Source organism: Enterococcus thailandicus (assembly GCF_001886265.1).
GTDB classification, from domain to species: Bacteria; Bacillota; Bacilli; order Lactobacillales; family Enterococcaceae; genus Enterococcus_B; species Enterococcus_B thailandicus.
In genome coordinates, this window is sequence record NZ_JXLE01000002.1 from 1 (window position 1) to 57,671 (window position 57,671).

General features: G+C 36.3%; 54 protein-coding genes, 3 CRISPR repeat arrays and 2 riboswitches (1 of these 59 running past the window's edge). Of the genes, 41 read left to right on the forward strand and 13 right to left on the reverse strand.

All coding sequences use genetic code 11. From position 1 onward, the window contains the following. Positions 1-31: 31 nt before the first annotated feature. Positions 32-334 carry a DUF871 domain-containing protein gene (locus RV17_RS01540; protein WP_146946545.1) on the forward strand — a complete coding sequence of 101 codons (303 nt, stop codon included), beginning with the start codon at positions 32-34 and terminating at the stop codon, positions 332-334. 11 nt (positions 335-345) lie between these two features. Further along, a complete protein-coding gene (locus tag RV17_RS01545; RefSeq protein ID WP_071868311.1) occupies positions 346-2,184 on the forward strand; it encodes a beta-glucoside-specific PTS transporter subunit IIABC in 1,839 nt (612 codons plus the stop codon). Between the two features lie 22 nt (positions 2,185-2,206). Here the strand turns inward: RV17_RS01545 and RV17_RS01550 are convergent, their stop codons facing one another. Then, positions 2,207-3,664, reverse strand: a complete 1,458-nt coding sequence (locus RV17_RS01550) for an AcpB/EbpR/MafR family transcriptional regulator (protein ID WP_071868312.1) — start codon at positions 3,662-3,664, stop codon at positions 2,207-2,209. A 126-nt stretch (positions 3,665-3,790) separates the two neighbouring features. Further along, complete coding sequence (locus RV17_RS01555; RefSeq protein WP_071868313.1) at positions 3,791-4,273, reverse strand: MepB family protein; 483 nt, start codon at positions 4,271-4,273, stop codon at positions 3,791-3,793. Positions 4,274-4,767: 494 nt separating this feature from the next. Between RV17_RS01555 and RV17_RS01560 the strand changes: the two genes are divergently transcribed. The 9 genes from RV17_RS01560 (at position 4,768) to RV17_RS01600 (ending at position 13,401) form a co-directional block, all read left to right on the forward strand. Further along, positions 4,768-5,130: a DUF2620 domain-containing protein gene (locus RV17_RS01560; protein ID WP_071868314.1), complete on the forward strand. Its 363-nt coding sequence runs from the start codon at positions 4,768-4,770 to the stop codon at positions 5,128-5,130. A 21-nt stretch (positions 5,131-5,151) separates the two neighbouring features. Next, a complete protein-coding gene (locus RV17_RS01565; RefSeq protein ID WP_071868315.1) occupies positions 5,152-6,468 on the forward strand; it encodes a YhfT family protein in 1,317 nt (438 codons plus the stop codon). Between the two features lie 15 nt (positions 6,469-6,483). Further along, positions 6,484-7,356 carry a phosphotriesterase family protein gene (locus RV17_RS01570; protein WP_071868316.1) on the forward strand — a complete coding sequence of 291 codons (873 nt, stop codon included), beginning with the start codon at positions 6,484-6,486 and terminating at the stop codon, positions 7,354-7,356. Between the two features lie 12 nt (positions 7,357-7,368). Then, positions 7,369-8,466 carry an aminotransferase class I/II-fold pyridoxal phosphate-dependent enzyme gene (locus RV17_RS01575; RefSeq protein WP_071868317.1) on the forward strand — a complete coding sequence of 366 codons (1,098 nt, stop codon included), beginning with the start codon at positions 7,369-7,371 and terminating at the stop codon, positions 8,464-8,466. 10 nt (positions 8,467-8,476) lie between these two features. Further along, a complete protein-coding gene (yhfZ, locus tag RV17_RS01580) occupies positions 8,477-9,400 on the forward strand; it encodes a GntR family transcriptional regulator YhfZ (RefSeq protein ID WP_071868318.1) in 924 nt (307 codons plus the stop codon). Between the two features lie 60 nt (positions 9,401-9,460). Further along, complete coding sequence (locus RV17_RS01585) at positions 9,461-9,814, forward strand: hypothetical protein (RefSeq protein ID WP_071868319.1); 354 nt, start codon at positions 9,461-9,463, stop codon at positions 9,812-9,814. Between the two features lies 1 nt (position 9,815). After that, on the forward strand, positions 9,816-10,970 hold the full coding sequence (locus RV17_RS01590; RefSeq protein ID WP_071868320.1) for a YhfX family PLP-dependent enzyme: 1,155 nt from the start codon (positions 9,816-9,818) through the stop codon (positions 10,968-10,970). A 7-nt stretch (positions 10,971-10,977) separates the two neighbouring features. Then, positions 10,978-12,207, forward strand: a complete 1,230-nt coding sequence (locus tag RV17_RS01595; RefSeq protein WP_071868321.1) for a phosphopentomutase — start codon at positions 10,978-10,980, stop codon at positions 12,205-12,207. Positions 12,208-12,366: 159 nt separating this feature from the next. Then, complete coding sequence (locus tag RV17_RS01600; protein ID WP_071868322.1) at positions 12,367-13,401, forward strand: amidase family protein; 1,035 nt, start codon at positions 12,367-12,369, stop codon at positions 13,399-13,401. Between the two features lie 167 nt (positions 13,402-13,568). Here the strand turns inward: RV17_RS01600 and RV17_RS01605 are convergent, their stop codons facing one another. Then, positions 13,569-14,594 (reverse strand): NADP-dependent oxidoreductase, encoded by a 1,026-nt coding sequence (locus RV17_RS01605; RefSeq protein ID WP_186807815.1) that lies wholly within the window; start codon positions 14,592-14,594, stop codon positions 13,569-13,571. A 346-nt stretch (positions 14,595-14,940) separates the two neighbouring features. On the opposite strand from RV17_RS01605, the gene RV17_RS01610 reads away from it, so the two are divergent. The 8 genes from RV17_RS01610 to RV17_RS01640 all read left to right on the forward strand — a co-directional run bounded on the left by RV17_RS01610 (position 14,941) and on the right by RV17_RS01640 (position 19,438). Continuing rightward, entirely contained in the window at positions 14,941-15,324 is a 384-nt protein-coding gene (locus RV17_RS01610) for a VOC family protein (protein ID WP_067481872.1), read from the forward strand. Between the two features lie 326 nt (positions 15,325-15,650). Further along, the gene (gene rpsN, locus RV17_RS01615; RefSeq protein ID WP_071868324.1) at positions 15,651-15,920 is read left to right on the forward strand and encodes a 30S ribosomal protein S14; all 270 of its coding nucleotides are present in this window, start codon (positions 15,651-15,653) and stop codon (positions 15,918-15,920) included. Between the two features lie 32 nt (positions 15,921-15,952). After that, positions 15,953-16,126: a 50S ribosomal protein L32 gene (rpmF, locus tag RV17_RS01620; protein ID WP_067481876.1), complete on the forward strand. Its 174-nt coding sequence runs from the start codon at positions 15,953-15,955 to the stop codon at positions 16,124-16,126. Positions 16,127-16,138: 12 nt separating this feature from the next. Next, positions 16,139-16,516, forward strand: a complete 378-nt coding sequence (locus RV17_RS01625; RefSeq protein WP_067481878.1) for a hypothetical protein — start codon at positions 16,139-16,141, stop codon at positions 16,514-16,516. 7 nt (positions 16,517-16,523) lie between these two features. Then, positions 16,524-16,688, forward strand: coding sequence for a 50S ribosomal protein L33 (rpmG, locus tag RV17_RS01630; RefSeq protein WP_256869270.1), 165 nt, complete (start codon positions 16,524-16,526; stop codon positions 16,686-16,688). A 28-nt stretch (positions 16,689-16,716) separates the two neighbouring features. Further along, positions 16,717-17,763 carry a CobW family GTP-binding protein gene (locus RV17_RS01635; protein ID WP_071868325.1) on the forward strand — a complete coding sequence of 349 codons (1,047 nt, stop codon included), beginning with the start codon at positions 16,717-16,719 and terminating at the stop codon, positions 17,761-17,763. Between the two features lie 13 nt (positions 17,764-17,776). Then, positions 17,777-17,896 (forward strand): putative metal homeostasis protein, encoded by a 120-nt coding sequence (locus RV17_RS13200; RefSeq protein ID WP_086270960.1) that lies wholly within the window; start codon positions 17,777-17,779, stop codon positions 17,894-17,896. Positions 17,897-17,914: 18 nt separating this feature from the next. After that, positions 17,915-19,438 (forward strand): zinc ABC transporter substrate-binding protein AdcA, encoded by a 1,524-nt coding sequence (locus RV17_RS01640; RefSeq protein ID WP_071868326.1) that lies wholly within the window; start codon positions 17,915-17,917, stop codon positions 19,436-19,438. A gap of 50 nt (positions 19,439-19,488) precedes the next feature. Here RV17_RS01640 and RV17_RS01645 read toward each other — a convergent pair whose 3' ends face one another. Next, positions 19,489-20,232: a TraX family protein gene (locus RV17_RS01645; protein ID WP_071868427.1), complete on the reverse strand. Its 744-nt coding sequence runs from the start codon at positions 20,230-20,232 to the stop codon at positions 19,489-19,491. Between the two features lie 340 nt (positions 20,233-20,572). Further along, a CRISPR array of direct repeats spans positions 20,573-21,267; the repeat unit is 36 nt; unit sequence GTTTTAGAGCTATGCTGTTTTGAATGCTTCCAAAAC. Between the two features lie 754 nt (positions 21,268-22,021). Here RV17_RS01645 and RV17_RS01650 point away from each other — a divergent pair. Next, the gene (locus RV17_RS01650) at positions 22,022-22,531 is read left to right on the forward strand and encodes a hypothetical protein (RefSeq protein WP_140444157.1); all 510 of its coding nucleotides are present in this window, start codon (positions 22,022-22,024) and stop codon (positions 22,529-22,531) included. A gap of 97 nt (positions 22,532-22,628) precedes the next feature. Next, complete coding sequence (locus tag RV17_RS01655) at positions 22,629-22,886, forward strand: hypothetical protein (RefSeq protein ID WP_071868327.1); 258 nt, start codon at positions 22,629-22,631, stop codon at positions 22,884-22,886. Between the two features lie 348 nt (positions 22,887-23,234). Here RV17_RS01655 and RV17_RS01660 read toward each other — a convergent pair whose 3' ends face one another. Together RV17_RS01660 and RV17_RS01665 are read right to left on the reverse strand one after the other, a co-directional pair. Then, complete coding sequence (locus RV17_RS01660; RefSeq protein ID WP_067481888.1) at positions 23,235-25,025, reverse strand: ABC transporter ATP-binding protein; 1,791 nt, start codon at positions 25,023-25,025, stop codon at positions 23,235-23,237. Positions 25,026-25,029: 4 nt separating this feature from the next. After that, positions 25,030-26,748, reverse strand: coding sequence for an ABC transporter ATP-binding protein (locus tag RV17_RS01665; protein WP_071868328.1), 1,719 nt, complete (start codon positions 26,746-26,748; stop codon positions 25,030-25,032). A gap of 79 nt (positions 26,749-26,827) precedes the next feature. On the opposite strand from RV17_RS01665, the gene RV17_RS01670 reads away from it, so the two are divergent. From RV17_RS01670 to RV17_RS01695, 6 genes are all read left to right on the forward strand, one after another. Continuing rightward, entirely contained in the window at positions 26,828-27,601 is a 774-nt protein-coding gene (locus RV17_RS01670; protein WP_071868329.1) for a MerR family transcriptional regulator, read from the forward strand. A gap of 100 nt (positions 27,602-27,701) precedes the next feature. Beyond that, positions 27,702-28,064: a hypothetical protein gene (locus RV17_RS01675; RefSeq protein ID WP_067481894.1), complete on the forward strand. Its 363-nt coding sequence runs from the start codon at positions 27,702-27,704 to the stop codon at positions 28,062-28,064. Positions 28,065-28,136: 72 nt separating this feature from the next. Continuing rightward, positions 28,137-28,439: a hypothetical protein gene (locus tag RV17_RS01680; protein ID WP_067481896.1), complete on the forward strand. Its 303-nt coding sequence runs from the start codon at positions 28,137-28,139 to the stop codon at positions 28,437-28,439. Between the two features lie 43 nt (positions 28,440-28,482). Further along, positions 28,483-28,548: riboswitch (Fluoride riboswitch) on the forward strand. A gap of 106 nt (positions 28,549-28,654) precedes the next feature. Beyond that, positions 28,655-29,929: a phosphopyruvate hydratase gene (gene eno, locus RV17_RS01685; RefSeq protein ID WP_067481899.1), complete on the forward strand. Its 1,275-nt coding sequence runs from the start codon at positions 28,655-28,657 to the stop codon at positions 29,927-29,929. A gap of 497 nt (positions 29,930-30,426) precedes the next feature. Continuing rightward, positions 30,427-31,296 carry a histidine phosphatase family protein gene (locus RV17_RS01690; RefSeq protein WP_067481901.1) on the forward strand — a complete coding sequence of 290 codons (870 nt, stop codon included), beginning with the start codon at positions 30,427-30,429 and terminating at the stop codon, positions 31,294-31,296. A 296-nt stretch (positions 31,297-31,592) separates the two neighbouring features. Continuing rightward, entirely contained in the window at positions 31,593-32,972 is a 1,380-nt protein-coding gene (locus RV17_RS01695) for an FAD-dependent oxidoreductase (protein WP_067481903.1), read from the forward strand. A 266-nt stretch (positions 32,973-33,238) separates the two neighbouring features. After that, positions 33,239-34,132: direct repeats of the CRISPR family, unit length 36 nt; unit sequence GTTTTAGAGCTATGCTGTTTTGAATGCTTCCAAAAC. A gap of 173 nt (positions 34,133-34,305) precedes the next feature. Here RV17_RS01695 and RV17_RS01700 read toward each other — a convergent pair. Further along, positions 34,306-36,213 carry a BglG family transcription antiterminator gene (locus RV17_RS01700; RefSeq protein WP_071868330.1) on the reverse strand — a complete coding sequence of 636 codons (1,908 nt, stop codon included), beginning with the start codon at positions 36,211-36,213 and terminating at the stop codon, positions 34,306-34,308. Between the two features lie 263 nt (positions 36,214-36,476). On the opposite strand from RV17_RS01700, the gene RV17_RS01705 reads away from it, so the two are divergent. The 4 genes from RV17_RS01705 to RV17_RS01720 all read left to right on the forward strand — a co-directional run bounded on the left by RV17_RS01705 (position 36,477) and on the right by RV17_RS01720 (position 39,377). Next, positions 36,477-36,944, forward strand: coding sequence for a PTS sugar transporter subunit IIA (locus RV17_RS01705; RefSeq protein ID WP_083571953.1), 468 nt, complete (start codon positions 36,477-36,479; stop codon positions 36,942-36,944). Beyond that, positions 36,944-37,225, forward strand: a complete 282-nt coding sequence (locus tag RV17_RS01710; protein WP_067481906.1) for a PTS sugar transporter subunit IIB — start codon at positions 36,944-36,946, stop codon at positions 37,223-37,225. Before RV17_RS01705 ends, RV17_RS01710 begins: the two co-directional genes overlap by 1 nt. A 63-nt stretch (positions 37,226-37,288) precedes the next feature. After that, on the forward strand, positions 37,289-38,659 hold the full coding sequence (ulaA, locus tag RV17_RS01715) for a PTS ascorbate transporter subunit IIC (protein ID WP_067481908.1): 1,371 nt from the start codon (positions 37,289-37,291) through the stop codon (positions 38,657-38,659). Between the two features lies 1 nt (position 38,660). Next, positions 38,661-39,377: a transaldolase gene (locus RV17_RS01720; protein WP_067481910.1), complete on the forward strand. Its 717-nt coding sequence runs from the start codon at positions 38,661-38,663 to the stop codon at positions 39,375-39,377. Positions 39,378-39,452: 75 nt separating this feature from the next. On the opposite strand, the gene RV17_RS01725 is transcribed toward RV17_RS01720, so the two are convergent. Then, complete coding sequence (locus RV17_RS01725) at positions 39,453-39,842, reverse strand: YxeA family protein (RefSeq protein ID WP_067481912.1); 390 nt, start codon at positions 39,840-39,842, stop codon at positions 39,453-39,455. Positions 39,843-40,134: 292 nt separating this feature from the next. Beyond that, complete coding sequence (locus RV17_RS01730) at positions 40,135-40,962, reverse strand: restriction endonuclease (RefSeq protein WP_071868331.1); 828 nt, start codon at positions 40,960-40,962, stop codon at positions 40,135-40,137. 496 nt (positions 40,963-41,458) lie between these two features. On the opposite strand from RV17_RS01730, the gene RV17_RS01735 reads away from it, so the two are divergent. Continuing rightward, positions 41,459-43,597, forward strand: coding sequence for a HelD family protein (locus RV17_RS01735; RefSeq protein ID WP_071868332.1), 2,139 nt, complete (start codon positions 41,459-41,461; stop codon positions 43,595-43,597). A gap of 80 nt (positions 43,598-43,677) precedes the next feature. Here the strand turns inward: RV17_RS01735 and RV17_RS01740 are convergent, their stop codons facing one another. Beyond that, positions 43,678-44,037 (reverse strand): MerR family transcriptional regulator, encoded by a 360-nt coding sequence (locus RV17_RS01740; protein ID WP_071868333.1) that lies wholly within the window; start codon positions 44,035-44,037, stop codon positions 43,678-43,680. Positions 44,038-44,142: 105 nt separating this feature from the next. On the opposite strand from RV17_RS01740, the gene RV17_RS01745 reads away from it, so the two are divergent. From RV17_RS01745 to RV17_RS01755, 3 genes are all read left to right on the forward strand, one after another. After that, a complete protein-coding gene (locus RV17_RS01745; RefSeq protein WP_071868334.1) occupies positions 44,143-44,778 on the forward strand; it encodes a nitroreductase family protein in 636 nt (211 codons plus the stop codon). Between the two features lie 539 nt (positions 44,779-45,317). After that, positions 45,318-46,172, forward strand: coding sequence for an aldo/keto reductase (locus RV17_RS01750; RefSeq protein ID WP_071868335.1), 855 nt, complete (start codon positions 45,318-45,320; stop codon positions 46,170-46,172). A gap of 49 nt (positions 46,173-46,221) precedes the next feature. Then, the gene (locus tag RV17_RS01755) at positions 46,222-46,599 is read left to right on the forward strand and encodes a MerR family transcriptional regulator (protein WP_071868336.1); all 378 of its coding nucleotides are present in this window, start codon (positions 46,222-46,224) and stop codon (positions 46,597-46,599) included. Positions 46,600-46,664: 65 nt separating this feature from the next. On the opposite strand, the gene RV17_RS01760 is transcribed toward RV17_RS01755, so the two are convergent. Continuing rightward, positions 46,665-47,102 (reverse strand): PH domain-containing protein, encoded by a 438-nt coding sequence (locus RV17_RS01760; RefSeq protein ID WP_067481922.1) that lies wholly within the window; start codon positions 47,100-47,102, stop codon positions 46,665-46,667. 214 nt (positions 47,103-47,316) lie between these two features. Here RV17_RS01760 and RV17_RS01765 point away from each other — a divergent pair, with 214 nt between their 5' ends. Next, positions 47,317-47,688: a pyridoxamine 5'-phosphate oxidase family protein gene (locus tag RV17_RS01765; RefSeq protein ID WP_071868429.1), complete on the forward strand. Its 372-nt coding sequence runs from the start codon at positions 47,317-47,319 to the stop codon at positions 47,686-47,688. Between the two features lie 177 nt (positions 47,689-47,865). Further along, a CRISPR array of direct repeats spans positions 47,866-48,363; the repeat unit is 36 nt; unit sequence GTTTTGGAAGCATTCAAAACAGCATAGCTCTAAAAC. 321 nt (positions 48,364-48,684) lie between these two features. Here RV17_RS01765 and RV17_RS01770 read toward each other — a convergent pair. Further along, complete coding sequence (locus RV17_RS01770; RefSeq protein ID WP_071868337.1) at positions 48,685-50,109, reverse strand: glycoside hydrolase family 1 protein; 1,425 nt, start codon at positions 50,107-50,109, stop codon at positions 48,685-48,687. A 174-nt stretch (positions 50,110-50,283) separates the two neighbouring features. On the opposite strand from RV17_RS01770, the gene RV17_RS01775 reads away from it, so the two are divergent. The 3 genes from RV17_RS01775 to thiT all read left to right on the forward strand — a co-directional run bounded on the left by RV17_RS01775 (position 50,284) and on the right by thiT (position 53,337). After that, entirely contained in the window at positions 50,284-50,997 is a 714-nt protein-coding gene (locus tag RV17_RS01775) for a GntR family transcriptional regulator (RefSeq protein WP_067481926.1), read from the forward strand. Between the two features lie 170 nt (positions 50,998-51,167). After that, complete coding sequence (locus RV17_RS01780; RefSeq protein ID WP_071868338.1) at positions 51,168-52,487, forward strand: PTS sugar transporter subunit IIC; 1,320 nt, start codon at positions 51,168-51,170, stop codon at positions 52,485-52,487. A gap of 132 nt (positions 52,488-52,619) precedes the next feature. Beyond that, positions 52,620-52,721: riboswitch (TPP riboswitch) on the forward strand. A gap of 55 nt (positions 52,722-52,776) precedes the next feature. Next, the gene (gene thiT / locus RV17_RS01785; RefSeq protein ID WP_071868339.1) at positions 52,777-53,337 is read left to right on the forward strand and encodes an energy-coupled thiamine transporter ThiT; all 561 of its coding nucleotides are present in this window, start codon (positions 52,777-52,779) and stop codon (positions 53,335-53,337) included. A gap of 67 nt (positions 53,338-53,404) precedes the next feature. On the opposite strand, the gene RV17_RS01790 is transcribed toward thiT, so the two are convergent. Continuing rightward, entirely contained in the window at positions 53,405-54,241 is an 837-nt protein-coding gene (locus tag RV17_RS01790) for an AraC family transcriptional regulator (RefSeq protein ID WP_071868340.1), read from the reverse strand. Positions 54,242-54,376: 135 nt separating this feature from the next. Between RV17_RS01790 and RV17_RS01795 the strand changes: the two genes are divergently transcribed. After that, positions 54,377-56,119 carry an ABC transporter ATP-binding protein gene (locus RV17_RS01795; protein ID WP_071868341.1) on the forward strand — a complete coding sequence of 581 codons (1,743 nt, stop codon included), beginning with the start codon at positions 54,377-54,379 and terminating at the stop codon, positions 56,117-56,119. Then, positions 56,119-57,671: the 5' portion of an ABC transporter ATP-binding protein gene (locus RV17_RS01800; RefSeq protein WP_071868342.1), read on the forward strand. It continues 229 nt past the right edge of the window; the window shows 1,553 of its 1,782 coding nt (coding positions 1-1,553); it begins with the start codon at positions 56,119-56,121; its stop codon lies off the right edge, out of view. The genes RV17_RS01795 and RV17_RS01800 overlap by 1 nt, the downstream gene beginning before the upstream one ends.

A 57,671-nucleotide genomic window follows, 5' to 3' on the forward strand; every position in this document is an offset into this window, starting at 1 on the left:
TTTTTCTGTCTAGTTAATTGTAGCCTATCCAATTGTCTTAGAAGAAAAACATAGTTATCGAGGAGACCGCTCAGCATTTCTGATTCGTTCAAGTCTCCCGCGTTTTAAATATAAGGAAGAATCAATTGTGCCAACAATTTGTCCACCGCTAAAGAGAGGCGATATCGTGATCGGAAATGATTGTTTTGGTCAATACAAAGGAGAATTGCACATCATTTTGCAGGACATTCCGAATGACAGGCAAAGATGTAATTTGGTAGGACATTTGACGGAAGAATCAGTTGATTTACTATCCAAATTAAAGCCTTGGTCAAAATTTAAATTAACAGAGTAAGGAGAATAGTGATGAATAACAACGAATTGGCTAAAAAGATTTTAGATGGTGTTGGTGGAAAAGAAAATATCAGTGATGTCTTTCATTGCGCAACGAGGTTACGTTTTCGTTTGAAAGATAAGCACTTAGCAGCTAAGTCAGAGTTAAATAAAATACCAAAAATAATCCAAATCGTTCAAAGTGGCGGACAATATCAAGTCGTGATTGGAAATGAAGTGAGCACTGTTTATGAAAGCTTGATAGAAGTAATGGGGGGAGAAGTAACAAGTGGTGATACTGGCAACGAAAAACAAGGAATCGTTGCCAAGATTATTGATATCGTTTCTTCGATTTTTACGCCATTTTTGACTGTGTTAGCAGGGACAGGGGTATTAAAAGGATTTTTAAGCTTGGCTGTCTTTCTGTCACCAGGATTTGCTGAAACAGGAACGTATATATTATTAAATGCTGCTGGCGATGCATTCTTTCGTTTCTTGCCAATTGCAATCGCTTTTACAGCTGCAAAAAAATTCAAAACAAATCAATACATTGCCATGGCATTAGCGATGGCAATGGTTTATCCAATTGAAAATACGGCTGATTTAACTTTTGTGGGATTGCCAGTTATTTATGGTGCAGGCTATACGTCAACAGTCTTTCCGATTATTTTAGCCGTTTTTATCCAGCGCTATGTAGAAGGCTTTTTCAAAAAAATCGTACCGAAATTTTTAGTATTTGGTGTTACGCTGATGACCTTAGTGATCATGGTTCCTTTCACATATCTGTTGATTGGGCCACTGGGAACAATCATTGGTTCGATTTTAAGTAAAGGTGTGAATGGACTCTATGAGTTTAGTCCACTACTTACAGGAATTGCATTAGGTGGGTTATGGCAGATTTTAGTGGTTTTTGGAATGCATTGGGGATTTGTGCCATTAACGTTACTTAATTTTTCAACATTGGGGTATGATCGTTTGTTGCCAATGTCAATTGCAGGTGTGATTGCCCAATCAGGTGCTGCATTTGGAGTATTTTTAAAGTCAAGAAATAAGAATTTAAAAAGTTTGGCTGTATCTAGCTCGCTAACAGCTTTGTTTGGTATAACGGAACCAGCAGTATATGGTGTCACCTTACCCTTGAAAAAACCATTTGTTGCTGCTTCCATTGGTGGGGCTGTCGGCGGCGGAATCATTGCATTCTTTGGTGTGAAATCATTTGCATTTAGTGCAAGTATTCTTGCCATTCCTAATATGATTGGTCGAAATGGCGTGGAATCAAGTGCAACGATAGGAGTTATAGGATTAGCTGTTGCATTCATTATTGCAGCAACACTATCATTTATTTTTGGATTTGATGAAACGACTCAGGATGAAAAACTGGCAAACGAACTGGTTGAAGGAGAAGCGGTAACGATTGACGGAAAAATAACTGTTTTCTCGCCGATGAACGGAAAAATTCTTTCGTTGGAATCAATCGATGATCCTGTTTTTTCTTCCGGTTCGATGGGTAAAGGAGTAGCTATCTTACCAGAACAGGGAAGAGTGACCTCACCAGTGAATGGTAAAGTGACCCTTTTGTTTCCTACAAAACATGCGATTGGCATCACATCAGAAGAAGGTGCGGAGATTTTAATCCACGTTGGTATGGATACGGTTGAATTAAATGGAGAAGGTTTTACTCCATTAGTTAAGCAAGGCGATGTTGTTACACTTGGTGAAGAACTACTTTTGTTTGATGAACAATTCCTCAAAGCACAGGGAAAAAGTACGGTTACCCCGATTGTGATTACTAATTCTACAAACTACAAAAATCTTCAATTAGTTGCTGGCGATACTATTTTAGCTGGTGAAAAATTATTTGTAAACGAATAAAGAGCCCTCAAAAAAGCATTCACTAACGAGAAACGTTAGTGAATGCTTTTTGTGTTGTTAGTTGTTTTATTTGATTGTTGAGATCGTACCAGTTACGTTCACTAAAGTAGTCTGAGAAGCAAATAACATTTTTTATGCATTGAGGTGTATCAGCGATTGAGGTGACCAAAATAGCCTCATCGGGAATCATAATCAGCTCATCGTCCATCATTAAATGACAGTTTATATGGTAACGGCAATGACTTTCTAATTCTTTTTTTATAAACAGTGCATGTTCTAAATCAGTATCAACAAAAATATAAATAGCAATACATTGCTCAATTTTATGCAGACAATTGTAAAGCTCGTACCAATGTGTCAGTAGAATGTAGATCAACTCATTGATTTCAGATTGAGGTGCAGCGGGAGCAAGAAGATTGATTACATAAGCAGATAAATAGTCCTTTAGATGAGGGTACTTAATGGATAAATGTTCTAAAAAAGTTGCTCTGCGATCGTAAAGCAAAAACGTTCGAGGACTTTTAAACTGCAAAATATTGATAAAATCCAAAATGAGCATTTGTTCCGTTGACTCAGGCAGTCTGATTCCTAAATCTTGAGAAATGGTCTGCAAATTTGTTTTGATTGTTTGCATTTTCTCTGTTACTTCTATGGATTGCTCGGCCATCGTTTCAACCTGACCATAAGAATAGTAAAGGTAATAATTATTTAGTTGGTACAACAAATCGTTGATTGTTTCTAATGTTAGTGGAATCTGAAAAAGGTGCTCGAATTGATGGATAAATGTTTTATCTGATAATAAGCTACTTGTTTTGAAGCGATTCTTTTTTGGGGTGATACGATGACCGTACTTGATTCGAACGGCATTTAGATACATCCAACGAATATATTTACTGACTTGGTTTTTATAGATTTTTATTCCTCTTTGCTGAAATAAATCCTGAACTAAAGCATGTAAACATTGTCTTTGTTCCGTTGTCAAAAATTCTAGGTTGAAATACTTTTCATCATAAAAATAATTAAAAAATTGTCTTATTTTTTCTTCTTCTCCCTCAATGGCGGCATTGTTATTTGAAATCAGGATGTCTTCCCTTTTTAAAAGTGGTTTAATTCTGGTAATCGCTCGTTTCACCGTTGAGAGACTGACAAAGTTTTTTTCGGCTAGCTCTTCTAAAGTGAGATTTTCGTTTAAAAAGATTTGTTGAAGAATGGAAAACTCAAGGCTATGTTTCAATATGATACTGTAGACGTATCGGAAAGAATGTTCTTTGGGGATGATCAGATGCACTCCGCGATTGTCAGAGGAGATGTAGATGGGCAACTGGTAGCCATTGAACTCCTGTATATATGTCGATAACGTACGAATAGGAATAGCTAGTGTTTGACTAAGTTCTTTTAAGGAAGTGGTTTGTCGATTTCGATTCAACTCTTCCAGCAAGGTCAATAGTTTAAGGTCATGACTTGATAGCAATTTTTTCAAGGGATAAGCTCCTTTTTTACCAACTAAATGATTAGTTGCCGTTCTTTCTTATATCGTTTAGTTTATTATAACTTTTGCTATCTAATTATCCAACACTTGCATGAAATTGCTTACAAAAAATTCTCCTCATTCAAAATAAAGAGAGTTAAACATTTTTTTGTCAACAGTTATTGAAGTATCAATAAAATGATTCATTTGCCATTCTTGTGTACGAGCGGCAGTCTTGTTTAAATCGTGTACCCAAGTGGGATAAATTCGCATCGCCATTTTCCCATTTGAAGTTTTGCTTTTGAGAATCCCTTTTTTTAGTAACACCTCTTTCGGAAAAATAAATTTCCCGGATAGTTGTCCGTCAAGAATAGTAATAATCAGTTTGTCGGGGCTATTTTCGTATAAGAATGGCTGATTTTTATCAGTAATGTCCTTTTCCCAGAACGCAACAAAATAGCCTTTTTTCTTGGGGGTTGATTTGGCGAGTCGACTACGAAATGTGTGGGTATTTATTGAAAAAGTTGTACCTTCATACTCTTCATTTTGTCTTTCATAGTGAAGATTTTCGAAAGAAAAGTCATTCAATTTTTCAGTGATGAAACACAATGATTTATACAACGGTGGTCCTCCCTAAATGTTTTTGTAACTGAAATTCTCTCATAGAGGGAAAGTCATTACAATGTTAATGCCTCGAGTGTAACTTTTATTTTTCTTTCGCTCACCAAGGAAAATAACGTATCATTAATTAAATAAAAACTACTATCAGCAAATGGATTCACAAGAAGACCGATTCATGAGCTTAAAAAAACAACGGTTATCAAACTGAAACCAGATTCAAAGTCCTTTATTCGTTAGTTAATTCAAGAAAAAATAAATGAAACTAGCATTAATGAACGGCAAAAAAGAAGGTGATGAATTTGGTTTGAATAAAGAAAAATGATTCAGGTAAAATAACTCAAAACGATTTTAAAGGTAGAAAAGAAGTGAGTAAATAAAAAACATTTAAAAAGAAAGGGCTTGCATTTGTGTTCAGGCACAGTTACAATCTGTTTGTAATTATTAATTACGTATCAATATACAAAAAAATGTACATTCATTTAGGAGGACTTTTGATGAAAAAAATCGTAGTAGGTGGCCAAATTGATAAAAGTGAAGTGAAAGAATTAGTTGAAAAATTCAGTGATGGAAAGTACGAAATCACAGTGAAAAGTGATTTGGATGCAGCGATGGCTGTAAAAAATGGTCAAGCCGACTATTATGTGGGGGCTTGCAATACTGGTGGTGGTGGAGCATTAGCAATGGCGTTAGCTTTATTAGGTCATGACAATTGTGTAACCGTTTCAATGCCAGGGAAAGTAATGGCTGAAGAAGAAATTCGCGAGAATGTTCGTTCTGGTAAACAAGCGTTTGGTTTTACTGCCCAACACAAAGAAGTAGTTGTGCCAATCATTATGGATGAATTAAAAAAACAATAGAATGATCGTGGGGGAAAGAAGATGGATTCGTCAAGAATAATTGAATTAATTGCTATCGCATCATTGGGTGGTTTATGTGCGGTATTAGCGAACAAGGGAATTGCTGTCTTTAATGATGGCTTGCGCCCAATCGTACCAGAGTTTTTAGAGGGGAAAATTGGGAAAAAAGAAATTGCTGCGACAAGTTTTGCGTTAAGTTTTGGTTTGGTTATCGGATTTGGGATACCAGTGTCGATTGGTGCATCAATTTTGTTAGTTCATAGTGTGTTATTGATGACAGATATTATCGGCTCTTGGGCACCCGAAGGAAAAACAGGCGTAATCATTTCGGCAGTGGTGGGTGCACTTTATGGGGTTGGTTTAGTTTTAGGACTTCAAGCAGTCGTTGATTTATTCGCGATGATGCCGGTCAACTTTATGGATGCACTTTCTTCGGTCGGGGCACCTGTAGTCATTTCCTTTAGTATTTTCCCGGCAGTAGCGATTACAAGCCAACATGGATTTAAAAAAGGTGCAATCTCTTTTGGTGCGACATTATTAACTTTATTTGTTGTTAAACGTTTCGGTACATTCAACTTAGGAAATGGAGCAACTTTGACGCTTAGCGCAGAAGGTATGTCTTTACTTGTCGGAATGATTTTTATGATTGTTTACGCAATTCAGGTCAAGAGTGATGGTAGTAATTCAAACGAAAGTTTAGTCAGTGTCTTTTTGGAACGTGTGAATCGTATCAAGAAAAATTGGATTTGGCTATCCATTACAGGTGGTTCTGTAGCGGCTGCGACTAGTTTAATGATTATCGCTGGTGATCCAATTTCATTGAATTTACTTTCTGAAGGAAAAATGAGTGAAGCAGCTTTAGCCGCATTTGCTAGAGGAATTGGCTTTATTCCATTGGTTTTCTCAACAGCAATCGTTACCGGCGTTTATAGTCCGGCTGGAACAACTTTTGTTTTTGTAGCAGGAATATTATTACATGATAAGCCAATCCTTGCGTTTATCGTTGGTGCGTTATTGATGTTTGTCGAAGTACAACTTTTGACATTGATGGCAAAAGCTTTGGATAAATTCCCGGGAATTCGCGAAATGGGTGAATATATTCGAACAGCAATGAACAAAGTTTTAGAGGTTGCTTTACTAATTGGTGGGGCAATGGCATCCGAACAAATTGCTCCCGGCATTGGCTATTTCTGGGTGATTGGCTTGATGCTGTTGAACAGAAAAGCAAAAAAACCAGTAGTAGAGTTAGCAGTTGGTCCAATTGCCGCAATTAGTTTAGGCGTGATTGTTAATATTCTTTACTTACTTGGTCTATTTGTGCCAGTCGTTGCAAATTAGGAGGAATCAGATTAGATGTTACTTGATGGAATTACTTATATGCATGAGCACACGACAATTGATTTGTCTCGCTTAAAGAATATTGATGATACAAATCTGAATTGTTTTGAAGAAACTGTTTCAGAATACAAAAAATTGTATAATAAAGGTGTACGCAATATCGTGGACGTGACCAATATGGATATGAAAAGAAATCCAGCGTATGTACAAAAGGTTGCGGAATTATCTGGAATAAATGTCGTTCAAGCAACGGGTTTTTATCAAGATAAATTTCTTCCAGAATTTGTCACTGATGCAACGATTGATGAGTTGACAGAATTTATGGTGAATGAAATTGAACACGGAATTGCAGGCACTGCAATCAAAGCACAAATTATTGGTGAGGTAGGAACAAGTAAAAACTTGATGACTACACGTGAACGAAAAGTTTTTACCGCTTCAGTCATCGCACAAGAACAAACCAATGTTCCGATTACGACCCATACAACATTAGGAACTTATGGTCATGAGCAAGTAGCTTTTTTTAAAGAGCAACATGCGAATTTAGAAAAAATCGTTATTGGTCATGTAGACTTAACAGGAGATATTGATTATATTTTGCAGATGTTGGATCAAGGAGTCTATGTTGAGTTCGATACGGTTGGCAAAGAAAACTATCAGCCAGATTTAGTCAGAGCCAAAATGTTAAAAGAAATCGAAAGACGAGGATACGAAGACAAAGTGTTTCTTTCAATGGATATTACTCGCAAATCAAATTTAACCTATCAGGGTGGAATTGGTTATTCCTACTTGTTAGATCAATTTGTTCCATTGGCACTTGAAAATGGGGTTTCTGAACAATTCATCCAGAAGATGCTACGTTTCAATCCTCAAACCTTTATGAAATAGGAGTGAAACTTAATGGAAACATTTCCTTTACCAAGTTTATCGCTTGATGAAGCGATGGAGCTACAATTCAAACTAGTTGAAGCTGTGACCAATCATTTTTCTGGTGCTGAGATCTTGACTCGTGGAGATCTTGGAGTAGTGAAAGGCTTGAATCAGCCAAAAACAACGAATAAAGTTGAAAAAGTTCTTGCAGAATTTTTCGATGCAGAAGCTGCAATGCTGGTTCGCGGATCAGGAACGAATGCGATTCGACTTGCACTTCACGCGAGTGTGGGTACGGGGAAAACGTTGCTCGTTCACGATGCACCTGTTTACCCGACAACACAAGTTTCAATTGATATGCTAGGAATTAAGCTAGTATACGCTGATTTTAATGACTGGGTTAACGTTGAAGCAGCATTAAAAGAAAACCAAATAGATGGTATATTAATTCAAGTAACACGACAAAAGATGGCTGATTCCTATGATCTGCGTACATTGATTACCCAAATTCGTTCACTGGATCAAAAAGTGAAGATTCTAACGGATGATAATTATGCTGCTTTAAAAACGAATGGCATTGGGTGCCAATTCGGTGGCAACTTAGCTTGTTTTTCGACATTCAAATTATTAGGCCCCGAAGGAATTGGCTGTATTGTCGGTGAAAAGTCACTGATTGACCAACTGAAAACTGAAAATTATTCAGGTGGTGGACAAGTTCAAGGTCACGAAGCAATTGATGTAATAAGAGGAATGGTTTACGCACCTGTTTCATTAGCCATTTCCGCTCAAGTAGGTGAAGAAGTCTGCCAACGAATCAATCAACAAGAAGTTGTCGGATTGAAAGAGGCATTTGTCGTTAATGCACAATCGAAAGTAGTCGTAGTGAAGCTAGCAAGCCCCATTGCAAAAAAGGTCATTGAATCAGCAACCCAATATGGTGCCTTGCCAAATCCAGTTGGAGCAGAGTCAAAATATGAATTTGCCCCATTGATTTACCGTGTATCAGGTACTTTCAGGAAGGCTGATCCAGATGCAGAAGACACCATGATCCGTATCAATCCAAATCGAGCAGGAGCAGAAACGATTATCCGTATTTTGAAAAAAGCAATGGCTAGTGTTCAACAGTAAGGAGTTTACTATGGGAGAAGAATTTTTAAAGAAAAAAGGAATTATCGTAAATTTTTTAGCTTCTGATTTATTACAGAAGAAAAAGGGTGATCGAGTACCGAGCGTGACTGACTATCAAACCAAATATGAAGTAGCACGAGGGACGATTCAAAATGCATTGTCTTTCTTAAAGGACAGAGAAGCAATCAAAGTAAAAAGTCATGGACACCTTGGTACCTTCATTGAAGAAATCAACTATAGCATTTTACAGGAGTATGCGTTGTCCGATACGATTTTAGGAACGATGACATTACCATATTCGAGACTGTATGAAGGTTTAGCGACGGGTATTTACGATGTGTTTAAAGAAAATAATATCAAATTAAATCTCGCCTATATTCGTGGTTCGAAAGAAAGAGTACGTTCAATCGTTAATAAAACCTATCGCTTTGCAGTTATTTCAAAATTTGCGGCAGAGCAAGCAATCTCAACAGGTGAACCAATTGAGATTAGTCTGGACTTCGGGAGCCGTTCTTACTTAAGCAAACATGTTCTCTTGTTCCGAGATAAGAATCAAAAACAAATCGAAAAAAATATGAAGATTGCTATTGATTATAGCTCAATTGATCAACAATTATTAACCAAATCTATTATTAAAGACGAGCAAGTCGAATACGTTGAAATGCAAGGACATCAGATTATCTCTGCACTACAAAATGGTCAAATCGATGCGGGAATCTGGAATTATGATGAAATACGTGATAAAAATCATCAGGGATTACATCATGTTTTATTGGAAGACAGCCAGATGGAAAGAGATATGAGCACTTCTGTCATCATTACACATGTAGATGACTCTTCAATGAATGCTTTTTTCCTGAAAAGTGTAGACAAAGAAAAAATCTTGTCCATTCAAAAAGATGTTTGTGCTGGAAAAATCATTCCACAATACTAATTCTTCTTACTAAAAAAGCATCAAAAAATAAAAACTTTGTTGGAATTTAGGGGGCGTAACATGATTCGAGAGAAATTAACGATATTGCTAAGTTCAAATGTCATCGACCAAGAAACACATGAGTATGTCTTACATGTGTTAGATTACCTATTAAAAAATGAAATCATTCAAAATGAACAAAGAGCAGATGTGTTTTTGACACATCTGGCAATGGCTGACATGCGTAGGAAAACAAGTGAAACAATCAATGATTTGGAATCCTTTATTCGAGTAGAAATCGAAGCAGATACGAAATATCTTCATTCAAAAGAGTTATGGCAGGATTTACAAAAAATGGCTAAGGAAAAGCAGTTTACCAATGCTGAGTTGGACTATTTTTACCTTCATATCATTAATATGTTGAGGGAGGAATAGGATGTTTTTAGATGTTACTACCCGAAGAAATCCCAAATTAATTGAAGCAGCAGTTAACTTACATCAAGAAGGACTGATACTTCCTGATACGTATATTTTGGATCTCGATACGATTGAAAAAAATACGAAAAGTTTAGCACGTGATGCCAAGGAACAGGAAATCGAACTGTTTTATATGACGAAACAATTTGGTCGAAATCCTTACGTTGCACAAAAAATCCATGACGCAGGAATTGAAAAAGCAGTTGTTGTAGATTTCAAAGAGGCGCTAGTTATGATGGAACAAGGATTACCCTTAGGAAATGTTGGCCATCTTGTCCAAATACCACAACAATTGTTAAAAAAAATCATGAGTTATGGAACAGAATTTATCACAATTTACTCACTGGAAGCCTTACTCCAAATTATTGTTATAGCAACTGAATTAGCCATCAAACAAAAAATTTTAATCAAAGTGATTGAACCCGACGACCAAATTTATGAGGGGCAGTTTGGAGGTTTTCATCTAGCTGAGCTGGCTAGTGTTGCTGAACTAGCAAATGAAACCGATTTAGTTGAAATTGCAGGAGTTACTTCATTTCCTTGTTTTTTATTTGATGGTGTTTCGCAATTAGTCCCAACAAAAAATAGCGGAACCATTCGAGCAGCAAAAGAAATTTTACAACATGAAGGAGTAGTTATCACAGAAGTGAATATTCCATCCGCAACTTGTCATAAGACCATTCCTTTGATTAAAAAAATGGGCGGAACACAGGGAGAACCTGGACATGCCTTGACAGGGACAACGCCTTTGCATGCAAAGTTGGATTTGCCTGAACTACCAGCGATGGTATATGTCAGTGAGATTTCTCATAATCTGGATGGCCAAGCATACTTTTATGGTGGAGGTTATTATCGACGAGGAAATTTGGGCTCCGTGCTGATTACCGAGGAAGACGAGTTACTAAAAGATGACGTGATACCTTTTAGTAATGAAAACATTGATTACTATTTAGCAACTGCTCAAGAACATGCAGTTGGTTCGACCGTCATCGCCGCTTTTCGCACACAAATTTTTGTTACCCGAAGTGACGTTGCCGTGGTTTCTGGTATCCAAAAGGGGATGCCAAAAATCGAAGGGATTTATGATAGCTTGGGAAATTTAATTAGAAGGTGAAAGAAGAATGGGAAGATTTATCGTAATTGTATTAGATAGTTTTGGTGTAGGTGCAATGGCTGATGTGGCAAAAGTCCGCCCTAGAGATTTGGGTAGTAATACCGCTGGTCATATTATTGAAAAAAACGAAAAAATCCATCTTCCAACATTAGAGAAACTTGGTTTAATGAATGCGTTGGGGTATGAAATAGAGCATCATAAGTTTTCAAAAACTGCAAACTACGGAACCAGTAATTTAGCACATTATGGAGCAGATTCTTTTTTAGGACACCAAGAAATTATGGGAACAACACCAAAAGTTCCATTGATTCAGCCGTTCAATCAAAAAATCGATGTTGTTGAAGAAAATCTTCGAAAACACGGGTACAACGTCAGACGAGTAGGCGAGCTGGGAGCGCAGATCTTAGTAGTCAATGAAGTTGCTACAGTGGGCGATAATTTAGAAACAGATTATGGGCAAGTTTACAATGTATCCGCTTGCTTGGATTTGATTTCTTTTGAAGCTTTGACTGAGTTGGGTCATGCTGTTCGAGAGGTTGTCCAAGTTTCACGAGTAATTACCTTTGGTGGTCAGCAAATTACTTTAGCAGATTTGTTACGAGCAAGAAAAATCAAGAATAATGAAATTGCAGGTGTAGATGCACCTGAATCAGGTGTTTATAATCATGGTTATCAAGTTGTTCATTTAGGTTATGGGATAGATAAGAATGTCCAAACACCAACGATTTTAGATAAAGCTGGAATCCCAGTATCCTTTCTTGGTAAAGTTGCTGATATTATTCAGACAAATAGTAAGCGCTTATCTCCTGGTGTGGATACAGAGATGCTGTTTGATTCCTTGATTAACGAAGTGAAAGCAATAACTCATGGTTTTATTGCTCTGAATATTCAAGAAACCGATTTGGCGGGTCATGCTGAAGATGTAGAAAAATATTCGGATCGTCTAGAGGTCAGTGATCGACGAATCAACGAATTACTTTCTTACTTGAATCAGGAGGATATATTGATTGTGATGGCCGATCATGGGAATGATCCAACGATTGGTCATAGTAACCATACGCGAGAACGTGTGCCGTTACTGATTTATAGTCCAGAAATGCAAGGAAAAACGATTGGTGAACGAACGACTTTAGCAGATGTTGGAGCGACAGTATCCGAGTATTTTCAAGTGGATGCACCACAAAACGGTCACTCATTTTTAAAAGAGTTAATGTCAACTGAGCATAAATCTGACTAAAAAAGTTAAATGCCAGTCTTCTTTTAATGATTGATCGATAAGTAGCATTTGCAAAAGAAGAAATGAATATTTAACAAAAATGTGAGCAATAATTTCGAAGCCAGTAGTTTATTTTTGATGCTAGGTCACCGGTTATTCCTATTTTATGGAGGTTCAGGTATGGAAATGAAAAGAATTCAAGAATATTCAAGTAAGACCAGTCTGGCAATGGCAAATGTTTATCACTCTGTAATGAAAGTTTACCCCAACTGTATTTCTGACATCAATTCTGATAAGGATTATTATCTTGGTGTCAAACAAGCCACATTGATTTCGCCTGCCTTGCTAGCATTTTTAGGAGAAAATGGTTTTCATTTTCATACATTAGATAAAGCGAGCCACAAAGGACGAGGAATTGATTTTCAGTTGAAAAATCCACTAACGGGCAAAGCAATGACGGGTTCTTCTAGCGGAACAGCATTGAATGTTTTTTTAGGTATCAATGATATTGGTATAGGAACAGATGGTGGTGGCTCTGTGCTTTCACCTGCAGCGACGTTGAATTTAATAGGAATGATTCACCCAGCATTTGGCGCAAACTGGGTCGATTTTCAAATGTATAAAAAAGTTTCAACAGATAACATTGTTTTCACTCCATCCATTGGCTTTATCAGTCGAAAATTACAGTTGGTTGAAGAAGTCGCCACTTTATTTGTTGAAACAGAAATGGAAAAAAATGAAGTGAAAGTAGCGATTGATGCTGATATCGAGAAAGAAAAGTGGGCATCGTGGAAAATAGCCGCAGACATTCGTTCAAGAAATTTTGCGTATAAATACGAAGCAAGTAGGGAAGAACTGATTGATGAGGTGGAGGCACTTTTTACTGAGGTAGATATTATTGTTTCAAAAGAGGGGCCAATTGATGTTGATGGCATGGGTGAAACCCTTTTCGGCCATTTTGATACCCAGACAAGAGCGACACAAGTCCAAGGAAAGAAAGGCTTTGTTCGCGTCATAAATATGTGCAACGCTATGGGGTTGATTGTCCCTGTTGGCGAATTGGCAACAGGGTATCTAATTATCGCTAGACCACAACATGGGCTAGAAAAAAAGGTCTTTCAATTGGCTGAACTGCTGATTGCAAAAGAAGATCCGTTGGTTGCTAATTATTTTTTAGATCATCATGCCTATTTTGAAGAGGGGTATAGTTCATAATAAGGGGTCAAGAATGTTGCTTTACTAAAACGAAAAAGCTGGAAACAAGTGATTGTTTCCAGCTTTTTTTGTACATGCTAATTTAGAAGCAGCTTAACTAGCTGTTTAAAAAGTGATTCTTCAGTGATGTCTTGGATGATAATTACCTTTGCAAAAAATAAGTCGAGTCATGAACGGATCTCATTTTCAGAATCACCGGTCATCTGCAAAATGATTTTTCCAGTAGCGCGACCAGATTGCGAATAGCTGAGAGCTTCTTTTACTTCAGACAATGGAACAATTCGATCAATCACCGGTTTAATTATTTCTGCTTCAATCAAGTGCCGTAAGACATCTAGCTGTGTACCACTTGGTTTCATGAAAAGAAAAGTATAAGAGGCTTGTGTTTGCTTTTCTAATTTTGTTAGGTTACGTGTCACCATTTTGAAAGCAAACTGTTTCCAAAGAGGGACACCGTATTCTTTACCAAAGCGATAGTTAGGTAATCCTGCGATGCTGACGACTTTTCCACCAGGCTTGATAATTTTGAAGGCAGCTTCTAATGTTGCACCACCACGTGTATCAAATACATAATCGTAATCTTGCAAAACTTCTGCAAAGTTTGTTGTTTGATAATTAATTGGATAATCAGCACCTAATGATTTCACGAGATCAAAATTATTTGCAGAAGTAGTCGTCGCAACATAAGCGCCTAAGTATTTTGCAAGTTGGATCGCAATCGTTCCAATCCCACCAGATCCACCTTGAATCATGACTTTTTGTCCAGGCTGAATCTGCATAATATCATGTAGCGCTTGGTAACTTGTCAGTCCGACCAAGGGGATAGAAGCAGCTTCTTCAAAATTGATATTTTTAGGTTTGAGGGCGATAGCTCCTTGATCGACAGCAATGTATTCGGCAAAGGTTCCAATTCGATTTTTTTGAACGCGACCATAGACAGCATCTCCAATTGAATAGTTGGTCACTTTTTCGCCAACGGCAGTGATGATTCCAGCAAAGTCACTTCCCATAATAATAGGCATATCGTAGCTAAGCAGCATCTTAAGTCCACCGTCTTTGGTTTTGATATCAATTGGATTGATGCTCGCAGCAACGATTTTTACTAAGACATCATTCGAGCGAATGTCTGGGATAGGAACTTCTTTTATTTTAGGCGTCGGTTGTTTGTAAGTATCAATAACAGCGGCTTTCATTGTGTTTTTCATGGTTATTTCCTCCAATTTATACGTGTTTCATTTAATCGTTCAATTTTTTGAACGATTCACTTTCACGAGTTTAGTTCATTGGTTTAAAAATGTCAACCAATAATTATCGACAACTAAGAGACCAAAAAAACGAGCCACCTATACAATTTCATCTAGGTGGCTTGTTTCGTTAGATAGTTAGTTTTTTTTAAGGCTTATGAACGTTTTGAAGGAAACTATTTTGAAAGAAAAAGATTCCCCTTTATACTTATCAAGAGAGAGGAGCTTGCGATGACTAATTGAGGGGAACAGTGGCAATAGATTCAGCAAAAAAAGTTTTTTAGGAGGGCGAAAGATGAAATTAGATATGATTGGCATCATTACTAAAGACATGGAAAAATCAATTGAATTTTATGCGTTGTTAGGGTTCATCGCGAATGGAGCTACTACCGAAGAATACGTTGAGCTAGCACATGAAGGTATTCGAATTTCTTTAAACACTAGCAAAATGATTGCTGGTATTTATGGATACGAACCGCAGACAATTGGAGACAAAATCGAATTAGCTTTTTTGTGCGACTCTGTGGCAGATGTTGATGAGATGTATCGAAAAGTAAGTGATGCTGGCTATGAGACTTTTAAAGAACCATGGGATGCTTTTTGGGGTCAACGCTATGCAATTATTAAAGATCCTGACGGAAATCTCCTCAGTTTATTTGCGAATTTTCCGACAAAATAGTGAACGAAAAAGAATAGAAATAAAAAAACAACTTTAGTTCAGTGCTAAGGTTGTTTTTTGTTTATTCAAAGTAAAAATCCACACTTTTTTTGGACTAATTGTATAAAGTTTATCAAATCATCAGCAAACAATGTTTTTCTATTTCTTGTATCTTGATAAAAATAACTATCAAGATGGGCATATACATGTGCAAATCTTCATTTGAATAAATTTTCATGTTATTTTTATGTTGACAAAGTAAAACTTACTTGATAAAGTGTCGTTGTCAAATCGTAACGATTACGTTTTGCTATAGACAAATCGAAAAAAAAGGAGTGTCACCACTTATGGCTAAAAAAGCAAAAATCGCGCGAGCAAGGAAACAACAAGAGTTGATTGAGCAGTATGCAGAAATCCGACTTCAGTTAAAGACTGCCAATGATTATGAAGGTTTGGCAAAGCTACCCAAAAATGCGAACCCAAATCGTTTGAAACGACGCGATCAAATAGATGGCAGATCTCGGGGGTACATGCAAAAATTTGGTATGTCCAGGATAAAGTTCCGAGAATTAGCGCTTCAAGGTTTGATACCTGGAGTAAAAAAAGCAAGTTGGTAAAAAAGAAGAAAAGAAATCTGGAGGAATAAAAAATGGCAGTTCCAGCAAGAAAAACATCAAAAGCAAAGAAAAAATTGCGCAGAGCGCATTTAAAAATAGCAAAACCTGAAATTTCATTTGATGAAGAATTAGGCGATTATCGTCGTAGCCACCATGTTTCACTTAAAGGTTATTATAAAGGACGTAAAGTAAGCGGCAAAGAATAAGGGAGGATTAGAATGAACATTATTTATCCACCACTAGTTGAACAAAGCTTCCAATTTTATCAGAAAAATAGTAACGAAGACTTCAGTAAAACGGATCTTTATCGTTCAATGGTCGCTAATCAGATTATTACTGAGAATGGTAATCCAACAGTCGAAGCAATTGAAAGAGGACTTGTTCGAGATTTTTATGAGGAACAGGATCTTTCGTTTGAAGAATTTTTAGCAATTTATCCAATTTTTACTACGTATGAAACAGAACTTTTTCAAAAAATTGATGGTTTTTGGGAGATACCAGTTTCATTGAAAAATGAATTGATGATCCAACTTGAGCAAGGGAAATTTAACTATGATGAACAGGTTCAAGTTGAACAGTTTTTATCAGAAAGATAAATCAGAAATGAAGGTGAAACGATTGAGACAAACAATTATTCTAGCATGCGAAGAAACAGGTGAACGAATTTATTTAACAAGTAAAAATAAACGAAATACACCTGAACGTTTAGTACTAAAAAAATATTCACCTAAATTACGTCGGCGTGCAATTTTTAAAGAGATGAAGTAAGCATTTTTGAAGAAGAGAGGTGATTTCTTTGGGAATACCGATAACAATCGTATCCGGCTTTTTAGGAGCTGGAAAAACAACCTTGATTAATCAGGCATTAAACGCGACTGAGCTACCAAGAGAAGAAATAATTATTATTGAAAATGAGGTTGGCCAAACAGGAATCGACCACGAACTCTTACTGCACACCAAGGAACATGTCCTGCAATTAAACAACGGTTGCATGTGTTGTAGCCTGAGAGAAGATTTGATAACAACGTTAGCAAGTATTGAAGAAGTAACCAAAGAATGGCAAGTTCCTTTGTCACAAATTATTGTTGAAACAACAGGAATTGCTGATCCTCAGCCAATTATTCAAACTATTTTAACTACACCTGTTCTGCGAAATACCTATTATATTGATAGTCTTTTAACTGTTGTGGATAGTCAAAATAGTTCGATGTATCAAAATGAACCTGTCAGTCTGAAACAAATCGCATTGGCGGATCGAATTTTCTTTGCTTTAAAAGAAGGAGATACTGTCAGCAATTGTTCAGAAATACTAGCAAGATTGATCGAAATCAATCCATTAGCTGATTTTATTTATTTTTCGGAAACAGCGCCGATTTCTGCAACCGACTTTTTTCACTTAGACAAATTTCAGGCGACCGAAGTGTTAAACGAGCCGGTAGCAACCCAAACTGAAATGGAATTGACGAATGAGTCGCATCACAGAGAACATCACCACAAAGTTCATTTACAGGGTCACACACATGCAACAACTGTTCATCAACAGAACAATCATGGTTTTCAAACCGTTTTGTTGACTGCAAATAGCGAATTAAATGAAGCCGCATTAATACGTTGGATTGATTGGTTATTATTTTTTAATCAAGAGTTGTATCGTTTCAAAGGAATTGTTGTGCTAGAAAATCGTGAATTGGCAGTTGCTGTACAAGGCGTTAATCAGCAAGTTCGCTTTCAACTGACTCCACTAGAAAAATCAACGACAAAAATCGTACTCATTGGAAAAAATTTAGCATCAAAAGAAATAGAAGAAACCTTTAATCAATTGTGCATTGCTTATAAACAGTAAAAAGGAGAAATCAATGGAAAAAACAGACATTTCAAGTGCGTATCGACGATTAAAAAGTCCAAACATCAAGACAAGAAAACGAGCATTAAAGATTATCAAAGAATATAAACGAAATAAACAGCGAGCTAGTTGAATGAAAAGGAGAAATCGAATGAAAAAATGGAAAGTTGGTTTATTTAGCCTACTATTGGTAAGCGTGCTGGGTGCGTGCAGTACGAATGGTCAAACTAGTAAAGAAACCGGAAAAGAAAAGCTATCAGTTATCACAACTTTTTATCCCATGTATGATTTCACGAAGAACATTGTAGGTGATGAAGGTGAAGTCAAGTTGCTGATTCCAGCTGGAACGGAGCCACATGATTATGAACCATCTGCTAAAGAAATTGCAAGTATTCATGATGCAGATGTTTTTGTTTATCATAATGAAAATATGGAAACTTGGGTGCCACAAGCCGAGAAAAGTTGGAAAAAAGGTTCACCCAATGTAATTAAAGGAACAAATGGGATGGTGTTATTACCTGGAAGTGAAGAAGAACACGATCATGACCACGGCGAAGAAGAGCATCATCATGAGTTAGATCCGCACACGTGGGTTTCACCTAAGATGGCGATTAAAGAAGTGACATCAATCAAGGAACAGTTAGAACAACTTTATCCCGAGAAAAAGAAAACTTTTGAAACAAATGCAGAAAAGTATCTAACAAAATTAAAAGCACTAGATGAAGAGTATACAGAAAAATTAAGTGTAGCTAAGCAAAAAAACTTTGTTACGCAACATGCTGCTTTTGGCTACTTAGCCTTAGATTACGGATTGAATCAAGTTCCTATAGCAGGTTTGTCTCCAGACCAAGAGCCTTCACCAAGTCGCCTAGCTGAGCTAAAAGAATATGTTCAAGAAAATGAGATTAAATACATCTATTTTGAAGAAAATGCTGAGGATAAAATTGCAAAGACGTTAGCAGATGAAGCGAAAGTTAAACTCGAAGTACTAAACCCTGTCGAAAGTTTAACTAAAGAACAAATAGCAAATGGAGAAGATTATCTCTCGGTGATGAAAGAAAATCTGACGGCTTTAGAAAAAACAACAAGCGTTGCAGGCAAAGAAATCAAACCAGAAAACGTAACAGAATCGACTAAGACGGTTGCCAATGGTTACTTCAAAGATGAGGCAGTCAAAGACCGAACACTAGCTGATTATGCAGGTGAGTGGCAATCACTTTATCCTTTGTTAAAAGAGGGCGCTTTAGATCAAGTTTTCGACTATAAAGCAAAATTAAACAAAGATAAAACTGCGAAAGAATATAAGTCTTATTATACAGCTGGTTATAAAACAACTGTTGATAAAATGACGATCACAGATCATACGATTGACTTTGTTGTCGATGGCGAGCACCATCAATATGAATACAACTATGCTGGTTACAAGATTTTAAATTATGAAAAGGGAAATCGTGGTGTACGTTTCCTTTTTGAAACGGCTGACAAGGATGCTGGGGAATTTAAATATGTGCAATTTAGCGATCACAATATTGCACCAGTTAAAGCGGAACATTTCCATGCCTTTTTTGGTGGAGAGAGTCAGCAAAAGCTTTTCAATGAACTAACTAACTGGCCCACTTTTTATCCAGCTGATTTGACTTCGCAAGAAATCGCACAGGAAATGATTGCACATTAAGACCTATTTATGACAAATAAACGAGGACTTTTGAGGTCCTCGTTTTTGTTTTAGTGTGCGTATAAGAAAGCAGATAAGAGATACAAAATAGCAATATGTGCAGGGTAGAAAATATAGAAGAAATACTTCATTCCTTTTCCTTTTTGACCGTTGTAGAGCAAAATCGGAACGATTGCAAAAATCATCATCCATTGCGTAGAACCTAAGAAAAAGTAAATGGTTGCAACTACTACGATCATTAAACACTGGATTTGCCGATTATTTCTAGCGAGATACAGTAAAGGAATCAGCAGTACCATGACATTGTTTTCTGCCAAAAGTAACGCTGGTAAAGTCGCAGTAATTGTTAAAAAAACAAATTGATTTTGGATAATCATGGGGCTTTCCATTAATAGTGGTAATAAGAAAGAAAACAGGATTGGAAGAATAAATAGAATCGTCCCACCAAGCATTTTTTTCAAATTAGTTGCATGTTTCCCTTCGACAAAAAGATCAATAGCGAACATCATCAGTGTACCTATAAAAAGATCTCTAAAAATATTGTTCATCAAAACAACTTGATCATACCCCACAAGTTTTTCGAGAGTAAAGGTAAATAAGGTCATCAGAACCATCGACAGGTAGAGTCTTGACATATATTTTTTCTTGTTGTGCGTATGACTAAAGCCAATAACACTGACAAAAAAGAAAATTGTTGCGACAGGTCTACCAAACCAGTCTAGCCAGTTAGGTGCTCCAAATGGAACAAACATCTGATGGATATGATCAATAAACATTAAGACAATGCCTAACATTTTTAAATCAAATGTTGATAGGCCTTTTTTGGGTGTATCAATCGTCAAAAATAATTCCTCCTAACTAATAATAACTATATGTTAACAATATGATTGATTGAAAGGCTAGTGAAATAATATAGAACGAGCGAACAATTTTGTCACAAGAGATTTTTTTGTTATCGATCATATACTGGTCTTTATGAGGAAAGAGTTGGGTAGTTGGGGTAGTGAATTCATGGTATACTAATAAAAAAGATCCTTGAAATCTAAATAAATAGATACCAATAGAAGCATCCAAACTGAAGCCTTGCTATGGGCAAATAGTGCGAGTACGGAACCTCAAAAATTTTGAGCCGAGGTTTTAGAGCTATGCTGTTTTGAATGCTTCCAAAACTACGGAAGACTGGATTCGAACCAGAGATATGTTTTAGAGCTATGCTGTTTTGAATGCTTCCAAAACGCTTTTTAGTCGTCTAAATGAAAAGCTTACGTTTTAGAGCTATGCTGTTTTGAATGCTTCCAAAACTACGGAAGACTGGATTCGAACCAGAGATATGTTTTAGAGCTATGCTGTTTTGAATGCTTCCAAAACGCTTTTTAGTCGTCTAAATGAAAAGCTTACGTTTTAGAGCTATGCTGTTTTGAATGCTTCCAAAACTATTTGTCATTGAACTTCTCTTACGTTCCTGTTTTAGAGCTATGCTGTTTTGAATGCTTCCAAAACGGGAGGTTTTATCAAAACAAACTTCCTATTGTTTTAGAGCTATGCTGTTTTGAATGCTTCCAAAACATATATGTTTTTCCTACTGTGAATACATTTGTTTTAGAGCTATGCTGTTTTGAATGCTTCCAAAACTATCTTGTTTACATCTATTATAATAGCATGGTTTTAGAGCTATGCTGTTTTGAATGCTTCCAAAACCTTTCATTTTTCCGATAATGTCATTTGCTGTTTTAGAGCTATGCTGTTTTGAATGCTTCCAAAACTTACAAGTTGAATGGTTGGCTAATTGGATTGTTTTAGAGCTATGCTGTTTTGAATGCTTCCAAAACAATAGAAAAGAAGGTTTTTCAATGCTCTACCTGTGTATATTTAGGGTATACTCAAAATATACGATAATGTTCTATTTATTGATAATTATCTTCCTTAATTTTGAAATGGCAGAAATCGATATCAATGAGAGGATAGATTTTTTCTTAATCCTAAAAAAATTGAACAACAATTTCCGGAGTTTTTTAAAATCTCTGAGTTGTACTATTTGAAGGGAAAAATATGTTGGATACTAGAGAGTATGAGCTAAAGCTGCAGCAGCCGTAGATTTTCCTTGTAAAAAGGTTATTAAAGGTTTAAAAAGAACGCTTGAAAGAAATTGGAATACCAGTTCCAGAAATATATCAAGATAAAATAAAAAAGATGTAGCCGAACAAATGCTTTGAAGAGGGTATAAATCCTGAAGATTATTAGGCTATAAGATTATATAGTTAAATATTAAATGTTATTTTTTGTGAGTGTACATACTTAATAAACCTTGTTTTTTAGCGTGTTTAGGTATTGAAATTGAATTATCAATAAATTTTAAAAATGTTATCGTAATGACACCGATTTATAATTATCCCTTTTTCTAAATATCATGCATACATTTCCAAATTAGTTTATTATACTTTTTGTGAACGTTTACAAACTAAATGAATGAATGGAGAATATCAAATGAAAAACGATGTTGGTAATTATTCTAAAAGTGTCTATGCTTTATTTTTCGCAATTCTTTTATGTTTAGGTATATTTTCACCCACGGTATCAATAGTGGTGGCTGCAGATGAACTTACTGTACCTGAAGCAAGTTCAACAGAAGTGGTAAAAAATGCAAAATGGGTTGCATTAGAACAAGAAATGGCTACACCACAATATCAAGTAGCTTCAAAAGCTAACCCTGAAGGCACTGCAAGATATATTCTTAATAAATATGAGGGAGCAGAAGCATTCGCTGCGGGATTAGGTCAACGTATACAAAATGGCGGTTGGAATGTATATTATAATTCAGCTTCGGGCAAGCAAACTGCTCGTACATCTTATAACGGTATGTATGTTGCAGCAGCAGGAGCCGGTAGTCTATCTACCGTATTAGCAAAATTTAGTGCTTCTGGTGGTGCAGTAATTGTTGGAGCTGCAGCTCTTTTAGCAGGTATAGCAATGGGTGCACTTAGCGTTTACTCGAAAGATTGCAGAGATAACATTGATAATCATGGAAATACTGGTACTGCACGGATTACACTTACTGAATCAAGATGGTCTTCACAATATGATCATCGTTGGTAAATTGATAATTTAAACTGGAAAACAATCTCTGTCTTCATTTATTGTTGCAATAAATAGAATAACAGAGGTTGTTTTTAATATAATGAGGAGGTGGGCGATGAAATCTTTGGGTTTTATTAGACTTTTTCAATTTTTTCTTTTAATTGCAAGTCTTTTTTTTGCTATGAAACACAATTTATTGTTAGCTTTGTTTATCTGGGCGCTATCTGGTGGGTTAAGTTTCACTGTCCCCCAAAAATATCGTTTCCCTTTTTGGTCACCTTATAAAGGCCTATTATTTCCAGTATGGATTGAAAATATTATGGATTTAGTCATAACAATAGGCGTGCTATTATTGGTAATATTTTTTTCATGATTTGTTTTAGTGCTATGCTGTTTTGAATGCTTCCCAAATAATAATAGCTGTGTTTATCAATGGTACCCAACTGAGCCATTTGAAGGAAACGAGTTTGCAGTAATTATCCAATATTCGTCAGAAAAGTATCAACTGATTTTTTGATACCAATTTCAACAAAAAACCACCAACTAGTTGGTGGTTTTTTTGTTGGGTAAATATTTGGGAATAACTAACATGAGAAGATATCATACGAATAAATTGAATTGGAAGATAGGGATAATTTATTCGTACAATATTATTATAACGTATTAAAAACGCTTTTATAATTTGTTTTTGCTATAGCTATTATTATCTTTTTTACTTAAATCAAGTTGCCTGAAATTGGCTATTGTAAAGTGAACGATAGAGTGTTGGACGTTTCAACAGTTGCTTATGCGTTCCTTTTTCAATGATGTCGCCCTTATCCATCACTAAAATCAAATCAGCATTTTCGATGGTGGAAAGGCGGTGAGCAATGACGAAACTTGTCCGATTTTGGGTCAACGAGTTCATTGCTTCTTGAATTTGTAATTCTGTGCGAGTATCCACACTAGAAGTTGCTTCATCCAAAATAACCACTGGTGGATTTGCCAAAATGACACGAGCAATGGTCAACAATTGTTGCTGCCCTTGTGAGAGGCCCCCACCATTATCACTTGTGACGATGGAATCATAGCCATTAGGAAGCGTCAGGATAAAGTGATGACACTGAGCGATTTTAGCTGCTTGGATAATTTCTTCTCGTGTTGCATCCATTTTTCCATATGCGATATTTTCAGCAATCGTACCTTCAAATAACCAAGTATTTTGTAGGACCATTCCAAATAGGGAGCGAAGATTTTCTCTTGGAAGATCAGTGGTTGGAATGCCATCGAATTCGATTTGGCCAGATTCGATGTCGTAAAATCGCATAAGTAGATTGACTAGCGTTGTTTTGCCTGCGCCGGTTGGTCCAACAATGGCAATCTTTTGGTTTGCTTTCGCATCAAAGTCAACTTTTTTCATCAATGTTTTGTCGGGGGAGTAGCCAAAGCGAACATCCTTGAATCGGATATTTCCAGCAGGATGTTGAATGGTTGTTCGACTTGTATCTGCTTGCTCTTCTTCATGATCCAAAATATAGAAAATCCGTTCAATCGAAGCCATGGCAGCTTGAATCGAGTTAATGACGTAAGAAGCTGTTGAAATTGGTTCGGAAATTTGATTGATATATTGTAGATATGCTTGCAAGAAACCAATCGTGATTCCGCCACTTAATACGGTCATTGCACCAAATATCGCACTAAAAATAAAAGCTGATTGGTTAATAACACGGGATAAAGGGTAGATAGCAAAGTTCAAGAATTGAGCACGTTTAAATACAGTATAATGTTCATCAATTGTTTGACTGATAGCCTCTGTTTGTTGATTTTCTTGGTTAAAGGTTTTTGAAACAATGACACCAGAAAGATATTCTTCCATTTCATTGTTGATACTACCAAGTTTCACCTGTGCTTTATCGGCCACTTCTTTATTGATCATTGAAAATTTGTGTGTTACCAGTCCGCTAAGAACCAATAAACCAATCACTAAGATTGACATTTTACTGTCGATGTAAATCAACATGATTCCCGCAAAAAGAATGGTAACGACGGATGTGAATAGTTGGTTAATACCGGTCAATAATACTTGAGAAAGCTGATTCAAGCCTGTAGTCGTCCGACTAATTAGATCGCCAACTTGATGATTATCAAAAAAGGACATCGGTAATTTTTTGATTTTTTTCGTAATTAGTTTTCGAGTATTCAAAGTAAGTCGTTCACTCAATGTCGCCATTGCTCGTTCTTGCACGTAGGAAAGTCCACTACTGATTAGCGAAAACAGAATTAACAGTAAGACAGTTGGAAGCAATTGTTCTGTGAGTAAGTCAAGTGTTACTGACAAAGATTCTTTCAATTGAATGACCGCGACGATTTTATCAATTCCTAGCGCCATCATGAAGGTCATTGCAACCACTAAAATATTTCCAACCAAACTACAAAACATCAATAGATAAAAATATTTATGTTCAAAACGATGTAATTTCCAAAAGCGATACATCAGATGTTTTTTATTCGGCATCATGTTGTTCTGTTTCATATTATCACTCCTTCATTCCTTGCGAAGCTGCAATTTCTTGATAAATTTTGTTGGTACATAACAATTCTTGATGTGTGCCTTCACCAGCAATCTTGCCATTTTCCATGAGGATGATGTGATCGGCATGGGCGATTGTACTCAAGCGTTGGGCAATGATTACTAATGTTTTGTTCGACAGTTCTTTTGTGAGAGCTTCTCGCAAAGCGGCATCTGTTTGATAATCTAAAGCAGAAAAACTGTCATCGAAAACATACATTGAAGCGGGCTTGATTAACGCTCGCGCAATACAAATTCGTTGTTTTTGTCCACCAGAGTAGTTGCTGCCTCCCTGTGCAGTGAATGACTCATATTTATCGGGTAAAGTATCTACAAATGATTTTAACTGAGAAATTTTTGCTGCTTGGTCAATTTCAGCTGGTGTGGCATCTGCTTTTCCCATTAAAAGATTTGATTTAATTGTTCCTTTGAATAAAAATGCTTTTTGTGGAACATAAGCAACCTGTTTACGAATACTGCTTTGTGTCAAAGCAGTCGTTGGGACATCATTCAATTTGATTTCACCACTTGTAGGGTCATTGATTCGTAAAAGAAGCTTCATTAACGTGCTTTTTCCAGAACCAGTTGCGCCAACGATAGCGGTTGTTTTTCCAGCTGGGATTGTAAATGAAATTTTTTCAATCACTGGATTGCTTTCTTTTCCGTACGCAAAAGAAACGTTTTGATAGCTTGCAGCACTAGCATCTCTGATTTGAAAAGAAAACGGCTCAGGGTCACTGATTGACGGTTCAAAATCCATCACTTCTTCCAGTCGTTTCAATGAAGCAACGGAACGAGGGATGACCACAAAAACCATTGCTGCAAGCATAAGGTATGAGAGTGCCAAAAGCGCATATTCCGTAATTGCTGCGATGTTTCCAATTTGGATGGTCTGATTGCCCACGAGGTAACCACCGACCCAAAGAATGGATGCATAGACAACACCCATAATCAGAAAAGCGGTAGGAGTGATAAAAGCAAAAATTTTATTCACTTGAATCATTTGATTCGCGTAGTTGGTAAATGATTCATTCGTTTTCATTTCTTCATGGTCCTGATTGTTGAATGCACGAATCATGTTGATTCCAGTAAAAAACTCTCTTAGTTTAGTAGTGATTCGATCCATTTTTGGTTGAATACTTAATGCAATGGGTGTTCCTTTTTTCAGTAAAAACAATAATACGACCAAATAAAAGAGGATAGCTACCAGTGGAATCCACAACAAGTTTGGCGCATTGAGATAAGTCATGGTCAAAGCAAAAACAGCAATGATTGGAGCAGGTAGGATCAATTGGCAAAACATCACAATCATTTGTTGCACATTGTCCACATCGTTCGTCATACGAGTGAGCAGAGTGCTAGAACCAATTTTATCAATATCAGAAATGCTTAGTTCCTGAAATTTTTGGAAAAACGATTTTCTGATTTGGCGACCGAAACGTCCGCCAAGAATTCCTGACAGGTAGCTACCAATCACGGCGGCAATCGTACCTAAAACCGTAACGATAATCATTTGAATGGCAATAAGCTTGATTGCGTCAAGATCATTTTTTAAAATGCCAAGATTGATTAGCCGTGCTACTAGCATAGGCACGCCTAAGATTCCGATGATTTGTAAAACAATAAAACTGCTAGTCAGAGCAACAATGCCCTTATTTTGCAACAAGAAATTTTTTAGTACTTTCATAAGTCGTGCCTCCTTAGTTTTGACAATAATGGAGTATACAGGTTAAAGTAGCTTTAAGGTCAAGGAGGTTTTAAAAAAAATGAATAAAACATTTTCTATTGGTGAAGCTGCGAAATTTTTGAACTTGCCAACATCTACGATTCGTTATTGGGATTCAATTGGTTTGCTAACGAACTCCCGAAATGAAGCCAATGATTATCGGACATTTACCTATGATGATTTATTTGCATTGTATGATGTCAAATTCATTCGAAGTTTGGGTTTATCAATCAAAGATGTTCAAGGCATTTATCGAAAATCAGAAAAAGAAGTTTATGAAGTTCTGGAGCAGACAGAAAAACGTTTGGCAGAAGAAATTGAAAGATTAAAAGGCGAAATGGCACAAATCGAGCAACGAAAACGACATCTTTCATCCACTGGGTTTGATTTGACTGGAACACATGATTTGAAAATCGACTTTACGAAAATGGTTCGTGCTGATTTAGATGAAAACTTTACTGCACGAAAATATTTAGAAAAAAATTGTAACTCAGGGATTATTTGGCAACAAAAAGGTCAATCGCTAGAATATGTTTTTTGTATCGGCACATCTTTTGAAGACGAAATTGAAGAAGAAATCCTTTGGGAATACAACCCAGCGTTTGATTATCAACCAGTAATCATTGAAGTAGATCCTGCAGATAGCGACCGAAATAATCTTCAAGAGGTCGTTCGTACGTTAACAGCTAAGGGTTATGATATTCAGCAAGTTATTGGCGAGTTTCTCGTAAGAAAACAATATGAGCACACTTCTGATAAGGAGTATTATTTATCTTGGATTGAAATCAAGAACAAAGGGAAACAAAACAAATAATAGACAGTTCGATAAGTCTGTCTAAAAGTAAGATTCGTAAATTCGCCTTATTCGTTGTAGGATAAAAGAAACAAATGAGTTATGATGAAGAAGGGATAAGATGGTTAAACACAAGCAAGAAGCTGAGGAACCTGTTGATATCTGGGGACGAAGCCCTTTACAACTGTACGAAAAAATTGGAACCCCTATCAAAAGGGCAACAACAAGTATGAATCGTTCAAGTAATGGCGAATTAATCCATGATTACTTTGTCGTATTTACTGATAGAAAACCGGATGTACGTGGCTACCGAGAATTGTTGCAAGCAGCTGAATGGATCAACTACGGCACAAAAATCTATCGAATCAGCACGACTAATTCTTTCGCAACAATTGAAAAATTAGTTACAGAAACATTTGATATTCAAATCAAGACAGATTTCTTTGTTTCTAATTCAACCGTTGATCCGAGATTCATCAATTAGTGTGACTGTTACTATGAGAATTGGACTGATAAGAAATTGTTACTGTTTTTATAAGTGAGGAGCGTGTTTGTAATGAAAAAGAAGATTTGTTTTGTCTTAGCGGTAGACGGTGGATTGTCTTATTCCGCACTCCCTATAGGCTTAAGAAATCAGCAACATTTAAAAGAGTTCTTTTCTAAAGACTATGATGTTTCGCTGAATTACCTTCGAGATAAAGAGCAGGTAGACTATCTGATTGTACCGAGACAGTTAGCACCATTCATCAATGAAAAAAAGCTACCAATTATTGAAGTGCCATCAAATCTCTTTGTAATCAAAGATTATCAAGGAATAAAAGCAATCATCGATTACTATTTTAAGCTGGAAGATGAATGATAGAAGTGTTTCTAGTTGAAACAATTATCTAAACGTGCTAACGTTATGTGTGAGGGATGGTGCTCCCTCCTAAACGCTGAGTAAATCAGCTGATGGCGCCTATTGTAAACTAATTACTTATCCAAGAGTGTATTTGTTGTACTCTGTTTTTAAGTAATTGCTTTACAATAGGCGTTTTTTTATTGCATTTTTGTAAAAACTAGGAGGAAAAAAAGATGACAGTAGTAATTGAACAAGTAAAAGCAAGAGAAATTTTTGATTCACGCGGAAATCCAACGGTGGAAGTCGATGTGATTTTATCTGATGGAACATTAGGCAGAGCCGAAGTGCCAAGCGGCGCCTCTACTGGTGATCGTGAAGCCGTGGAATTACGTGATGGCGGTACTCGTTTATTAGGAAAAGGAGTTAGTAAAGCTGTTGCTAATGTCAATGGAGAAATCAATGATGCATTGAAGGGAACTTCACCTTTTGACCAAGCAAAAATTGATAAAATGATGATTGATTTAGACGGAACATCAAACAAAGGACGACTTGGAGCAAACGCGATTCTTGGTGTTTCAATGGCGGTTGCTCGCGCAGCGGCACAAAGTAAAAAAGTTCCATTGTATCGTTATCTTGGTGGCGTTGATTTAGAGCTCCCTCAACCATTTTTCAATGTAATCAACGGAGGTGTTCATGCAGATTCTGGTATTGATGTGCAAGAATTTTTGATTACGCCCATTCAACGAACCACTTTCCGTGATGGCGTAGAAAAAATTGCTAACATTTACCATACATTAAAAAATATTTTAGCAAAAGACGGCTACGAAACAGCTGTCGGAGATGAAGGTGGCTTCGCACCAAAACTAGGAAGTACAGAAGCTGCGATTGAAATGCTTTATCGTGCAATTGAAGAAGCAGGTTACGAACCAAAAACGGAAATTGGTATCGCACTTGATCCAGCTTCCAGTGAATTCTATGAAGATGAAACAAAAAAATATCATTTTGAAGGAAAAGAATTAAGTTCTGATGAAATGCTTGCTTATTACCAAAATTTAGTTAAAAAATATCCAGCAATCATTTCTATTGAAGACGGATTTTCAGAGCATGATTGGGACGGATTCAAAAAAATGACGGATGAAATGGGTCAAACCATTCAACTAATTGGTGATGATATCTTTGTAACTAATCCAACGATTTTTGCTGAAGGAATTGCCAAAGGTGTTGCCAACTCGATTTTAATTAAACTAAATCAAATTGGAACAGTGTCAGAGTCCATTGAAGCCATCAAAATGGCACGAAAAAATGGCTACACAACGATGATTTCTCATCGTTCTGGTGAAACAGGAGACACATTTATTGCCGATTTTGCAGTTGCGATGAATGCTGGTCAAATTAAAACTGGTTCGATGGCACGCAGTGAACGTGTTGAAAAATACAATCAATTTTTACGTATCGAAGAAGAGCTAGAAGGCTACGGCGCACTTGCACAGTTTCCTAAAGTCCAATAAAAAACAAAGAATTAGCTAAATTTAATTAAAAAAGGGGTTCAAGCGAGAGAAAGTTCACTTGAACCCCTTTTTTCTTTTTTCAGCTATTATGTGAGCAGCAAACACGCTTGATTCGTTGAAAATGCTAACTAAAAGCAAAAGAAAGTCTGAGATAGAAAAAGAAAGAACAAATCGTATTGACAGCGCTTTCTCTAAATGGTAATTTATTTGTATAGTAAATTGAATAAGCAAAGAATAATAGGATTGTTATTATTAAGTTAAGCAAGACCTGACCAGTTTCGACTGGTTAGGTCTTTTTTTGTGTAATTCTATCTGAGGATAGTTGGTAATAGAATTACTAGTTGCTAAAACGAAATTTTAGTAACTAGTAGCTTAAAGAAAGGAGCATTTTGATTATAGCAACTCGCTATCACTAAAAAAGAATGTATCAAGAAGTACATTGTTAAAACGTTCGTTGGAATTTTTTGACATGTGCTTAAAAATGGAAGGGGATAGAAATGAAAAAGTGGTTGAAAGTAGTAGGAATGATTGGATTGATGTTTTCTTTATCAGCTTGTCAAGAAACAAACTCCGCAACAAGTACTGAAAAAGAGGCAAATAAAGCGCCAGATCAAGTAGAAATTTATTTAGCAAGACATGGCAAAACTATGCTGAACACAACGGATCGCTCGCAAGGCTGGATCGATGCACCGTTAACACCGGCAGGCATCGCTGTTGCAGAGGACTTGGGGAGGGGATTAGCAGATGTAGATTTTGATGCAGTTTATTCTAGTGATAGCGGACGAGCAGTCGAAACAGCAACCTTAGTATTGAAAAATAATGGACAAGAAAAGCTTTTAGATACATTACACACTGACAAACGATTACGTGAATTCAACTTTGGTACCTATGAAGGAATTCCCAATCCTGAAATGTGGAGCGAAATTGCCAAAGAACAAGGAAAAACGTTAGAAGAGTGGCAAAATGAAATGGGTGAAGAAGGATTCGTCAAAACAATCCAAGGTTTTGCAGACACTTTACATGAATTAGATGAAAAGAAACTTGAAGAATTAGGAAAAGAGCATGATGTCGCTGCTGATGAAGTGAGTTGGCGAGCAGAGGATTATCAAACAGTTATTGACCGTGTTTCGAGTGCAGTAGCTGACATTGTTAAAACAGCTGAGGAAAAAGGGCAAGATAAAATCTTAATCACTTCACACGGTATGACAATTGCTTCATTTGTCGCATCAATTGATGAATCGGCAGAAGTTCCGCCAACTGGCTTAAAAAATGCCAGCGTTTGTAAAATTATTTATCAAGATGGTAAGTATACAGTGGAATCAGTTAATGATTTATCTTACTTAGAAAAAGGTGCAAAAGATAAATAGTCTGCAGATGAAAAGTAACTTGCTCAAAAAAGTTGTGGCTCCAAGCGTTCTGCTTCGAAAAAATAATGAACAACTGACAGAAATAGCTTTCCATATTTTTGGACAGTTATGAATTATTTCGAGAAGTTGCTTGGGGAACACCGTGGATGAGGTTGTGGCTCCAAGCGGTCAGCTCCGGAAAACTAAAAAATAACTTTTGATTTTTCACAAGCAAATGGTATGACAGATAAATTCGTTCGTACTATTCTGGAACTGTGGGGGGAAGTTTATTTTTTATACAAGGAAGGAGATTTATCGTGAGTAAAAGAAAAGTTATCATCGTAGGTGCATCACATGGCGGACATCAATCTATTTTAGAATTATTATCTAGATATGGTGAAAATGTGGAGATTACGTTATTTGAGGCTGGAGATTATATTTCGTTTATGTCGTGTGGAATGGAACTTTATTTAGAGGACCAAGTAACGGATGTAAATGATGTCAGAAACTTTCGACCAGAAAACTTTCCAGAAGAAAATGTACACATTTTGAATAATCATTTAGTAAAAGCAATCAATGCAGATCAAAAGACAGTGACTGTCACCAATACACTGGAAGATCAGACTACTGATTATGCATATGATAAATTGATTCTAAGCTCTGGTGTCACACCAAATTCGCTTCCAGTTCCAGGTACCGATTTAGAAAATGTTTATTTGATGCGTGGGTATAACTGGGCAACGAAAATCAAAGAAAAGCTCAATGATTCTGATGTTAAACATGTAGCAGTTATTGGTGCTGGATATATTGGTATTGAAGCAGCCGAAGCTTTTTGTAAAGCTGGGAAAGAAGTAATTCTTTTAGATATGATAGACCGTCCATTAGGCACTTATCTGGACCAAGAAATGACAGATATTTTAGCAGAGCATTTAACAGAAAAAGGAATCCAAGTCATGACCGGCGCAAAAATTGAAGCATTTTTAGGCGAAGGAAATGTTTCCGCTATTCAAGTAAACGGTGAAGAAATCCCAACTGATTTGATCATTCAAGCAGCAGGAGTAAAAGCCAATACTGAATGGTTAGAAGGAACCGTTGACTTAGATCAACGTGGTTGGATTGTAACGAATGAATACCTTCAAACCAATCTTCCAGATGTGTATGCCATTGGTGATGCAACACTTGCTTATTCGATTCCGGCACGTGCCAAAATGCCAATTGCTTTGGCGACAGTTGCCAGAAGAGAAGCACGTTATGTTGTGCAACATTTATTTGAAAGCATTCCAAGCCAACCTTTTGGCGGAGTAGTTGGTTCATCCGCATTGAGTGTATTTGACTATCATTTTGCTGCAAGTGGTTTGAATAGTTTTACAGCGGGTAAAGCAGGAGTAACAATTGCCTCTGCTTACTTTGAAGATACTTTACGACCAAAATATGTACCAGAAAAATTTGGAAATACGAGAGTTTCTGTTCAACTATTTTTCGATCCAACGACCCATCAAATTTTGGGTGGAGCTGTGTTATCAACTTATGATATTACTGCTCAAGGAAATGTGTTAGCTTTAGCAATCCAACAAAAATTAACACTAGAAGATTTAGCTGAGGCAGACTTTTTCTTCCAACCAGGATTTGACCGTCAATGGAGTCTGTTGAACCTAGCAGCACAACATGCTTTAGCTGAAAAAGAATTTATTGAATAAAGCGAAAATTGAATCAACCTCCAAAAGTAGTCAAATGGACAGGCTTTTGGAGGTTGATTTTTTCATTTACAATCAAATGATAGCCAGTATAGTGAAAAGCTTATTGTTTTCCAACTATTTTCGTTGCAAACAAGGTTTCATGCTATACTAAAGAAAAGTGTTCCTTGAAATAAGAATAACCAATGACGTTAACGAAGAAGCATTCAAACTGGAGTCTTGCTATGGGCGAATAGTGCGATTACGGAACCTCAAAAATTTGAACCGAGGTTTTAGAGCTATGCTGTTTTGAATGCTTCCAAAACTGATTTTGATACCCTCCCACATCAAACCAAGTTTTAGAGCTATGCTGTTTTGAATGCTTCCAAAACTGAAGCTAACAATATCTGAATGACTTTATTGTTTTAGAGCTATGCTGTTTTGAATGCTTCCAAAACATATAAATTAGAAGAGTCTTATTTAACTACGTTTTAGAGCTATGCTGTTTTGAATGCTTCCAAAACCAAAAGGCGATACGCACGATTGGGAAGACAGTTTTAGAGCTATGCTGTTTTGAATGCTTCCAAAACTATGATGTTCGCTTTGAAAAAGATACCTATGTTTTAGAGCTATGCTGTTTTGAATGCTTCCAAAACTATATTCAAAACAATCATCCAAACTCGCGCGTTTTAGAGCTATGCTGTTTTGAATGCTTCCAAAACCAGCCAAAAGGACAATTACGTATCGCAGGTGTTTTAGAGCTATGCTGTTTTGAATGCTTCCAAAACGCAATCTGCACGAATGAAGGCATACAAATTGTTTTAGAGCTATGCTGTTTTGAATGCTTCCAAAACTGAGATGTTCGCTTTGAAAAAGATACCTATGTTTTAGAGCTATGCTGTTTTGAATGCTTCCAAAACTATATTCAAAACAATCATCCAAACTCGCGCGTTTTAGAGCTATGCTGTTTTGAATGCTTCCAAAACCAGCCAAAAGGACAATTACGTATCGCAGGTGTTTTAGAGCTATGCTGTTTTGAATGCTTCCAAAACGCAATCTGCACGAATGAAGGCATACAAATTGTTTTAGAGCTATGCTGTTTTGAATGCTTCCAAAACTGAACTAATATGTACTGCCCCTCAATATTGGTTTTAGAGCTATGCTGTTTTGAATGCTTACTTTTGACTGAAACTGTCATTGTTTTAGTATGTGTTTATAAAAAGTAGCAGAAAGAATACGTGATATTGACTCAAGAATAACTGATGATAATTTGCAGTAAAAAAGAACGCAGTTTCATGTAGTTCCTTAAAAGTAGGGAGCTATTCATGAAACTGCGTTTTTTTGATACCTAATTTAATTAACGAATAGTACCTAGAAACATTTCAAAATTTTGCGTATCAGCTATTTTTTGTTGTAGTTTTCGGTCTTCTACAAGATCAGATAAATACTCAAAAAAAGCTTGGAGTTTGTCTTTGTCATCTTCAGCAACGGCAAGTAAAAAGATGATTTTTACGGTTGCATTCGGACGCCAAAAAATCGGTTCTTTTGAGATGTAAACAAAAATTTTTGTTTTCTGGATGGAGGCATCAATAGCATGAGGGATTGCGATCAACTCAGTGATATTTGTTGGTGCAATTTCTTCTCGATCAATCACTTTTTCAATAAAATCTTCAGCGACAATGTCTTGTTCTTGTAAAATAGTTCCGATTGACTGGATTAATTCGTCCCGTGTGAGTTGCTGATTGTTGACAACGAATAAGGCTGGATCAAACAAGCTCAAAAAATGACGTTTTTCTTCTTCAGCAGCTAAAAGTTTTTCAATTTTGCCCATCCCTTGTTTAATATCTAAAAAGTCGATTTGGATAACAGGAATCTGTTTATCTTCGAGAGGAACTGTTGAGATAAGAAAATCAACGTTTGTTAACTTTTTTGTTTGATAAGTTGCATAGGAAATAGTATCGATGATTTCTAATTGATCAGAAAAACGCTTCTTGAGCATCGCTTCAATCAACCGACTTGTCGAAACGCCTTGACCACAGACAACCAAAATTCGTTTTTTATCTGCTGTGTGTGCTTTTTTTCGCTCAATCGCTGCCGCAATGTGTAAAGCTAGGTAACCAATGTCATCTTCGGTGAACTCAAAGGTGCTTAGCCACTTACTATTGTTTGTTGCCAAAACAGCTAATTCAAAGGCATACGAAAAATTCTTTTTGATCTCCGATAATAGGGGGTTTTTTTTATTTTTCATAATTTCCTTTAATGTCAGGTAACTAGAAAAATGGATAAAGAGATCTTTTCGTAAAATCTCATCTTGTTGCAGGTCTTCACCAATCATTTCATTAAGTTCCATCAACATCTGATCAATGATTTGGTAGATCTTAGTTGTTTGGCTACTGGAATGTTGCGGCTGTTGTAAATCTAAAAAGAGATGGTTCTGTAACCATATTTCGTCTTGAAGGTCAAAGCTGATTTGATTCTTTTTTTCGATAGCTGTCAAAAGTTCTCTGATTGAAGACTGAATCTTTTCATCAATAATAAAAAAACTCGAAACAGATTCAAGATGATGCTGATTTTTCACTCTAAGGATAGCAATGGCTAGGTGAATAACAAAATTTTTTCGATGATAGTCAGAAATTTTATACAGATTAGGTGGAAAGTAATCTGTTACTAACTGTGATAGTTCGACTAAGTTGATTTCGTGAAACAGTTCATACTCATTACGAGAAAACTGCGAGATATAGCTCTCAAAATTTTTTTCAATTAATTGATCTGAGATTACCTGCCGGATAGCTGATTCTTCCCCAACGATTTTATACCCAATGTTTACTTTTGAAGTGATTTTGATCTCATAAGAAGCAAGTAATAAGCGAAGCTGGCGAATATAACCTAAGATTGTCGTTCGCCCGACATATAATTGATTGCACAGTTCATCTAGTGATATTTCTTTCTCTGAAAATAAGAACAGAAGTAATAATTGCTTGATTCGATCTTCAGAAGTTTCTAGTTGATGGGATGGGGTGGTTGATTGTGAATGCAGCTCGGTAAATAGTTCTTGAACATTTTCTTTGTGTAACATTTCGTATCCAATACCTCTTTTGAGCACGACTGTGGCATCGTATTTCGCTAGAAAATCATTTAACTCCTTCAAATCATTTCTGATTGTTCGTTTAGAAACTGAAAAGTCCGAAGCCAGCTGCTCACTGGAACAATTTTTTTCGGTATAGAGACGTTGAAACAGCTGGTTTAATCTTTTATACGCAAACATAATTAGCTCCCCCCTTAATTGTTATCATATATAGGAATGAGCTGAATTACAATTGGCAGATTTTAATAAGAAATCCAAAAGAAAGAAAAGGCTTACAGTTCCAAGGCACGATGGATTCGTTTGAAGGTGGTCAAATGATTTCCATTTAATAACGGAAGTCATTGAACTAAAAAATTCAGCTCTTTCCACTTTGAAAAGGAAAGAGAAGTGGTATCGAATGTATGCGATTTCATTTATAGTATGGATAGCGAGGAGGTAATCGAGTGAAAGAAATCGAACAGCACTATTTATGTGAAAATCATCTAGCATTCAAATCAAAGGTTGCTAACTGGGAAGAGGCAGTGAAGTTAGCCGCAGAACCTTTACTACGAGAACGAATCATTGAAGAAAAGTATATTCAGGCAATGATCAAAAACGTTCGAGAAATGGGTACGTACATGGTATTAGTACCACGAGTTGCAATGCCTCACGCCCGACCAGAAGCGGGCGCATTAGGAACAGGATTTAGTATTTTGAAATTAGTTGAGCCGATTTCTTTTGGTGATGTAAAAAATGTGTACTTAATTATTTGTCTAGCAACGGATAATAATGAGGCTCATCTGGCAATGCTTCAAAAAATTTCCGCACTAATTGATGAAGAGGAAAAAATCGATGCATTATTAGAAACATCGACAAAAACAGCATTTATTAAACTAGCAGAAAAGTTTATCAAAGAAGAGGAGGAATTATAATGATCAAAATTATTACAGTGTGTGGGAATGGAATTGGTAGTAGTAATTTATTGGCAATGAAAATCAATCAGATTGCGAAAAAGAATGGGTTTGAAGTTGATGCGAAATCCAGTGATTTTAATGCAGCGTTGGGAGAAGAACCCGATCTGTTTGTAACAGTCGATGAATTTGCCAAACAGTTTCCTGCAAACAAAAAAGTCGCTGTCGTTAGAAGCTACGCAGACAAGAAAAAAATTTCGGAAGACATTTTACCAGTATTGGAAGAATTAAGTAAAGGGTAATCATTTATCTTATATGGCCATATGAGAGGATTAAATAGATTCAATAAAACAGGAGGATTCATAATGGAATTTTTGGAATTTCTCAAGGATATGTTTAGTGAACCAGCAATTTTGATGGGGTTAGTTGCTCTGGTTGGCTTGGTTGCAATGAAAGCACCTGGACACAAAATCTTAACCGGAACATTGGGACCAATTCTTGGTTACTTGATGTTAGCCGCAGGTGCAGACGTTATTAGTGGAAACCTTGATCCACTTTCTCAGATGATTGAAAAAGGATTTCACATTACAGGAGTAGTGCCAAATAATGAAGCTGTAACTTCTGTCGCACAAAAAATTCTTGGTGTTGAAACAATGTCGATCTTAATCGTTGGACTGATTGTCAATTTGTTAGTCGCACGCTTTACCCGTTATAAATATGTCTTTTTAACTGGTCATCATTCATTCTTTATGGCGTGTTTATTATCGGCAGTATTAGGTGCAGTTGGCTTTTCTGGAACCTCTTTGATTTTAGTCGGCGGGTTTTTCTTAGGTGCATGGAGCGCAATTTCTCCAGCAATTGGTCAAAAATATACGCTTCGTGTCACTGATGGTGATGAAATAGCTATGGGACACTTTGGCTCGATTGGTTATTACTTATCCGCTTTTATTGGGAGCATCGTTGGAAAAGGTTCAAAGTCGACAGAAGATATTCAAGTGCCAGAAAAATTTGGGTTCTTACGAAATACGACAATTTCTACTGCATTAACGATGGTGATTTTTTACTTGATTTCCGCTATTGCGGCAGGACCTGAATTTGTTTCGACTTTATCAGACGGAAAATCACCCTATTTATTCGCGATTCTTTGTGGATTGAAATTCGCAGTAGGCGTTACAATTGTTTATTCTGGTGTCCGTATGATTCTTGCTGATTTATTACCTGCGTTTCAGGGAATTGCTGATAAAGTCATTCCAAATGCTGTGCCAGCTGTTGACTGTGCGGTATTTTTCCCATATGCACAAACAGCAGTTATCATTGGGTTTATTTCAAGTTTCGTTGGTGGCTTGATTGGTATGTTTATCCTTGGCGCTTTTGGTGGTGTATTGATTATCCCTGGATTGGTTCCGCACTTTTTCTGTGGTGCAACTGCCGGTGTTTACGGTAATGCAACTGGGGGACGACGTGGTGCAGTGGTTGGCTCATTCGTCAATGGCTTATTCTTAGCCTTTTTACCAGCACTTTTATTACCAGTTTTAGGCCAGCTAGGATTTTCAAATGCAACCTTTGGTGATTTTGACTTTGGATGGATTGGTATTTTATTAGGAAAAGTTGGTGGTCAATTTGGACAAACGGGAATCTACGTCATCATTGTGGCAGTTCTAGTCGCTTTGATTGCTCCAAGTATTATTCGACCATCTAAAACAGCAATTAATAATGAAGAAATGGAGCTTGATTAACATGAATTTTAACCTTGATATTTATTCAGATGGTGCAGTGATTGAAGAGATGTTGAAGATGAAAGCTGCTGGAATCGTTTCGGGATTTACAACTAACCCTAGTTTGATGAAACAGGCGGGAATTACGAATTATGTTGCTTTTGCAAAAGAAGTATTGGAAAAAGTCGAAGGATTACCTATCAGTTTTGAAGTTTTTGCCGATGATTTTGCAACGATGGAAAAAGAAGCTTTGAAACTCGCTGCATTGGGCGACAATGTTTACGTCAAAATTCCAATCATGAATACGAAAGGTGAGTCATCAACTGAATTAATCCAGCGATTATCAGAAAAAGGATTGAAACTTAACATCACAGCTATCATGACTTTAGAACAAGTAGAAGCCACAGTTGGTGCATTAGCGAATGGCACTGAAAACATCGTTTCTGTATTTGCTGGACGTGTTGCTGACACAGGAATCGATCCCTTACCATTGATGGAAAAATCTTTGAAAATTTGTGGCCGTAAAGAAGGAACTAAATTACTTTGGGCAAGTTCAAGAGAAGTTTACAACATCGTGCAAGCAGAACAGTTAGGTGTTGATATTATTACTGTGACGCCTGCAATCCTTTCTAAATTGTCAATGTATCACATGGACTTGAATGAACTTTCGTTGGAAACCGTCAAAATGTTCAATCGAGATATCCAAACTCTAGGATTTACTATTTTGGATGAAGAATAACTTAAGCAATAAAAAGAGAAGCTTGAAGCAATCGACTGATTGTTCCAAGCTTCTCTTTTTATAAGATTTATTGGACTAGTTAGTAGTAACTAGTTTATTATTTACTTTCTCGGGTAAGTCTTTTTGATCAATTGTATTGGGACCTTCGATAATCCGCTTTTTACTCATTTTTACTTTGACATATGAATTTGGAATCAATGGTTCCGCATTGTCATTAGAGATCTGAATCTCTCGTTTTTCAGTTGAGCCGTCTTCTTTAACAAAAGTAAGGTCGTAGTCGTAAGAAAACCAAGGACTATTGTCACCAATAGCACTTTCACTTTTATGTTTTACTTTAGCCGGGACTTCGTTTGGCACATGGGCATAGGCAACTTCACCAACATAAGTATCTTGATAATATTGATACCCTTTAAATCCACCGAATGCCAATAATGCTAAAAATATTACGCCAATCACTTTTTTCATCTTATCACCTTTTTCTCCTAGAAATATGTTCTAGTATACCAAGGGTGATCCAAGATAGGGCTAACAGGGTGCTAACAGTTTTGCAAGATAAGCAAATGCAAAAATAAACTAGATCAACTAAATTTGCGAAGAAGTGTTTATATCGTTTTCCTTATTTTTGCCTTCGGTTTAAAAGTAAAAATGAAGGTTGAAGTGGATAGAGGGTGTATATGAGATATAAAAAAAATCACTGAGAAAAAACAGTGATTTTTTTTACAAACAAATTTAGTTTTAAAGCTAATTTTTTAATCTATTAAAAGTCAGACCAATCAGACTCATCATTTTCTACCGCGTTTGGTAGTGGCTCTGAAGAAGCTGTTTCTAACCCAGTAGAAGGAGAGAGACTTTCTAAGTTTTCAGCTTCATTTTTAGAATTGCGTTCAGCAGAATATTTATCTCTTAAATACTCTTTTAAAGTATCTCGATCCCACAATTCAACATTTCCCTCTAATGCAAGCTGTTTTGCACTTGCAGAAAAATAGTTGTTTGAAATTACACTAACTTTATCAAGCTTGTAAAATGTTTTGCCCGCCAGTGCTTGTTGAACCACGCTGTTTCCAAGTACACTAGAGTGTTTTCTGCATTGAAAACCATAGGATGTTGTTCCCATTGTGGCAAGCAAATCCAGTCCTTGATTATCTGAATTAACAGTATTATTAATGTCACTGTAGCCGATTTTTTCTAAGAGTTTCTCACAATATCGACCAAATTCAACTTGAGTTAGTTGATCGATTTGTTGTAGTTCATATTCAAAACTCTTACGCTGTACACGATCCATCTCATGGACTATTTTCTTTTTTTGTTTGTTTAAGTCTTGAAGTTCATTTTTTATATGTTTTTTTTCAGCAGTTGAGTTCTCAATTTCTTGATTGATTTTATTTAGGTGATTCAATCTTGAATGATCAAATCCTACTTTCTCTAATAGCATTAATCGAAGAAATTTTGGCAGAATAAAGTAAGCAAATACAAGGCTAATCCCAAAACCACCAAGACGTTCACTTAATGGACTACTTGCATCAAATAAAAGAGCAAACCCCGAAATACCAAAAAGTGCTGCCATAATAATTCTAAAAGTTTTCATTTAATATGCCTCCAGTGTTTATTTTCTTTTTCATAGTAAGAACATAACTATCTAATCTTTTAAATAGGCATTAAGAATTATTTGTATTCCTAAGATTCTTATTTTCTCATAAAGGAGAAGAAAGGGGGGCTAAATAAAGTGAATAATTCGTTTTCTTTCCTAAAAAATGGACTAGAATATTTAGTTATCAAAAAGCATCGTTCTTGTTATTTCTTTTTTTAATTATACACTAAAAAATTTTGTGTTTTAATAAAATAAAGATTTATGTAGCGATTAAAATTCAAAATATAACAGCTTACAAAAAAAGCAGACCAACAAGTAGTCCACACTTAAAGTCCTAAAAACGTTCTTCTCTTATATCTTTATTATACCGCAAAAAAAATTGTAATTGTAGCCTTGTTTTTGATTGGATGTGGCTGTAAACTGCTATTCCGTAGATAAAACATTTACGGATCATTTTTTAGTAATTTAATAAATAGGCAAAGGGCGTGTTTTCTTGAAGAATGTAGAGAAAAAAGAACAACAGCATTTAACGTCAGTTTATCAAGAGTTGAAAGCAGAAAAAAAACGATTGCTGCAGTTGATTCAACAAAAAGATCAGCATGGGCGACAACACATTGAAGAAATGACTGGTGATATTCGTTTAAACATGGATAATATCACTGATAATTTAGACACCTTTGCCAATATTGAAGCCTTGAATCGGCAAATTGACCAGTACAATATTCAACTGGATTCCGCTAGAAAGAATTTAGAAAAGGTTGAGCGATTACTAGCTTCGCCGTATTTTGGTAAAATTTCCGTGGATTTTTTGGAGGAAGAACCAGATGAAGATTTTTATATTGGAATCAATGGTTTTACCACTGAAAAAGGATCGGATTTAATCTACGACTGGCGTTCACCGATTGCTGAACTATTTTATAATAATGAGCTTGGGAAGTCTCATTATCAAGTGAACAACCGAGAAATTGAAGTAGCAATTGAAAATCGCCGACAGTTAATTACTAAAGCAGACCAACTAATCAATTACTTCGATACTAAGACAACCATTCAAGATGATGTATTGCTTGACGTATTAGCGCAAAATACTTCGAGCACGATGCGAGATATTACGGCGACAATCCAACAAGAGCAAAATCGAATTATTCGTGATCAAGAAGCAAAAAATGTACTGGTCAATGGGGTAGCCGGCAGTGGTAAAACTTCAACAATCATGCAACGGATTGCGTATCTCCTTTATCAAAATCAACAAACGTATTCTGCAAAAGATATCTTGATTTTTTCACCTAACCAAGCATTTGGTCATTATATTGCAGATGTCTTGCCTAGTTTAGGAGAAGAAAATCCACCGACCTTAACTATTTTACAATTGGCAAGAGACTTTTCAGAAGCTGAAGTGGAAGATGAAACAACTTATTTTCAACGTATCAGTCGACAAGAGGCAACCAGACAAGAACGCGTCTTACGAAGTCAAGCATTTATCACATTTATTTTAGAGAATACTCGTTCACTACAGGTCACCTTTAACGAGGTGAATCAGAAGAAACAAGTCTTCTTTACGCCTGAACAAATTGCTGAGTTGTTTAACTCTACACCAACAGACTATGACTTACGTGAACGAATTGCAGGCACTAAAGAAAAAATGCTTCAGCAGTGGGAACATCACTTGTTGCAACAAAGCCAAAGTGCAAAGTTGAGAAATCAGTTATTAGAACTGACGGAAAAACAGCAACGAGAATATTTTGGTAAATTATTAACGGAACAATCAGAAACAGCGTTAGCAAAATACGCCGAAATCTTATTGAGGAAAAAATATCGGAGAGTAACAGAGCAAATCAATGAGCTAGATTGGTTGGATAGTACCAACTTGATTGTTCAATTGTATCAAGCATTTACAGGGGAAGAATATCTGTTACAAGAAATTTTGACCCTCGATGAAGCAATAATCCAATTGTTCATTCAGCATACATTAGTTGAAAAGCTTGACCTTTTGGATTACAAAGTTATCTTGATTGATGAAATTCAAGATTATACACCTGCGCAGCTTCAATTGATACGTCATTTTTGGCCACATGCTGATTTGACAATGGTGGGAGACGAAAATCAAGGGATTTTTAACAGTCAGATTTCTTTTGCTGAAATCAGTGAGCTGATAGGAGACTCCGTTGTTTATTATCAATTAACGACAAGTTATCGTTCAAGTGGCGCAATCACGAAACTATTTGCATCATTATTGGAAAATCCCGAAGAAATGCAAATTACACCTATTCGTCCAGACGGAGAAGCAATTCAGTGGCTCCCTTATGACCGACTGTCAGTGTTTATCCATCTGATTGAACAACTGGATTCTGAGAAAATTTATACAATCCTGACAAAAACATTAGCAGAAGCAGATGGTTTGCGGGCAGAACTTTCTGATCATGTGACAAAAAAAGTACGGATTCTACCAATTGAATTAGCAAAAGGATTAGAGTTTGACCATGTCATCTTGTTTGATGTTTCCGACAAAAATTATCAGACAGAGCAAGATCAACGATTGCTTTATACAGCGATTTCTCGTGGAACGCAAGCGGTGTGGATTACGTATGAGGGAGAATTGACAAGATTTTTAACGGAGCAGTTGAAGAAAAATTGAATTGATTGAGGATTAAAAATTGAAGCGCGGGGCAAAACACGAGTCATTCTTGTGTTTTGTCTCGCGCTTCTTAAAAAAAATTAGAGGACGCAATCATTTTGTTTACTTTCTGCAACCATTTTAGACAAGAGTTCCTTCGCACTTTCTAAGTCATTTTGCATGGCAGTTATTTCCTGAATCTTTTCTTCTGTAAAAGTAATTCGTTCTTCCTTTGTCAAATTTTGTGCGTCACTGGTCAAGTTTTGCAAATCAGAAATAGTAAATCCAGTAGAAGCTAGCATGCTTAATCTTTTTAAATAGGGAACGACCTCCTCCGCATATACACGGTAATTATTATTATCTCGTGAAATATATCTTTTGGGAATCAACTGTTGTCGTTCATAAAAACGGAGTGTAGAAATAGGAATCTTTGTCAGCTCTGAAACAGTTTTTGTTTTCAAAAAAATTTCTCCTTTATGCTTGCTATAAACAAAGGTTCATAGTTTAAGATAAACACATCTTATTGATTGAACAATAGGATGTCAAGAAAAAAGGAGAGAAATCAGATGAAATTAGAACATTTAAATGACTTTAACAAAATTATCGCTGAACGAAAATCAATCCGAAAATATGATCCTGAAGTTAAAATCTCGAAGGTTGAAATGACAGAGATGCTAAAATTAGCTAGCACCGCACCGTCAGCTGCCAATATTCAACCATGGCGAGTGGTGGTCGTTGAGTCGGATGAAGCAAAAGCCACACTTGAACCCGTATTGATGGGAAATAAATTGCAAAATGAAACTTCATCAGCGATGCTATTGATTTTTGGCGATTTATTAGCTTATGAAAATGTAGAGCGAATTTATGATGAGGCTGTTGAGAAACAAATGATGCCTTTAGAAGTACGTGAACAACAAGTGAGTACTATTCGCGCAGGCTACTCTTCATTACCAACAGAAGTGCTTAGAGAAGTGGTCAAAACAGATGCAAGCTTATTCGCTATGCAGTTGATGTTAATCGCTCGTTCGTATGGTTATGACACAAATCCGATGACCGGTTTCTACCAAGATCAGCTTGCTGAAACTTTTTCATTAGATCCTGAAAGATATGTTCCAGTCATGATCCTTTCCATTGGTAAGGCAGTCGAGGAAGGTTATCGTTCAATTCGATTAACTGTTGATGAATTCAGCAGTTGGAAATAACAACATCTACTACAAAGTAAAACTCCCACCCAAATTTTATCGGGTGGGAGTTTTTTGCTTAAAAAATCCTTGTGACAGAGGTTATTAGCTTTAGTAAATAGAAATTTTTGTAAATTGCTTTTCAAATTTTGTGAGATTTCCACTTAATGTCATTGTCGAAGAAATTGCTTTGGGAACACCGTGAATAAGGCTGTGAAAGAAGTGTCTAGCTCCAATAAATAAGAATAAATTTCCAGAAGCTGCTTCTCAAATTTTTGTGAAATTTATTTTTATTTTGAAGAAGTTACCTCTTGAACCCATTTATCTGGAAAAAGGGATGCAAGACAAGTATTCTCACATCTCCTTTTACTTTAGAGTTAAAGAGTACTCGTCTCGTGTTTATAAATTTCATTAATCAGTAAGAAGTTGATGACTTACTTATTAATCGAAGTAGATGAACATGTTGTGGTTAATAATAAAGAAATAGCAAAATGTTTTCTTGACTTAGAGTGCACTCCAGATGATTGAATGGGATTATCTTAAAAAAGGAGTGAAGAATAGTGAATAGCAAACTATTAAACAACGGAAAAAAAATGCCACAATTAGGTTTTGGTGTCTATCAAATCCCACTAGCAGACACTGCTGAAGCGGTCTATCAAGCAATCAAAATCGGGTATCGTTTAATCGATACAGCTATTTCATATGGAAATGAGGTTCAAACTGGTCAAGGAATCCAACGTGCAATTGCTGAAGGGCTTGTTCAACGAGAAGAACTCTTTATCACAACAAAACTTTTTATTCAACAAATGGGAGAAGAAAAGGCAACCCAAGCTATCCAACAATCACTCATCAATATGAATCTGGACTATCTGGATTTGTACTTGATTCATCAACCTTATGGCGACATTTATGGTGCATGGCGTGCCTTGGCAACTGCACAAGAAAAAGGTTTGGTTAAATCAATTGGACTCTCCAACTTTGATTCGGCAAAGCTAATTGAATTTGTCAAAATGAATGAAGTAGCCCAACCACAAGTCAACCAAATTGAGGTTAATCCTTGGAACCAACAACAAGAAGCTGTCAGTTATCATAAAATGTGTGATGTTCAAATGGAAGCATGGGCACCTTTTGCGGAAGGACGGCATGAGCTGTTTACTAATGAAACGTTAGCCGGAATTGGTCGAAAGTATAACAAAACAGTTGGGCAGGTTGTTTTGCGCTGGTTGATGCAGCGAGGAATCATCGCCTTGGCAAAATCTGTGAATCCCGAACGAATGGCAGAAAATTTTGCTATTTTTGATTTTGAATTATCAGCGGAGGATTTTGCGTTGATTGCTCAATTAGATCAAAAAGAATCAGCATTTTTTGACCATCATGATCCAGAAAGAGTAAAATGGTTTATGGAAAGACTTTGATTTTTAATCAATGTAGCTGCAAAATGATCAATTGCCGGAGGGAAACAACATGAATATCAAAGAAGCAGCCAATCTAACAGGACTATCGAATGATACCATCCGTTATTATGAACGAATCGGAATCATTATGCCCGTACCAAGACAAGAAAACGGGCTACGTGATTTTTCAGAAAGAAGTATTAATCAGTTGAAATTCGCAAAAACGATGCGGAATGCAGGAATGGGTGTGGAAAGCTTACGCGAATATGTGGCGATGATTTATGAAAACGATGATTCAACGATCCCAGCTCGCAAAGCATTATTACTGGAGCAAGCTGAGCTGATGCAAGAAAAAATAACTAAAATGCAAGAAGCACATGATTATTTGCTATTTAAAGTCGGAAACTACGAAGGGCACATGCGCGAGTCTGAACAAAAGTTACAATAAATAACGAAAAAAAGCCCACTTTACTGCACCTTTTGATAGGGTAAAGTGGGCGAAACAATTCAAAATTATTTGTTGATTCGCGTTCGATTTGTCATACTGACATTTCCTAGATAGCGGTATAAGGGTAAGATATCCGTCTTTTTAGGAAATTCAAATTTATGTACGGCATGCACTTCGTTGTTTGAACGTTGATTAATATTTTTAAGATAAGTAATTGTAATCTCACTGTCATCTAATCCTGTTCCAGCAGTTTCCATATCGACTTCGACAATTGAATCAAGATGTATCGAGTGGAAGGCGGTTTTCTTACCAGTTGCTCCTTGCTTATCAACAAAAATCACTCGATGATTGGTAAAAATCAACGCATCCCTAACCAATTGATAGCCCATCGTAATTTCTTCATTATCAAAAAGATATGCTCCATATTCTTGAGTCAATTGTTCTGGCGTTTTTTCTGAGTAATTTCCTAAAGCTCCTTGTACAAGATTATTAAATAATGCCATATTGATACCTCCTAAGTTGTTGTTTTTTGTGTCTAAACACTTAGTATGATTGACTGTTTAACTAATCATACCTTATTTTATCGTACCACGTCGCGCATAATTATAGTATATATTTTTAGGGTATAAGTCTGATTTTTTTATTACTAGAAAGTGAACGAAATACTTAGTGGTGCTATAATAAACTTACGATAATTGAAATGAGGTCTGCAAAATGATGAATGAAACATTTTTAGAGGTAATGAGACATGAGGGAGCAGTAACAATAATTTCTTCGAGTGAAAATGCTCCGGGCTTTCATGCTGTGAACACTTGGAATAGCTATGTTCAAATCAGTGGCGATAAATTATATATTCCTGCAGCTGGGATGCACAGTGTTCAACAAGATATCAAAAAAAATAATCAAGTGATGTTAACCGTTGGAAGCAAAGAAGTCATTGGTACAGTAGGACCTGGTGCAGGATTCCATTTGCACGGAACCGCTGAGTTTATCACAGGGGGACCAATTTTTAATGAAATGAAGGAAAAGTTTCCGTTCTTAAGCCGTGTGCTACAAATAACTGTCACTGAAATTGATCAAAAAATTTAACAAAAAAAGGACCAGCTCTCAATGGGCGGTCCTTTTTTATCATACATTTAGCCAGTCATTCAAAACAGCATAGCTCTAAAACATTTGAGTAGCTTGTTCAGCAAATCTATTAGTTTTGGAAGCATTCAAAACTAATAGCTCTAAAACAGCAGCAAAGTCATAATCCAAAACACGACAGTTTTGGAAGCATTCAAAACAGCATAGCTCTAAAACGTTGTTGTAGTCTACTCTTGGATCGTATGGGTTTTGGAAGCATTCAAAACAGCATAGCTCTAAAACGTTGTTGTAGTCTACTCTTGGATCGTATGGGTTTTGGAAGCATTCAAAACAGCATAGCTCTAAAACGTTGTTGTAGTCTACTCTTGGATCGTATGGGTTTTGGAAGCATTCAAAACAGCATAGCTCTAAAACGTTGTTGTAGTCTACTCTTGGATCGTATGGGTTTTGGAAGCATTCAAAACAGCATAGCTCTAAAACGTTGTTGTAGTCTACTCTTGGATCGTATGGGTTTTGGAAGCATTCAAAACAGCATAGCTCTAAAACAATGACGGTTTCATCATTACATCTTAAGCAGTTTTGGAAGCATTCAAAACAGCATAGCTCTAAAACAAGCACCTGCAAAGTCACCCTCAAAAATCTGTTTTGGAAGCATTCAAAACAGCATAGCTCTAAAACCTCGGATAAATTTTTTGAGGCTCCGTAATCGCACTATTCGCCCATAGCAAGGCNGCACCTGCAAAGTCACCCTCAAAAATCTGTTTTGGAAGCATTCAAAACAGCATAGCTCTAAAACCTCGGATAAATTTTTTGAGGCTCCGTAATCGCACTATTCGCCCATAGCAAGGCTTCAGTTTGAATGCTTCTTTCTATTTATTTGGTAATATGTTGGCTATTTGAATGTCAACGAACAGTTTTCTTTAGTATAGCATAAACTGACTTTCTGTCATAACCAGTTTTTGGTTGCTGAATGAGTCTGAGCTACAGGGATATAATTGTTTAAAGAACTAACAAATCAATATCGTAATTAAATCCATTTTCGTCACTTAGTTTTTTATAAAATTCGCCACTTTTTTTGATTGTTCTTTTTTGAGTAGGTAGATCTAAGGAAACTAGTCCGTAACGATTTTTGTACGAATTGATCCATGACCAACAATCAATAAATGTCCATAAATGATATCCTTTGATGTTACAGCCGTCATCAATTGCTTTCCAAAGATAAACTAAGTGGTCTCGAATAAATTCAATCCGATACTCATCAATTACTTGTCCATCTTCATCCATAAATCGTTCTTCGTTTGCAACACCCATGCCATTTTCAGAGATAAATGCTTCAATATTTCCATAGTTATTCTTGATATCCATACATAAATCATAGATTCCTTTTTCATAAATTTCCCAACCACGATATTCGTTCATACGACGCCCGGGCATTACATGATTTTCAAAGAACCATTCAGGTAGGAAGGGGCTTTCGGGATTGATTGCTGTTAGACGAGCTTTTACTCTGCGAGGTTCATAATAGTTCAATCCTAAAATTTGGGCGGTATTCGCTTGAATCGTTGCTAAATCCTCCTGAGTAAAGTCGAGTGGTAACTGATCATATTCGGTTAAAAGTTCAACCAGTTTGGGCGGGAAGTTTCCTTTCACCATTGGATCTAAAAAGCTTCGTGTATAAAATAAATCTGCAATCTCCGCGGCTTTGACATCAGCGGAATTATTACTTCTTGGAAAAGTTGGGCTAAGATTTAAAATGACACCAATCTTGCTTGATAAATTATATGTTTTAAAGACTTCGATTGCTTTCGCATGAGCTAAGATCGTAAAAAATGCGGCTTGGCTTCCGCGTTTAAAGTCAACCAAATTGGGATAGTGGAAGTCTTCTAAATAAGAGCCTAAGATTGGGCCAAGTGGTTCGTTAAACGTAAACCAGTGAAAGACTAAATCGCCAAATTCTTCAAAACACGTTTTTGCAAAATGGACATAAGCCTCAACAACATCCCGTGACTCCCAACCACCTTGATCCTGTAACTTAGCAGGCATATCAAAATGATAAAGATTAGCAAAAACTTTTATTCCGTTTTTATTCATTTCAGTAAATAAATCACGATAGAAAGCAATCGCTTGTGGATTCACTTCTCCTACACCATCTTGCGGAAACATTCTTGCCCAAGAAATAGATACTCGAAAAGAATTATGCCCGGTTTGTTTCATCAATTGAATATCTTCTTTATAACGATGAATGTGATCGGTTGTGATTTCTGAGCTGATTCTTTGATAGAAGCGATTAGGTTGTTCTTTATACCAACGTTCCCACACCGTTTCAGCTTTTCCTGTTTCGCCACGACCTTCAGCTTGTTCAGCAGACCACGCAGATCCCCACCAAAAATTTTCTGGAAAGGATAATTTTTTGATTGTACTCATTGATAGACCTCCTTTAAATTCATACCAATCATAACACCGCTTTCAAATAAAATAAACATCTTTTTGTAAAAATATATACTTTTACGACAGGAGCTTATTTTTTTTAGTTAAAAACAGCTGAAAGTATGGTAAAGTATATGAGAAGCTATTGTTTTAAGTGAAAGGAGGATAAGTATGAAACAGATTCCCAAATATATGGAGATTTATTTAGATGTTAAGCGAAAAATCATGGATGATAAATATCAGGTTGGAACAAAATTGCCGACTGGTGACCAATTGGCGGAAGAATACGGAACAAGTAAATTAACTGTAAAAAAAGGAATTGATTTATTAGTATCCGAGGGCGTGTTGCGAACACGTAGCGGATTTGGGACAGAAGTCTTACGTAAACCAATTGATAATTCAAAAGTTTTCGGTCCAAACGAAGGTTTATTGAGCGCGATGGGAGAAGAACATGTTGACTCTGAAATCCATACTTTTTCGATTGAACTTCCTTCAAAAGAAGTGGCGGAGATGTTGGAAATCAGCGAAAAAGATTATATTTACAATATTATTCGAAGTCGATTTATAGACCATCAACCTTATTCGATTGAACAAACATTTATGCCATTGGCTGTTATACCTGGATTGGAACCTAAGCATTTGAAAAAATCAGTTTATGCTTATATCACAGACGAATTAAATTTGGAAATAAAATCCTCTCATTTATGGATTAAGGGAGATATCGCCAATGAGTTTGATGCAAAAATTTTAAATATCGAGCCCGGTGAATTTATGATTGAAGTAGATAAAGTCGTTTCTTTGTCCTCAGGAACGCCGTTTGAGTATTCGTTATCCAGACATATTTATAAGGACTTCATTTTTGAGGCAATCTTTGTTGAAAAATAAAAATCGGATATACAATCAAAATAAACAGCAAGTTAAGCTTAACTTCTTGCTGTTTATTTTTTATTTTTCGACAAAAGTATATATTTTTAAAAAAAGATATTTACTTTATTAAAAAGACGAGTTATTATCTAGGTGAAAGCAATCGCTTACAAATGAAGGGGGAGAGTTTTATGGGTAAAAATAAAAAAGAGATCATTCTTGAAAAGTTTGGGATGGTCGCAACAAAGTTAGGAAACCAGATTCACTTACGAACGTTGCGAGATGCATTTGCAACATTCATGCCTTTTATGATGCTGGCAGGATTTGTCACTTTGATTAACTATGTCATATTGGAGCCGACCGGTTTTCTAGGTCACTTTATTCGACCGGCTACTTTATCTACAATTCAAGAAATCGGAATTTCAATTAGCAATGGTACACTTAGCATTACTACATTGTTAGTCGTAGCAGCAGTTTCTTATCATATGTGCGTTAGCCGCAATTATCAAAATTCAATCGCTGCAGTGTTGGTTGCTATTTCTACTTTTATTGTCCTTACACCAATGGTTACGATGTTCACTCCAGAGAACAGTCAAAAAGCAATTGAAGTGAGTGGAGTGATTCCGATTGCTTACACTGGAGCTTCAGGCATGTTTGTCGGTATTTTTGTTGGTCTCGCAGCAACAGAATTGTTTATTAAGTTATCTAAAAATGAAAAACTTCAGATCAATTTATCTGGAAATATTCCACCAGCTGTTTTGAAATCATTTAATGTCTTGATTCCGATTATGTTGACGATCACAGTATTTGCGATTGGTTCATTTGCTATCAATCAGTTGTTCCATATGGATGCCAACACATTGATTACTACGATCATTACAAAGCCTTTAAGTAAAATCACTACTGGACTACCAGGATTCTTATTGTTAACATCTATTGCAAATCTATTTTTTGGTTTCGGAATTCATCAAGCTGTCATTTCAGGTTCATTATTAGATCCATTCTTGATTCAAAATATGCAAGAAAACATGGCTGCGTATGCAAATAAAGAAGAGATTCCTCATATCATCAATATGGCATTCAAAGATACTTTTGCTGTAATGGGCGGCTCTGGTAATACAATTGCTTTACTTATTGCGATTTTTATTTTTAGTCGTCGTAAGGACTACAAAGATTTTGCTAAGTTATCTGTTACACCAGCTATCTTCAATATTAGCGAGCCGATTATTTTTGGGTTACCAATCGTCTTTAACATTAGTTTGATTATTCCATTTGTTTTAGCACCAATTTTTTCGTTAACCGTCGCCTATTTTGCGACTGCAGTTGGATTGATCAATCACGTCGTTGTCCAAATTCCTTGGACGACACCACCAATCATTTCTGGTTTCTTAGCGACTGGAGGGGACTGGCGTGCTGCAGTTCTTCAAGTGATAATTATTGCAGCTAGCGTGTTCATCTACTTACCATTTTTACGTATTGATGAAAAAGTTACGTCTGATATGACAAAATAAAGTTCAGAAATCTTAAAAAAGCGAACAGTTCAATGGTTCGCTTTTTGATTTGCTTAAACAAAAAAATTTTTTTCACTTCTGACGAAAGAAAAAATATGTTATGCTAGTCGGGTAAGTAAAAAATAATAGAATCTACTCACAAAGGGGAGCCTTTCGAGGCTGAGAATGAGTTTACTCTAAACCCTCCGTACCTGTTTCGGTCATACGAACGTAGGAATTGTGACGAGTGGAAGTGTAGCTAACACTTCTCCTTTGTGAATTGTGGTGATTCTAAAGGAGGAGTTTTTTTATGCATTCAGAAACAAAAGTTTGGATTGAGGGGACAATTATCGCAGCATTAGCTATGGTGCTTTCATTGATTCCACTAGACATTGGAAGCAGTTTTACTTTGTCGATCGGGCAAATTCCAATAACTATTTATGCTTTACGTAGAGGTCTCAAGGCAGGGTTAGGTGCTGGCTTGATTTGGGGTCTATTACACTTTTTAATGGGGAAAGTTCAATTTTTAAGTATCCCACAAGTTTTAATTGAATACCCAATTGCATTTACCTTTGCTGGATTCGCTGGATTGTTTACTTTATCTTTGCATCGCGCAATGGTGAATGGAGAGACAACCAAAATTTATGGAATCCTAATTGTCTCATCGGTGGTTGGAACCTTTACTCGCTTTTTCTGGCATTTTGTGGCTGGCGGTATTTTTTGGGGAGATTACGCACCAGAAGGTATGAACCCTTGGCTTTTTTCATTTGTCATGAATGGCGCAAGTGGCCTTGCTACTGCAATCGCTGTAGCAATCGTTGTCGGTATATGTTATCGAGTTTCACCAAAATTATTTGATCCTTTGAAGTAAAAAGGAATTGAAAACAAAAAAACTCTTAAAAGACTCAGAATGAACAAGTCTTTTAAGAGTTTTTTTGTTATGCCAGTGATTTCTTTGCTAGTTGTGAAGGAGAGACGCCGTAATATTTTTTGAAGAGCTTACTAAAATGATACGCATCTTGATAACCAACAGCTTGAGAAATTTCTCGGATAGTTAGTTGCTCGTTTGCTAGTAGTTCCTTGGCATGTTTTAGCCGAACTTGGATAAGATAATTGATGGGGCTCATACCTGTAGACTCTTTAAAAACTTTTGATAAATACGTAGGACTAACATACAACGTATCAGCTAATTGCTCTAAAGTAATTTCTTGCGTGTGATGGTTTTCTAAATAGTAAATGGCATGATTGACTAAATACTGTTTTCGTTTGGCATTTTTTGAAAGGGCTAGAGTGACTGTATTATCTTGCACTTTTTCTAGGCTTCTTAAAATAAGTACTAACATTTCGATAATTAACGCTTTGACCATTAATTGAAACTCAGGTTGCTCTTCACTATATTCTTTAACTAGACGCCACGCTTTGTCGAGAAATTCCCATTGGTATTCCCCAAGATTAAGAATTGCTTTTTTAGTTGGTAAGTGATTTCTCTTTAGTCCGTCTAATGAAATATTCGTTAAACCAATATGAAGTTGATGTGAATAAGTTCCTGTTCTTTGTTCTTCACCGTGATGGGTGCCAGGGTTAAAAAGCATAATTTGACCAGCATTTAATTGAAATTCTTGTTCCTCGATGGTGTAGTTCGCTTGGCCTTCTAAAACAATACTGATTTCTAGAAAATCATGGGTGTGGATGTCACTTTTGTTTCCTTCCTCATTCCAAGGATCAAAAGCGTAAATAATTTCTGGGTTAAATATTTGGGCATTTGCATAACTCATAAATGAAAACCCTTTCTTGTGGATTTGATAATATTGTACATCAAAACAAGTAAGAATAACCATTTTCTTTCAAATTTATTAAAGATAAGCTAGTACTTGATTGAGAAAAGGCTTTCGTATAGGAGGGGAAATAAAATGAGCAATTATCAATGGATTTGGCAATATGTAAAGAAGTATGCAAATAAAGGATTTCTGGCAATTATTTTTTTAATAATCAATGCGCTTTTAATTGTAGTCAACCCATTAGTGGCTGGTGAGATTGTCGACAAAGTAATTGAAAAAGGTGAAGCTAATTTATTGATTCCTTTATTAGCATTAATGATTGGTATCACGATTTTTCGAACGATCATTCGATATACTTATCAAATTTTATTTGAACGTATTGGTCAGAACAGTTTGTTTGAATTACGACAAGAAATGTATCAAAAGTTACAAGAACTTGATTTTGATTTCTTTAATCACACTCGAGTTGGGGATATTATGGCTAGAATGACAGGGGATACAGACGCTATTCGTCATTTTGTTTCGTGGGTCGTTTATAACATCATTGAATGTATTTTATGGTTCAGTATTGCTGTCATCGTAATGGCGACAATTAATTGGCAATTGATGTTGGCGTTGGTTGCAATCACACCAATCATTTTCTTGCTTACCCAGAAGATGTCGAAACAAGCACGACCAATCTTTTTTGAGATTCGTGAAAGTTTTTCCCGTTTGAATTCGATGGTTGAGGAGAACATCGGGGGAAATCGAGTCGTCAAAGCTTTTGCTAGAGAAGACTTTGAAATTCAAAAATTCGTTGAGCACAACGAAGATTACAAAGTACAAAACATGAAATCAGCCGAGGTGTCTATGAAATACTTACCTTGGTTAGATGGACTAGCTGGAAGCTTGAACGTGATTACGTTAATTTTAGGCGGGTTATTTGTTATTCAAGGAAAGATGACCTTGGGTGATTTGATCGCATTCAATGGCTTTTTATGGATGCTGAATCAGCCGATGAGAATGAGCGGCTGGTTGATTAACGATGTTCAACGTTTTTCGGCAGCTTGTATCAAAATTCGTCAAATGTTAGGAACCAAACCACAAATTCCTGTATTGACTCATGATGAAGCAAAAAAAATCAAAGGGCATGTTGAATTTAGAGATGTTTCATTCCATTTTTCTGATGACCCAAATACATTAGTTTTGAAACACATCTCATTTAAGATTAGTCCAGGGCAAACGATTGGTATTTTAGGGGAAACAGGTTCTGGGAAAACAACGTTAGTTAACCTAGTTGGTCGTTTTTATGATCCAACTTCAGGTGAAGTCTTGATTGATGGAAAGAATGCAAAAGAGTACCCTGTTCGTCAATTACGTGAAAACATCTCGATGGTTATGCAAGATGTCTTTTTATTTTCTAACACGATTGAAGATAATATTGCTTTTGGTAATCCTTTAGCAAATGAAACGTACGTCCAACAAATGGCACAGATTGCTGATGCACATGAATTTATTTCACGGATGCCCGAAGGATACGAAACAATTGTAGGTGAGCGTGGTGTAGGACTTTCTGGCGGACAAAAACAACGCATTTCTTTAGCAAGAGCTTTAACGAAAGACCCATCAATTCTTATTTTGGACGATACGACTTCAGCTGTGGATATGGAAACAGAATTCAAGATCCAACGTGAGTTAACACAACTAACAACTGAAAAAACAACATTCATTATCGCTCATCGTATTTCTTCTGTTCGTGAAGCTGACTTGATTCTAATGATGGAAAAAGGACAAGTAATTGAGCAAGGAACACACAAAGAATTACTGGAACAAAGAGGGCGATACTATGAAGTTTACCAAAAACAATTAGGTATCCAAGAGAAGGAGGGGAACTAATGGCACGTAATAAATTTGATGTGGATGAAACACTGGAGCAAGAATTCAATTGGTCACATTACCGTCGCTTAGCCATTTATGTTAAACCCTATAAAAAAGCGATTTTCAAGGCTTTGTTCGTCATCATTCTTGCCAATACTGCCGGGATGTTGGGACCTTACTTTACCAAAATTGCCATTGATGATGTGATTCCAAAAGGAAATACCACATTATTGGTCCAAATAAGTGTGATCTTTTTAATTTCGCTAGTGGTCATTGGCTGGTGCATGCGTTATCGAATTTATGCAATTACCGAGATTGGTCAAGATATTTTAAAAGATATGCGTTATGCAATCTTTGAACATCTACAGCACTTACCATTTTCCTATTTTGACAATCGACCTCATGGGAAAATTTTGATTCGTGTCGTTAACTATATCAATACGTTAAGCGACCTGCTAAGTAATGGTCTGATTAACTTGATTTCAGACATTTTCAATGTGCTAATTACTCTAATATTTATGCTTTTTATTGATGTCAAATTAACCTTGTATAGTTTAATTTTACTGCCAGTTTTATTTGTGATTGTTATGGTCATCAAAACGAAACAACGTAAAGCATATCAAGTGTTGAGTAATAAGCAATCAAATTTAAATGCGTATATTCATGAAAGTATATCCGGTATAAAAATCACACAATCTTTTGCTCGTGAACAGGAAAACTACGAGATTTTCAATGAAGTCAGTGATGAGTATCGTTCCTCCTGGATGAAAGCTGTCAATGTTCAGTTCATGCTGTGGCCGGGAGTTCAAAATATTGCAGTAATGACAACTTGCTTGATTTATTTTGTAGGTATTCGTCAAATCGGGGTTAATGTTACAACAGGGACATTGATTGCGTTTATCGGTTATATCAACAATTTTTGGAATCCGGTAATCAATATTGGAAATTTTTATAACTCACTGATTACTGCAACAGCTTACTTGGAACGGATTTTTGAGACAATGGATGAAGTACCTGATATCCAAGATGAACCAAATGCACAGATTTTACCACCGATTAAAGGAAATGTTACATTCGATCACGTCACATTCCGTTATGAAGAAGGCAAGAATATCTTAAATGATGTTAACTTCCATATTAACGCAGGTGAGAGTATTGCGTTAGTTGGCCCGACAGGCGCGGGGAAAACAACTATTATTAATCTTTTGAGTCGCTTTTATGACGTTAATGAGGGAAGTGTCCAAGTGGATGGTCATGATGTTCGGTCAGTCACACTCGCTTCATTACGAACACAAATGGGCGTCATGCTACAAGATACGTTTGTTTTTTCTGGGACAATTATTGATAATATTCGTTACGGAAAGTTAGATGCAACAAAAGAAGAGATAATTGCAGCTGCTAAAATCGTTCGAGCTCATGATTTTATCAAAGAGCTAAAAGATGGCTACGATACCGTTGTCGAAGAAAGAGGTAGCACACTTTCTGCGGGACAACGCCAACTAATTTCTTTTGCCAGAGCGCTATTGGCAGATCCAAAAATTTTGATTTTGGACGAAGCCACTTCAAGTAT

Coding starts and splice junctions, on each gene's coding strand:
- RV17_RS01545 (WP_071868311.1), top strand. CDS start 346: ATGAATAACAACGAATTGGCTAAAAAGATTTTAGATGGTGTTGGTGGA.
- RV17_RS01560 (WP_071868314.1), top strand. CDS start 4,768: ATGAAAAAAATCGTAGTAGGTGGCCAAATTGATAAAAGTGAAGTGAAA.
- RV17_RS01565 (WP_071868315.1), top strand. CDS start 5,152: ATGGATTCGTCAAGAATAATTGAATTAATTGCTATCGCATCATTGGGT.
- RV17_RS01570 (WP_071868316.1), top strand. CDS start 6,484: ATGTTACTTGATGGAATTACTTATATGCATGAGCACACGACAATTGAT.
- RV17_RS01575 (WP_071868317.1), top strand. CDS start 7,369: ATGGAAACATTTCCTTTACCAAGTTTATCGCTTGATGAAGCGATGGAG.
- yhfZ (WP_071868318.1), top strand. CDS start 8,477: ATGGGAGAAGAATTTTTAAAGAAAAAAGGAATTATCGTAAATTTTTTA.
- RV17_RS01585 (WP_071868319.1), top strand. CDS start 9,461: ATGATTCGAGAGAAATTAACGATATTGCTAAGTTCAAATGTCATCGAC.
- RV17_RS01590 (WP_071868320.1), top strand. CDS start 9,816: ATGTTTTTAGATGTTACTACCCGAAGAAATCCCAAATTAATTGAAGCA.
- RV17_RS01595 (WP_071868321.1), top strand. CDS start 10,978: ATGGGAAGATTTATCGTAATTGTATTAGATAGTTTTGGTGTAGGTGCA.
- RV17_RS01600 (WP_071868322.1), top strand. CDS start 12,367: ATGGAAATGAAAAGAATTCAAGAATATTCAAGTAAGACCAGTCTGGCA.
- RV17_RS01605 (WP_186807815.1), bottom strand. CDS start 14,594: ATGAAAGCCGCTGTTATTGATACTTACAAACAACCGACGCCTAAAATA.
- RV17_RS01610 (WP_067481872.1), top strand. CDS start 14,941: ATGAAATTAGATATGATTGGCATCATTACTAAAGACATGGAAAAATCA.
- rpsN (WP_071868324.1), top strand. CDS start 15,651: ATGGCTAAAAAAGCAAAAATCGCGCGAGCAAGGAAACAACAAGAGTTG.
- rpmF (WP_067481876.1), top strand. CDS start 15,953: ATGGCAGTTCCAGCAAGAAAAACATCAAAAGCAAAGAAAAAATTGCGC.
- RV17_RS01625 (WP_067481878.1), top strand. CDS start 16,139: ATGAACATTATTTATCCACCACTAGTTGAACAAAGCTTCCAATTTTAT.
- rpmG (WP_256869270.1), top strand. CDS start 16,524: ATGAAGGTGAAACGATTGAGACAAACAATTATTCTAGCATGCGAAGAA.
- RV17_RS13200 (WP_086270960.1), top strand. CDS start 17,777: ATGGAAAAAACAGACATTTCAAGTGCGTATCGACGATTAAAAAGTCCA.
- RV17_RS01640 (WP_071868326.1), top strand. CDS start 17,915: ATGAAAAAATGGAAAGTTGGTTTATTTAGCCTACTATTGGTAAGCGTG.
- RV17_RS01645 (WP_071868427.1), bottom strand. CDS start 20,232: ATGTTAGGCATTGTCTTAATGTTTATTGATCATATCCATCAGATGTTT.
- RV17_RS01655 (WP_071868327.1), top strand. CDS start 22,629: ATGAAATCTTTGGGTTTTATTAGACTTTTTCAATTTTTTCTTTTAATT.
- RV17_RS01660 (WP_067481888.1), bottom strand. CDS start 25,025: ATGAAACAGAACAACATGATGCCGAATAAAAAACATCTGATGTATCGC.
- RV17_RS01665 (WP_071868328.1), bottom strand. CDS start 26,748: ATGAAAGTACTAAAAAATTTCTTGTTGCAAAATAAGGGCATTGTTGCT.
- RV17_RS01670 (WP_071868329.1), top strand. CDS start 26,828: ATGAATAAAACATTTTCTATTGGTGAAGCTGCGAAATTTTTGAACTTG.
- RV17_RS01675 (WP_067481894.1), top strand. CDS start 27,702: ATGGTTAAACACAAGCAAGAAGCTGAGGAACCTGTTGATATCTGGGGA.
- RV17_RS01680 (WP_067481896.1), top strand. CDS start 28,137: ATGAAAAAGAAGATTTGTTTTGTCTTAGCGGTAGACGGTGGATTGTCT.
- eno (WP_067481899.1), top strand. CDS start 28,655: ATGACAGTAGTAATTGAACAAGTAAAAGCAAGAGAAATTTTTGATTCA.
- RV17_RS01690 (WP_067481901.1), top strand. CDS start 30,427: ATGAAAAAGTGGTTGAAAGTAGTAGGAATGATTGGATTGATGTTTTCT.
- RV17_RS01700 (WP_071868330.1), bottom strand. CDS start 36,213: ATGTTTGCGTATAAAAGATTAAACCAGCTGTTTCAACGTCTCTATACC.
- RV17_RS01710 (WP_067481906.1), top strand. CDS start 36,944: ATGATCAAAATTATTACAGTGTGTGGGAATGGAATTGGTAGTAGTAAT.
- ulaA (WP_067481908.1), top strand. CDS start 37,289: ATGGAATTTTTGGAATTTCTCAAGGATATGTTTAGTGAACCAGCAATT.
- RV17_RS01720 (WP_067481910.1), top strand. CDS start 38,661: ATGAATTTTAACCTTGATATTTATTCAGATGGTGCAGTGATTGAAGAG.
- RV17_RS01725 (WP_067481912.1), bottom strand. CDS start 39,842: ATGAAAAAAGTGATTGGCGTAATATTTTTAGCATTATTGGCATTCGGT.
- RV17_RS01730 (WP_071868331.1), bottom strand. CDS start 40,962: ATGAAAACTTTTAGAATTATTATGGCAGCACTTTTTGGTATTTCGGGG.
- RV17_RS01745 (WP_071868334.1), top strand. CDS start 44,143: ATGAAATTAGAACATTTAAATGACTTTAACAAAATTATCGCTGAACGA.
- RV17_RS01755 (WP_071868336.1), top strand. CDS start 46,222: ATGAATATCAAAGAAGCAGCCAATCTAACAGGACTATCGAATGATACC.
- RV17_RS01760 (WP_067481922.1), bottom strand. CDS start 47,102: ATGGCATTATTTAATAATCTTGTACAAGGAGCTTTAGGAAATTACTCA.
- RV17_RS01765 (WP_071868429.1), top strand. CDS start 47,317: ATGAATGAAACATTTTTAGAGGTAATGAGACATGAGGGAGCAGTAACA.
- RV17_RS01770 (WP_071868337.1), bottom strand. CDS start 50,109: ATGAGTACAATCAAAAAATTATCCTTTCCAGAAAATTTTTGGTGGGGA.
- RV17_RS01775 (WP_067481926.1), top strand. CDS start 50,284: ATGAAACAGATTCCCAAATATATGGAGATTTATTTAGATGTTAAGCGA.
- RV17_RS01780 (WP_071868338.1), top strand. CDS start 51,168: ATGGGTAAAAATAAAAAAGAGATCATTCTTGAAAAGTTTGGGATGGTC.
- thiT (WP_071868339.1), top strand. CDS start 52,777: ATGCATTCAGAAACAAAAGTTTGGATTGAGGGGACAATTATCGCAGCA.
- RV17_RS01790 (WP_071868340.1), bottom strand. CDS start 54,241: ATGAGTTATGCAAATGCCCAAATATTTAACCCAGAAATTATTTACGCT.
- RV17_RS01795 (WP_071868341.1), top strand. CDS start 54,377: ATGAGCAATTATCAATGGATTTGGCAATATGTAAAGAAGTATGCAAAT.